Raw genomic sequence first — 57,208 nt, forward strand, 5'->3', positions numbered from 1 at the left:
TCTTGTAGCGTGATTTCGGCATGACAGGTGTTTCAGCCAAGGTCCATTTTGGACTGCCACCAACACCTAAAAATTGGATGCCCAGAGGCTCGGCAATTTCGCGGACCTGGGACAGATGCGCATTCACTTCACGACACGTCTGGTGAATGGTTGAAAGCGGTGCCCCGGAAAGCTCAAACTGGCCTCCGGGTTCCAGCGAAATGGCGCCCTGTCCGGTTGGCTCTACCAAGCCGATGATATTGCCTTCATCGATAATAGGCTCCCAACCAAGCGTGGCCTGCATGCCTTCGAGTATGGCTTTGATACCGCGCGGCCCCTCATAGGGAACAGGACTGTTATCGGTTGTGTAAAATGGAAATTTCTCATGCTCGGTGCCGATACGCCAGGCATCCTTGGGCTTGCATCCGCCAGCCAGATAGTTCGCCAGTTGTTCAACGCCCGTCAGTGCCGTTTCGTCAGTTGTATCGCGCGCCATGCAGTCTATCCCTAGCCTATTTTTCGCTTTTCAGCGTGATTGGACAAATTTGTCAAATCACGCAAGTCAATTCCATTGAACGTCAGATTTCGAGAACGTCATCCTGCATTCCGCCAGTCTCCGAGCACAGATTGTACCAGAGCCATCGCAGCGACAGCAGCTGTGTCGGCACGCAGGATTCGAGGGCCGAGCGGAATAGCTGTCACGAAGGGGAGATTTCGGAGCGTTTGACGTTCGTCTTCTGAGAAGCCACCTTCGGGACCAATCAACAACGCGACAGGGCCGGGCGCCATTTTCTGCAAGATGGTCAACGGATCGTCCGATTCGTACCCTTCATCGCAGAAGATCAAATGTCGGGATTTGTCCCACTGCTCAATGAAGCGGTCAAAGCGAATGGCCTCACAACATTCCGGTATGGAAAGTACGCCGCACTGTTCCGCAGCTTCTATCGCATTGGCCTTGATGCGATCGGCCCCCAGCTTTGGTACCTGCGTGTGCTGTGTGATGACAGGTTGCAGTATACCTGCGCCCATCTCGACAGCTTTCTGGACCATATAGTCCAGCCGCCCCTGTTTCAGAGGGGCGAAGCAATAAACAAGATCACTCGCTAAAGGCTGCGGGCGCGTCTGTTCGAAGGGCATGAGGAACAGACGCTTTTTACCCTCCGGCTTCAGCCGTGATTTCCATTCGCCGTGGCGTCCATTGAAGGCGAGAATTTCATCGCCATCCTTCAAGCGAAGGACGTGGGTGAGATAATGTGCGGCCTGCGGGGCGACCTCAATCTGGTCGCCGTCGTCGAGGTCGTTTTCAACGTATAGTCTCTGCATTTTGTAGTTTGCGCGCATGACAGCATCGATGGCAGAGGGCAGGGGCGGCGGTCAAGCGCTTTGGTAATGCATCAAGAGACAATTAATTAGCATTCCTACACAAACAATTGATGGGAAACATCATGGCAGTTGCATTTAATTAGATTGTATCCATATAGGTATGAAGCTATCTATTTGAATGGAATTGATGTGATGAAACAAACTTGGGTCGAATTCGCACCGCTTCTTGCAAGCACCGCCAGAGGATGGCGGAAAGCTTTCGATGCAGCGATGGCGGAACATGGTCTTTCCGACGCGAAAGCCATACCGCTGATGATCCTGTTGCGGCACGGAGATCGTATTCCCCAAGGTGTGCTGGCCGAACGGGTCGGTATCGAGGGAGCAACGATTGTCCGGGTTGTCGACGAGTTGGAGAAGGATGGCCTGATCCAGCGGGTTGCCGACGATGCTGATCGTCGCGTCAAGCTCATTCAACTGACAGAGGACGGTCGCGCCCTTGCCGCCAAGGTGGAAAAGTCTGCTGCCCGTCTTCGCGCCATTTTCCTTGGTGATTTCGATTCCGATGCGGTCGACATTGCCATGGAAGTGCTGCGCAAGCTGAATGAGAAGTTTCAAACACAATCTTTCTGATCGGTCGCGCGACCGGAAAGATGCGATGCATTCAACCGGTGCCCTCACAGCCATGACGAAGCCAGTCGAAACAACTCCGAAGTTCTGGGACGTGGTCTTTTCACTGAAGACTTTCGCTGCAGCCATGCTTGCGCTGTGGATCGGCCTGATGGCCAATTTGCCCAATCCTTACTGGTCCATTGCGGCTGTCTATATTGTTGCGCATCCGCTCTCAGGTGCGACGACATCAAAGGGTTTTTACCGTCTGATCGGTACGATTATCGGCGGAGCAGTGACCATTCTGTTCGTGCCGCATCTGGTCAATTCTCCTGAAATACTGACGCTGGCGATCGGTCTTTGGATGGGCCTCTGCCTTGCGATCAGCCTGCTCGATGGTACGCCGCGCAGTTATTTGTTCATGCTGGCTGGCTATACGGTGGCTATCGCGAGTTTTGCCGTTGTTTCCGTGCCTGAAACGACTTTCGACTATGCCGTGGGTCGTGTGGAAGAGATCGCAATCGGGATCATTTGCGCTGCTGTCGTCAATCGACTTGTTTTTCCACGTCACAGCGGCCCGGTGCTCGTCAGTCGTATCGATAATTGGCTGCGTGACGGTTCAAAGCTGGCGCTGGCAAGCATGCGGGGGGAAGGTGCTACACCTGAATTTCTTCGGGATCGCCAGCGTCTTGCAGCCGATGCGCTCGAGCTGCGCAATCTGACGACGCATGTTGCCTATGACACTTCATCAATCAGAAATGTCGGAACGCAGCTTCACGTTTTGCAGCAGCGTATGGTGGCTGTTCTTCCGATCATATCAAGCTTGCACGATGTGCTGGCTATGAAGCCTGGTGAAAATGAAAAGTCCTGGCATCCAGCGGTGCAGAAACTGTTGGACGAGGCCTGTGACTGGATCGAGAGCGGCGAAAACCTGACAGAGGAACGCCGTGCTGTTTTCTTGCAGTTGATCGACGAAATCGACCGGCATGGGAAGGATGCGACAAGTTGGGGTGAATTGCTGCCGTTCAATGTGGCTGCGCGCGTTCGCGATCTGGTGCAGATATGGAGCGATTGCATCACACTGCGTCAGGACATTGTTTCCGGTTCCCGACATTCGCTGCGCTGGCGTCGCTACGACGCACATTTGAAGGCCCGCCCTATGCATCGGGACTACGGCATGGCCTTCCTGTCTGGCTTTTCCGCCTTTCTGGCAACTTGTGTAGCGACTGCATTCTGGATTGCGAGCGGCTGGTCTCAAGGCAGTGCTGCAGCCATGATGGCCGGTATTTTCTGCTGCATCTTCGCAACCATGGATGATCCGGTGCCGGTCATGCGCAAGTTCAACTGGCTGCTTTTGATTGTCATCGTTGCCGCCTTCATTTTTGAGTTTGCGTTGCTGCCACTTGTGGATGGGTTCTTCCCGCTGGTTCTGGTGCTGGGACTGTTCCTCATCCCGGCAGGCTTGCTGCTTGCCATTCCTTCGCAATTTTTGCTCGGCATGGTGCTCTGCGTGAACTTGCCGAACATGCTCATGCTGCAGGGCCATCTGACCCACGATTTTGTCAGTTTTGCCAATGCCAATCTGGCCACCGTAGTGGGGATCGTAATCGCTGCCGTAGTGACTTCAATTGTCCGGTCCGTCGGTGCTGAATGGAGCGTGCGCCGCCTGATCAAGGCGGGTTGGAACGATATTGCACTTGCTGCTGAACGGCGCCCCGGACGTCATCGTCGCCAGCGCATGAATCGCCTTTTGCTCCGGATGATCGACCGTATCGGCATGATGACCCCGCGTCTCGCGCTGGTCCCGGCGGCAGATGTCGCGAAGGTCGATCTGTTGCGCGATCTGCGAAACGGCATGAACACGATCGATCTCCAGCAATACCGCTCCAAACTGCCCGAAAACTGTCGGCCAGCTGTCGATGAAGTGCTGGATGGTGTTGGCGCGCATTACCGAGCCTTGGCCAACAAGCCACAGGAGGCAGGTGAAATCGACAGAAACCTGCTCGCCTCCATTGATGCGGCAATCACTACCATTATCGAGAGCGGATCGCCAGCAATAGCCAAACGTACGCGAATGGCGCTGGTCGCCCTTCGCTTCAATCTGTTTCCGAAAGCGCCACCTTTTGCCTTGCCGCCGCGTCCACTCATGGAACTCCCGCAAGCAGCCTAAGACAACGATGTGATTTGTGATGCAACCTGAACTCGATATCTACGGAATTTACATTCCGACCCTCGGCGTGCTGGCGCTTGGCGCTTATTTTGCAAATACGGTCATGCAACGCCTTTTGGCGCGGGCACGCCTTTATCGTTTCGTCTGGCATCGGCCTTTGTTCGATGCTGCGATGTATTTTTGTATTCTCGGTGTTGCCGCCGTCATTCTCAATGGAATACCGCTATGAAAAAGCTCTTTGCACATTCAGGTCGTGTCTTTGTAACCGTCGTCATGGTCACGATGGCAGGGCTCTTCGGTTGGCATTTGTGGGATTACTACATGAACGCGCCATGGACACGCGATGGCAAAATTCGTGCCGATGTCGTGCGTGTTGCGCCGGATGTCTCGGGCCTTGTTGGCGAAGTGCTCGTCCACGACAATGCGACTGTTCATCAGGGCGACGTTATCTTTCGCATCGATCAGGCCCGTTACAAGCTCGCCCTGCAAACAACGGAAGCAAAGGTTGATAGCAGCAAGGCGGCACTTGATATGGCAAACCGCGATCTGGTCCGCTATCGCCAGCTTAACGACACGACCGTGACACGCCAGAAACTGGAGCAGATTGAAACGACGGCCCAGCAAGCGGAAGCTTCCTATCGGCAGGCGCAACTGGATCGCGATCTTGCAGCACTCAATCTCGATAGATCGTCGGTAAAAGCGCCCGTCAACGGTGTGATTACCAACTTCTCGCTTCAGCCGGGTGATTACGTCTCCGCAGGCTCAGCAGTGACTGCCTTGGTGGATACGGACTCGTTCTACGTTTCTGGCTATTTTGAAGAGAACAAACTCGAGCGTATCCAGATTGGTGACCCGGTAGTGGTCGATATCATGGGCAGCAAAGTGCAACTCAAAGGAAAGGTTGAAGGCATCGCTGGAGGTATTGAAGATCGTGAGCGTAGCGATTCTTCCAGCTTGCTTGCGAATGTTTCGCCGACCTTCAACTGGGTGCGTCTGGCACAACGTGTGCCAGTGCGTGTGAAACTTGAAGAGGTGCCGGACAGTGTCCATCTCGTTGCTGGCCGAACAGTCAGCGTTTCGGTGGTGAACTGATTTAAAAGCCCGGCTGTCGTCCGGGCTTTTTCCATGTTAGCAAAGACAAAAGCGGTTGGGGATTTCTCATGGGTGTGCTGGTTGTCCAGAACTACGATGGGTCCGGATTGGGACAGATCGAGCCAATACTGGTGAATGCTGGGCATTCGATTGATCTGCGTCATCCCTACAACGGCGATTCATTACCCTCCGATGACAATGGCTATCAAGCCTTGATCGTTCTTGGCGGCGAGCAGAATGCGCTTGCCGACGCCGAATGTCCTTACTTCCCCCATTTGCTCGAGCTTATACGCCGGTTTGGCGATCATGATAAGGCCGTTCTCGGCATTTGTCTGGGCAGCCAGCTCGTGGCTCGTGCTTATGGTGGGGAGAATATTCTGGATCGCCCGATGGAGTTCGGCTGGCAAGAAATTCGGCTTACCGAGGAGGGTAAAAGCGATCCGGTCTTGTCTGCCGCGGGTGACATCTTTCCAATCTTTCATTGGCATCGCGATACGTTTTCGCTTCCGAAGCAAGCTTTGCATATGGCGATAAGCGATATGACACCTCATCAGGCTTATCGCATTGGACGTGCAGTCTATGGCACGCAATTCCATTTCGAGGCGAACACGCAGCTTGTGGCCGAGTGGAATGACCAGCTAAGCGAACTGATCGCGGGTTTCGCGCCGGATTGGGCGTTACAATATCCAGAGCTTGCAAAGAAGTTCGGAGCACAGGCGGATGCCGCAGGTGCTGCATTAGCCAAGGCGTGGGTAAACCAAATCTAGAGGCCTCGTAACTGCGTCTTAACCTTAAGTCGAAGTATCGCGTTGCCGCTTTGCCACAGCGTTCAACCAATTCGGTTTTTCAAGAGAAAAGCGGTGGCTTGGCTGGAACCGTTCAGTTGCGGGTAACTTTTTTCGGGTGTAACTGAACGCCGTCTCCCCGGGCAGCAACCGAATGAGCAAGGCTGATCGCCATGCTCTCAAGTGGCGGCTCGTCTACCGAACTTTATCCGGCCACCGTCGAAAGAGTTTCCGAATATGACCGCCAAGCATGCCGCTCTTCTCACCGTCCTGATGGTTTCCGCGATTGTATTCATGGCGGTCGGCATATTTACCGTCGATGCGGGCAACAACGCGATGTCTACTGACGGTTATGGCATTTCCAGCGCTCATTGAGCGTACTAGCTCGTTGCAATAAAACGCTTTTCAGAGCCGTTGATCACGATGGCTGAAAGCTGCCCACTTCTCCATGCATATGTATCGAGATTGACCCTGTTCGGTTGAATATCGATAGCGCTTTGCGGTGTATGCCCGTGGATGATGACCTTTTCGAAGGGCTCAGTCCATTTGAGGAAAGCTGTGCGAATCCAGATCAATTCTTCCGGGTCTTGTGCATCCAGCGGCACAGCAGGGTTTATGCCTGCATGACAGAAGAAGAATTCGCCAAAAGCGACTGAGCGCGGCATGGCGCGAATGAAGTCGATATGGGTTTGGGGAACGGCCTTGACGAGCGCGGCATGACCTAGGCGCGCTGAATCTGCATCAGTAAAATCAACTTCCACATTGTAGGAGCGGGCGGTATCAATGCCACCGTGGAGTGCGAATATCCCGGCAACGTCTCCCGTTGCTAGATAGGTAAGAAAACCGTCGTCGTGATTGCCCAACAGCGAAATGACGCGCTTATCCCGACGTGACACATCAATCAGAAAATCCAGCACTTCTTTCGAGCGCGGACCACGATCGATATAATCACCAAGATGAATGATACGCCAGTCGTGAGCGGGGCGGTGGTCAAGGTCGGCACGGATCAGCCCGTGCATATCCTGCAACAAGTCGAGACGGCCATGTACGTCGCCGATGGCATAAAGGCGGATACCGTCGGGTCCTTTGGCATCTTTGAAAACTACGCCGTTCATTCGCTGTCATTTTCCTTCGTGTCCTTGCCTGACTTCGCACCCGCCCGCTGCCGATAGCGCAGGCGCGAGACACGTTCGCGTTCTTCGTGAAGCTCGCGATCATGCGTGGCCTGTTCCACGAAACGAATGTGTTTTCGCACCGCTTCGCGTGCCGCTTGCGGATTACCGGCCATGACGGCATCGTAAATGGCGCGGTGCTGCGAAAGAAACATGTCGGCGACGCCAGGATAGCTGTAAATTAGGCTGCGATTGTAAAAAACGCCATCCTTCAGAAGTTGATAGCAAGACCGCAGGGTGTGCAGCAGAACGATGTTGTGTGCTGCTTCACCAATGGCATTGTGCAATTCCACATCGAGGCGTGCCTCCGTGTCGAAGTCGCTGACGCCATGAGCCTTTTCCATGGCCTCCATGATCTCGGTCAAAAGCGCTTTGTCAGCTGGTGTAGCTCGAAGTGCTGCATATTCTGCGGCAATGCTTTCGATTTCCCGGCGATATTCGAGATAGTCTGCGGTCGCCTTGCGATGATCGGCAAAAAGCTTGACCACAGGGGCGCTGAATACCTGTCCGATCACGTCTGCAACGAATGTGCCTCCACCATGACGAGAGATGAGGAGTTCGGCAGTCTCAAGCCTTTTTAGAGCATCGCGCAATATCGGGCGAGATATATCGAACTGGCGCGCCAGTTCACGCTCGCCGGGAAGCCGGTCGCCACCGCGCAGAACGCCTTCGAGAATGAGCGTTTCGATCTGATGCACAACGTCGTCTGCCGTGCGGCTTGCCTGTATGCGTGAAAAAATTGTTTCGGCCATGCCGTCTGAAGCCCTCTCCATAACGGCGGCAAATTAGCCTTTAGGTCGATGTCCGGCAACGGAATATATTGAAAAGGAAAGTCCGATCGATGATGCGACCGGGCTTTCGGAATACATGATCAAAAAATGATCAGGCTTTTTTGCGCTTGCGTGTCGCGACGAGTACGAAAAGACCTGCGACAAAGCCGTACATAGCCCATTTAAACGGGAGTGCGTCAGCGGTTTCGCTGCGGATCGGAAGTACGGTCACAGTGCCGGGGCGGCTTTCTACGCCCGATTTGCCTTCGGCTTTAGCTTGTTCGATCTGTTGTGGAGAAACGACCCACTCGGCGCCACGTGATTTGTCATAGAACATGAAACCACAGCCGACGATAACGGCGACGATGATCGCTAGAATAAAACGTAAAGGTGTGTTCATCATTTTTCCCAGAAAATCAGGACAATGGGAGAAAATCATCCGATTCGCTTGAATAACGGATTGCGGGATATTTAAGCCTTTTAGAATCAAAAGCTTAGTTAGCTTTATATGCTGGCACACTAATATAGCGCGCGCGACTTATTAACCGACGAACGAAAGCCAGTCTATTTCTTTGCTACTTCGTGCGGAGATGCGCCGCTTTCCCAGTAAGGAACAGGGCCATAAAGATCTGCCAGATAGTCGATGAACAGTCTGACCTTTGCCGGGAGGAACTGTTTCGATGGATAGACGGCATGAATTGCAACGTTGCGAGACGCGGCATAGTCGGGCAGAACTTGTACCAACTTGCCTGCTGCAAGTTCCGGGCCGATATCCCAGGTCGAGCGTTGCGCTATGCCGAGGCCTGCCAGGACTGCCTCGCGTACCATTTCGCTGGAATTGGTTTGCAGTGGCCCCACTGGGCGAATGACGATGGGGCCTTTGGGGCCTTCCAGTCGCCAGGGGTCGTTGTTGTGAGGTGCCAGACAGATATGGTCCTGCAAGTCCTCAATCGTCTGTGGTGTACCCCGTTCCGCGATATAGCCGGGTGAAGCGACGAGAATACGACGCACGGGTGCGAGACGGCGTGCGACGAGGGTTGAATCGGAAAGTTCGGCGATCCGAATGGCAAGATCGTATCCATCGCCTACAATGTCGACCATCTCGTCGGTGAGCTGCATATTGACGGTAAGGTCTGCGTTGGCGCGCATGAACGGCACGAGATAGGGCGCAATGTGCATGCGACCGAAAGTCGTAGGGGCTGAAATTTTCAATGTACCGCGCGCATCGGCAGAACGGCGGGCAACAAAGGCTTCCGCTTCTTCGATGTTGGAGAGAATGGCCAGAACCCGCTCATGATAACCCTGACCGGCCTCAGTCAACGCGATCTGGCGTGTCGTTCGTTGAAGCAGTCGGGTTCCGAGGCGCTCTTCCAGCCGTCCCAGACGTTTTGAGACGACCGCTGGCGAGAGGCCCAGATCGCGAGCGGCTGCTGACATGCTGCCCGTTGCCACGACGCGGGCAAAGATTTCCATATCCGCCAGACTGCTCATCATGTTCTGCTATCCCACTCATTGCCGTGCTTTGCTAAAGCTTTGGGTTTAAAGCATCTAGCCGAGCGCTAGGAAACTAGGCAAGCAATTATGCCGCAGTGTGAAAACTGTTTAGCCGCTGACTAAAGTGGTAAAAATGATTTACCACTTGACGAGAATGGTGCGGAGTGCACTTTGACCACATAAGTGGTGGAGGAGAATATGAGCGGACTCATCATGCCGGAGCCGGACGCGTTCGTCATGCAGCGGCGCGAGCAGATCGTTGCAGACTTGCGCGACATCGTGCCGGGCGAAGGCGTTGTGGATGCTATCAATGCGATGCGCGTGTTCGAGAGCGATGGCCTGACCGCGCACCGTTCGTTGCCGTTGGTCGTTGTGCTGCCAGAAACGGTTGATCAGGTTTCGCAGGTTCTGCGCTATTGTCACGATAACAACGTTCGTGTCGTGCCACGGGGAGCGGGTACATCACTGTCCGGCGGTTCCATGCCGCTGCAGGATGCGGTTTTGCTTGGCATGTCGCGCTTCAATCGCATTCTTGAAATCGATTATCCGAACCGCGTCGCTGTGGTGCAGCCAGGCGTGACCAATCTCGGCATTACCAAGGCTGTTGAACACGAGGGGTTTTATTATGCGCCTGATCCCTCGTCACAGATTGCCTGTTCCATCGGTGGCAACGTCGCGGAAAATGCGGGTGGTGTGCATTGCCTTAAATACGGTCTGACCGCCAATAATGTGCTCGGCATCGAAATGGTGCTTATCACCGGAGAAGTTATCCGGCTTGGCGGTAAGCATCTCGACAGTGAGGGCTACGATCTTCTCGGTCTGATGACCGGCTCAGAAGGACTGCTCGGTGTCGTGACAGAGATTACGGTCCGTATCCTGCAAAAACCGGAAACGGCGCGTGCAGTCATGGTCGGCTTTCCCTCCAGCGAGCAAGCCGGTCAGTGTGTCGCTGACATCATCGGCGCAGGTATCATACCAGGCGGCATGGAGATGATGGACAGGCCAGCCATCAAGGCCGCCGAAGATTTCGTGCGGGTCGGTTATCCGCTCGATGTTGAAGCGCTGCTGATCGTCGAACTGGATGGGCCGCCCGTCGAAGTGGACTATCTGATAGGTCGGGTCGAAGCACTGGCGCTTACAAACGGTTCCACAACCTGCATTCTGTCGCAATCGGAAGAACAGCGTCTGGCTTTCTGGGCAGGCCGGAAGGCGGCATTCCCGGCAGTGGGACGCATCTCGCCGGACTATCTGTGCATGGATGGCACCATTCCGCGCAAAGAGCTGCCGCGTGTTCTGTCCGGGATGCGCGAACTTTCCGAGAAATACGGATTGCGGGTGGCCAATGTGTTCCACGCGGGCGACGGCAACCTGCATCCGCTTATCCTCTATGATGCGAATATTCCTGGCGAACTGGAAGCTGCGGAAGATTTTGGCGCGGACATTTTGCGCCTTTGCGTGAAGGTCGGCGGTGTTCTCACCGGCGAACACGGCGTCGGAATTGAAAAGCGCGATCTGATGCCGGAAATGTTCAACGACATCGATCTTGACCAGCAGATGCGTGTCAAATGTGCTTTCGATGCCAAGCACCTTCTTAACCCCGGTAAGGTTTTTCCGCAATTACGCCGCTGCGCCGAGCTTGGTCGTATGCATGTGCATCGTGGCGAGCTGGCCTTCCCGGATATTCCCCGATTCTGAGTTGTGGTTTGATCATGAGCGATGCAAATATTCTAAAGCCGCAAGATGAGGCTGGTGTTCTGGATGCCGTGCAGGATGCACTGGCCAGTTCCACGCCGCTGGAAATTATCGGCCATGGCTCCAAGCGTGGCATCGGACGCAGGGTTGATGCCGGTCGCGTGCTCGACGTGTCGCGGCTTACGGGCGTGACCTTGTATGAGCCGGACGAACTGGTGCTCTCGGCAAAGGCCGGAACGCCGATGGTCGAGATCGAAAAGCTTCTGGCCGACAACAATCAGTGCTTTCACTTCGAGCCGATGGATTACGGCCCGTTGCTGTCGGGCGAGGGTGGGCGCGGCACGATTGGTGGCGCGCTTGCCGCCAATCTGTCCGGTCCGCGCCGTCTCAAGGCAGGTGCTGCCCGCGATCATGTGCTTGGGGTGCGCGTCGTGTCCGGGCGTGGCGAATTGTTCAAATCTGGTGGTCGCGTGGTCAAGAACGTGACCGGCTATGATTTGTCCAAAGGCATGGCTAATTCCTGGGGCACACTGGGCGTTGCCACCGAGGTGACGTTCAAGGTTCTGCCGAAGCCGGAAACGGCGGCAACGCTTGCCGTGCGCGGTCTGACCGACGAACAGGCGGCGCGCGTCATGGCCATGGCTATGGGATCGCGAGAGGAAGTCGCTTCCGCCGCGCATCTGCCGCCGACTGTTGCCAATCGCTTCCTTGACGGTAAGCTCGGCTGGGATGCGGCGACCGTTCTACGGCTCGAAGGCTTTGCACCTTCGGTCGAGCACCGTAGTCGGCAATTGCAGGCGCTGCTCCGCCAATCCGGCACGGTGGAAGTGTTGAACGGGGGGCAATCGCAGCAGCTCTGGCGTGAAGTGCGCGATGTCCTGCCTTATGCCAATGCAGGCGACAATCGCGCTGTCTGGCGCGTTTCGATGACGCCGATGCAAGGCTGGCAGATGGTGGACGAGTTCCGCCGTCATGCGGGCGTCGATGCCTATTACGACTGGCAGGGTGGGCTGATCTGGATGCGGATGGAAGCGGACCCGGAAGCGCAAACTTTGCGCAAGCTGATTACCAAATATGGCGGTGGCCATGCGACGCTCGTGCGCGCATCGGAACATATTCGCGCAAGCAATGCAGTGTTCGAGCCGCAACCGGCAGCACTTGCAGCGCTTTCTCAGCGGTTGAAGCAACAATTCGATCCCGAAAATATCCTCAATCCGGGGCGTATGCATCCCCGTCAGGCTGGAGCTTGAAGCCATGCAGACCCATTTCAGCCCCGATCAGTTACGCGATCCTGGTGTCAGCGAAGCCGAGAAAATTCTGCGTAAATGCGTGCACTGCGGCTTCTGTACCGCAACATGCCCGACCTATGTGACGCTCGGCAACGAACTCGACAGCCCGCGTGGCCGCATCTACCTCATCAAGGATATGCTGGAAAACGGTCGCCCGGCGGATGAGGAAATCGTTCGCCATGTTGACCGTTGCCTGTCCTGCCTTTCCTGCATGACGACATGTCCTTCCGGGGTCAACTATATGCATTTGGTCGATCATGCACGGGCGCATATCGAAAAAACCTATAAGCGCCCATTTATGAACCGCTTCCTGCGTGGGGTTTTGGCACAGGTGCTGCCCTATCCGGGCCGTTTCCGCGCTGCGCTAAAACTGGCAAAACTTGGAAAGCCGTTTGCGCCGCTCCTGCGCAAAAGCCAATCCCTACGACCGATGGCGGCCATGCTCGACCTAGCGCCGCAAAGTCTGCCAGCGGCTGCCAATATCGAAACAGTTAGTGCTGCCAAAGGTGAGAAGCGTGGTCGCGTGGCGATCCTCAATGGCTGCGCGCAGCCAGTGCTCAATCCGGGCATAAATGCCGCCACCTTGCGGCTTTTGAACCGCTTCGGCATCGAAGTGGTGACACCGAAGGGCGAAGGCTGCTGCGGTTCGCTGGTCCATCATATGGGCCGCGAGGAGCAGGCGCTTGAACAGGCACGGCACAATGTCGATGTCTGGACGCGTGAGATCGAAGCGGGTGGTCTTGATGCCATTATTGTCACTGCATCGGGCTGCGGCACGACCATCAAAGACTACGGCTACATGCTGCGTCTCGATCCATTCTACAAGGACAAGGCAGCACACGTATCAGCGTTGGCCAAGGACATCACCGAATATCTCACCGGCATCGATCTGCCGGAACCCGATGCGCCGCAGACGCTGACAGTCGCCTATCACTCGGCCTGCTCGATGCAGCACGGGCAGAAAATTGTGCGGCAGCCGAAAGACCTGCTGTCAAAAGCGGGCTTCACGGTGAAGGAACCGCTGGAAGGGCATCTGTGCTGCGGATCGGCTGGCACCTATAACATCATGCAGCCGGAGATTGCCGCCAAGCTGCGTGACCGCAAGGTAAAGAACATTGAGGCGACAGGCGCCGATCTGATCGCTACCGGTAATATCGGCTGCATGACCCAGATCGCCACCGGCAGCAAGCTACCCATCGTGCACACGGTGGAACTGATCGACTGGGCCTATGGTGGGCCGAAGCCTCAGGGATTGTCACAAATAGCTGCATAAAAAAACCGGGCAATTGCCCGGTTTTGTCTTCGATGTCTGCTCAGCCAGCCGAAAAGGTACTCGGATTCGGGCCGATCCGGCCGTCTGCCTTGTCCAGTTTCGTAATCGCATCGTGATCGGTTCCGTTGAGACGGAAATCGAAAATATCGAAATTTTCTTTGATACGGGCGGGCGTAACGGACTTGGGAATGACGATATTGCCCGTTTCGATGTGCCAGCGCAGGATGATTTGTGCGACCGACTTGCCATGCTTTTCCGCGATGGCCTTCAGCGTGGCATCCTCCAGAATTTTACCCTGACCAAGTGGGCTCCACGCTTCCGTCGCGATGTCGTGTTTGCTGTGGAACAGACGCAACTCGTCCTGCTGGAACTGTGGGTGCAGCTCAATCTGATTGAGAACCGGCGTTACGCCGCTTTCCGTGATGATGCGTTCGAGATCGGCTGTACGGAAGTTGGATACACCAATGGATTTGGCTCGACCCTCTTCTTTCAATTTGAGAAAAGCGCGCCATGTTTCCATGAAAAGATCTTTCGATGGCATCGGCCAGTGGATGAGATAGAGATCCACATAATCCGTGCCAAGCTTTTTCAAGCTGGCGTCGAATGCTTTCAGCGTCGATTCATAGCCTTGTTCACCGTTCCACAGTTTCGTGGTGAGGTAAATGTCGCCGCGCTCGATTCCGGAACTCTTGATCGCCTTGCCGACGCCTTCTTCATTGCCGTAAATGGCAGCGGTGTCGATGTGACGATATCCTGCTTTCAACGCTTCGCTGACAGCGGCCACTGCTTCGTCATTACCTACTTGCCAGACACCGTAACCGAGCTGCGGAATGTGATTGCCGTCGTTCAGTTTAACCGTCGGTACGGTCATGATTTATCCTTTCCCTCCGAAGCATTCAGCGCAAAGGTGGATCCTTTGATGCGCATGAATGCTATTGACCTGCATGCCGGTTCTTTCTCCAGCACGAACTGCCATTTGGCAGCCATTTTCATATCTCTTTGGACTTTGCCACTGTCAGCATATGGGTGTTCGGGGGAAAAGGAAAAGCCCTTTCAATCATGTTTCCAAGTCTGCAATCATTCTTTCTGTGCAGAAATTTTGATCTTTTCAGATTTATGAAAACAATACGACCGCCTCCGAGAGAAGGCGGTTGTAAATGGCAGAAAAAAGATGGTTCGATTAGCGGACAACCACCTTTGCGCCGACCGGGACACGTTCATAAAGATCGGTGACGTCTTCATTGCGCATGCGAATGCAGCCGGACGACATTGCCTTGCCGATAGTCCAAGGCTGGTTAGTCCCGTGGATACGATAGAGTGTTGAACCGAGATAAAGCGCGCGCGCGCCAAGCGGGTTATTTATCCCCCCTTCCATACGCGCCGGGAGGATACGCCCCTTCTTGCGCTCGCGGGCGATCATTTCCTTCGGCGGTGTCCAGGTTGGCCATTCAGCCTTGCGGCTGATGCGCTGCGAACCCTTCCAGCTGAAACCTTGTTTCCCGACGCCGACGCCATATCGCATCGCTTTACCGCCGGATTGAACGAGATAAAGGAAGCGCTTGCCTGTATCGATGACGATTGTGCCCGGTTTTTCGTTGCCGGAATAGGAAACCGTCTGCGGCAGGTAAGCGGGATCGATCTGGTGCTTTCGTACTGTGGTTGCCGGATTCGCAGCCGGGCGTTGATACGAAACCTGACGATAGCTGGATTTGACTTTCTGCTTCTGTCTGGCGGCAACACGTGGCGCTGGCTGCAAAGATTGCGGTACGGCCTTTATGCGGGCAGGCTGTCCATGCAATTGAGCTACCCATGGCGCGGAAAGATCAGGACTCACACGTACCGGCGGCAGTGTTGCATAGCGGTCATTGGCAAAGGCCATGCCCGTGCTGACGATGGAAACGGCAATCGCCGCAAGCGACCCAATTAAAAGAAGATGCCGTGGTTTCATAATTCAGATCCGTATCTTTGCGCCTGAAAATCTTTGTGACGCAGTTGCCCGTTGCAGCTCCTGACATCTGCTGTCAGGAGAGCGACCCTCATGCTCGTGTGGGGATTGTGTGCCGGAATGGAATCGTAAAGGTAAATTTTGGTCGCGTGTTTTGCCTGACGGCCCTTCCAATTAAAGTTGTGGTTAGTGTCAGGTTGCGCGACATAATTAATTATGGATGAAACTTGAGAGGCGGAACAATGAGCGATGTCGCTGAGGCAAAAACCGGTCTGATCGTTGGCGCCGATGGAATGACGCGTTGCTTCTGGCCGGGCGAGTTACCCGATTATCTTGCTTATCATGACAAGGAATGGGGTGTTCCTGTCTCTGACGATTTCCGGCTTTTCGAAAAAATCTGCCTTGAGGGTTTCCAGTCAGGCCTGTCGTGGCTCACGATCTTGCGCAAGCGTGAGAACTTTCGGGCCGCTTTCGATGGCTTCGATTTCCATCGTGTTGCGCAGTACAATCAAGAAGATGTGGCGCGCCTGCTGGCCGATAAGGGTATCGTGCGCCATCGCGGCAAGATCGAATCCACGATCAACAACGCCAAGCGCGCAATTGAGCTGGTTGCCGAAAAGGGTTCACTTGCGGCCTATTTCTGGTCATTCGAACCGGGCGTAAAAGATCGCCCTACCGTGGTGGACTATCCAACTCTTGTTGCCAATCCGAAGACTGAAACATCAATTCGCATCTCCAAAGATTTGAAGAAGCGCGGCTGGTCATTCGTTGGTCCAACGACTGTATATGCTTTCATGCAAGCAATGGGGCTGGTGAACGACCACATCGAAGGTTGTCACTGTCGGACACACATTGAAAAATTGCGACAGAGTTTCAAACGACCCAGCTAGAGCAACGATTGCTAAGCCGCATCATTTCTGCGAGAAACATCCATCTTTGAGTATGGGAGACGATCATGGATTTGGTGTCGTTGTTGGCATTTGCCGGTATTCTGGTTGTGGCGGCGGGTACGCCGGGGCCGAATGTCGGCGCGCTGGTGGCACGCGTCATCAGCCGCGGCCACAAGGGCGTCTTTCCATTCATGTTCGGTCTGTGGCTTGGTGATGCTATCTGGCTTTCACTCGCAGTCTGGGGACTGGCTGCGCTGGCCAACACATTTCACACTGCGTTTCTCATCCTCAAATATGTGGGCGTAGCCTATCTGATCTATCTTTCGTGGAAGATGTGGATCGCACCGGTAGATGAAGTTGCGGATGAAAATGCCATTCCGCGTCAGGGTGAGGCTGGGAAGCTCTTCCTTAGCGCGCTGGCGATTACACTTGGTAATCCGAAAATCATGGTTTTCTACCTCGCCATTCTGCCGACGGTGGTTGATATCACCCATGTTTCGCTGGTTGGTTGGGCTGAATTGCTGGTGGTCATGTTTACTGTTCTCGCTGCAGTTGATACGGCGTGGGTGGTGCTTGCCGCGCAGGCAAGACGGTTTCTGCGCAGTCCTCGCATGATGCGGATCGCTAACAGAACCAGCGCTGGCATGATGGCAGGCGCGGCCGTCGCCATTGCGACACGCTGAACACGCTTCCTGCACTTGCCGCAACGGACTTGATCGGTTAGGAAACCGGCAACAGAATTGATGCCGGTTCCAATCGGCATGTGTGTATAAATCAGCGATCAGGCAGGAAAAATGGCCGATAAAGCGGACAAGATGAAGGCGCGGTTGCCGCGCGGGTTTGTCGATCGGGTGCCGGATGATTTGCGCGCCGCTGAAAAGATGATGGCGACAATCCGTGAAGTTTACGACCTATATGGCTTCGAGCCGGTGGAAACTCCGCTCGTGGAATATACGGATGCACTCGGCAAGTTTCTGCCGGATCAGGACCGCCCGAACGAAGGCGTGTTCTCGTTTCAGGACGACGATGAACAATGGCTGTCGCTGCGCTACGATCTGACTGCGCCGCTGGCACGTTACGTCGCTGAAAACTACGAGTCGTTGCCAAAGCCTTATCGCAGTTATCGTAATGGTTGGGTGTTCCGCAATGAAAAGCCGGGACCGGGTCGTTTCCGTCAATTCATGCAGTTCGACGCTGACACGGTCGGTGCGCCGAATGTCTCGGCCGATGCCGAAATGTGCATGATGATGGCCGACACGATGGAGCGCCTAGGCATCAGTCGTGGCGATTATGCGATCCGCGTCAATAACCGCAAGGTTCTTGACGGTGTGTTGGATGCTATCGATCTTGAAGGTGAGGGCAATGCTGTCAAGCGCCTCAATGTACTGCGTGCCATCGACAAGCTCGACAAGTTTGGACCTGAAGGCGTTCGCCTTCTGCTCGGCAAGGGCCGTCTTGATGAAAGCGGCGATTTCACCAAGGGCGCTGAACTTACTGATGATGCAATCGAGAAAGTTTTGGCTTTCACTGCGGCGGGCGGGGCGACAGGCGTCGAAACGATCGCCAATCTCCGTGCAGTTGTGGCTGGCAACGCCAAGGGTGAGGAAGGTGTAACCGAACTTGCCGACATGCAGGTGCTGTTCTCGGCGGGTGGCTACGATGGTCGTGTGAAGATTGACCCGTCCGTTGTGCGTGGTCTTGAATATTATACGGGGCCGGTTTTCGAAGCGGAACTGCAATTCGACGTTACCAATGAAGACGGTCAGAAGGTCGTGTTTGGTTCTGTGGGCGGTGGTGGCCGGTATGATGGTCTCGTGTCACGCTTCCGCGGCGAGCCAGTACCAGCGACGGGCATTTCTATTGGTGTTTCGCGCTTGATGACGGCTTTGAAGAACCTCGGCAAACTTGATGTTTCCGATGTTGTCGGCCCGGTAGTGGTTCTGGTTATGGACAGGGATACAGAAAGCCTTGGCCGTTATCAGAAGATGGTCTCCGACCTGCGCCAGGCCGGTATTCGCGCTGAAATGTATGTCGGCGGGTCCGGCATGAAGGCGCAGATGAAATATGCTGATCGTCGTGAAGCGCCTTGCGTCATCATTCAGGGCTCGCAGGAGCGTGAGGCCGGTGAGGTGCAGATCAAGGATCTGGTCGAGGGCAAGCGCCTTTCTGCGGAGATCGAGGACAATGTAACCTGGCGCGAAAGCCGCCCGGCTCAGATCACGGCCAAGGAAAATGGCCTCATCGATGCCGTCCGTGAAATCCTTGCCAGCCAGGCGCGAGATCGCGCAGAACAGTCGAAGTGACGGAAACCATGGCTGGATCGAGCTCGTCTGGTGTTTTCAATTCTCTTCGTGCGACGCTTGGTGCGCGCGAAGCCGAACTTGTCGAAATTCCGCTGATTCAGCCGGCTGATCCATTTCTGGATATGGCGGGCGAGGATTTACGCCGTCGTATTTTTCTCACTGAAAACGAGAACGGCGATAGTTTGTGCTTGCGGCCGGAATTTACCATTCCCGTCTGCCGCAACCACATCGCCCTGAATGCTGCCACGCCGAAGCGCTATGCCTATCTGGGCGAAGTGTTCCGTCAGCATCGTGACGGTGCGGCTGAATTCCTTCAGGCCGGTATCGAAGACTTGGGTGCTTCCGACGAAGCCGCATCGGATGCGCGCTCGATTGCTGATGCGCTTTCCTGTGTTCGCGCGGCGGCTCCTGAAGCAGAGCTTGAGATTGTTCTGGGAGACCAGTCGGTTTTTGCGGGTATGCTGAAGGCGCTGGGCCTGCCACAAGGTTGGCGCAAGAAGCTTCTGCGTTCTTTCGGCGATGCGAATTCCATGGAACAGGTACTTGCTGAACTGACTGGCGCACAACGGCGTGATCCGTTGCCGGAAACGCTTGCCGGGCTGGTGGCAGAGGGCGATGAATCCGGGCTTGCACGCATGCTGGAAGCGGAAATGCTCGAAGCTGGCATTTCGCCCAGTGCAGGACGTTCGCCGGCCGAGATTGCACGCCGGTTGATCGAGAAGGAAGATCTTGCGGTTACGCGCTTTCCTGCATCCGCGCTTGATCTTCTGAAACAGTTTCTTGAAACGCGCGTCTCGCTTGATTCCGCAGCCGTTACCTTGCGGGCATTTGCTTCGGAACACGCCCTTGATCTTGCTGCAGTCTTGCAGAAGTTTGAGGCGCGCAGTGAAGCTATTGTGAATGCGGGCATCGCCACAAAAGATATTATCTACGATGCCTCCTTCGGGCGTCCGCTCGATTACTATACCGGTCTCGTTTATGAAATCCGGGCTCCGGGTGTTGAAAAGGAAGGCGTTCTCGCTGGCGGCGGTCGCTATGACCGGCTTCTGACCATGCTTGGCGCTTCGGAAAACATTCCCGGCGTCGGCTTTTCCATCTGGCTCGACCGACTGCAAATGCTGGCGGGAGAGAAAAAATGAGTGTGACTCTGGCATTGCCGTCCAAAGGGCGCTTGAAGGAACAGACGCTCGCAGTACTAGACAAGGCAGGTTACAAAGTGATCCTGCCGGATGACTCGCGTAATTACCGGGCTCGTGTTGAGGGCGAAACTGATCTCGACATTCTGTTCCTTTCGGCTTCCGAAATCGCCCGTGAACTGGGATACGGCAGTGTTGATCTGGGCGTTACAGGCGAAGATCTTGTTCGCGAAACATTGGCGCATTCGGAAGAACGCGTGGCCATCGAAGCGGAACTGGGGTTCGGTCATGCTGACGTTGTGGTGGCAGTTCCGGAAGTCTGGCGTGATGTGACCAGCATGGCTGACTTGGACGATGTGGCGGCTGATTTCCGCCAGCGTCATGGTCGCCGTCTGCGCATCGCCACCAAATACTGGCGACTGACACAGCAATTCTTTTCGCAGAAGCATGGCATTCAGGTTTACCGCATCGTTGAAAGCTTGGGGGCTACTGAAGGCGCTCCGGCTGCAGGTTCTGCAGACATGATCGTCGATATTACATCGACGGGTTCAACACTGCGGGCTAACCGCCTAAAGGTTCTGGAAGACGGCGTTATTCTGCGCTCGCAGGCTTGCCTTGTTTCAGCGCGCCGCAGTCGCGAGAATGCACGTGTCACAGAAGTTGCGACCCGTATTCGTAAAGGACTGGGCGGGTAGATAACTTCAAGTTTGTCTTTTATGTTGCGAGTTGCCATTTCACAATTGGAACTCGGAACAGTTCAGATGAATAGTGTGCGGAAATTGATTGGACGTTGTACCTGCGAAGCAGTCCGTTTCACAGTGACGGATGAATTCGAATATGCCCTGAACTGCCATTGCTCATTATGTCGTCGTGCCACTGGCAGTGCATTCAAGGCTTTCGGTGGAATAAAAACCCACGCACTCGAAGAGACAAATAGTAAATCGTCGCTCATGCTTGTCGGCAACGAGATCGATCACGATGTGCGATGCGCTTCTTGTGGTTCTTTTCTATATTCCATCGTTCGCGGGGGCGAATATGTTCACGTCAATTATGGTGTGTTGGCTGAGGAGCCAAAGCTGAAGCCGTCTGCTCATATTTTCGTCGGCTCGAAAGCTCCATGGTATGACATTCTGGATGACTTACCTCAATTCGAGGAGAATCCTCCTTTTTAACCATTGGCAGCAAGACGCTGGAAATTAAAAAACCGCGCCATCTGAATAGCGCGGTTTCTTTATGTTGTGTTGCTGATTTCTGATCAGCCGCGCTTGGCGTCAATCGAAAGCGAACCTGCACCATGCAGGGCGAGGATAAAGAGACCACCCGCAATTGCGAGGTTTTTCTGCGCCATCATGGCGTTCATGCCTTGCGAGAAGTCCATGTGGGCAACAAGCGTCGCGCCGATGGTGAACAGACCGACAATGGCTGCCGCGATGCGGGTCTGAAAGCCGACGAGAATTGCGAGGCCGCCGACAAATTCCACCAGACCGACAATGACAGCCGTAACGGTTGGAACCGGAAGGCCGAGACCAGCGAAGTAACCTGCAGTGCCCGAGATGGCGGTCAGCTTGCCGTAGCCGGCAAAAATGAAGAGGATCGAAAGAAAGATGCGGGCGATGAGCGTTACAGCGCCATTGGACTGTGGAGTGATAGAGGACATGCGGGGCTATCTCCTGTTGAACTGAGGCATCAATTAACGACTGCAGACTGTCAAGGAAAGCCGTCTAATCCTCGACAGTTTGTTTACAGTATGAATACCAATTCACTCTGGTGCAATCATTCTCTCTGCCCGCACCAGCCGCTCGTAGTCTTCTGCCGACACCAATCCGCTCGCCAATGCTTCTTCACGTAAGGTCGTTCCATTCTTGTGCGCAGTCTTGGCGATCTTGGCTGCATTGTCATAACCGATCGCCGGAGCCAGCGCGGTCACAAGCATCAGCGAGCGGTCCAGCAGTTCCTTGATACGGTTCAGGTTCGGTTCGATTCCCTCCACACAATGATCGGCAAACGACACCATGGCGTCACTGAGAATGCGGATCGATTGCAGGACGTTATATGCGATTACCGGTTTGAACACGTTAAGCTCGAAGTGACCCTGGCTTGCGGCGACCGTAATTGTGGTCTGGTTGCCAAACACCTGTGTTGTGACCATAGTCAAAGCTTCTGCCTGGGTCGGATTGACCTTGCCCGGCATGATTGAGGAGCCGGGTTCGTTTTCCGGCAGTGACAGTTCACCAAGCCCGGAACGCGGACCCGAACCGAGGAAACGAATGTCATTCGCGATCTTGAAAAGATCCGCCGCCAAAGCATTCAGGCTGCCATGGAAATTGAGGATAGCGCCGTGGCTGGCAAGAGCCTCAAATTTGTTGGGCGCAGTCTTGAAAGGGAGGCCGGTAATTTCGCTCACGGCTTCAGCAAAGCCCGTGTCGAAACCGATTGGCGCGTTCAGGCCCGTGCCGACTGCAGTCCCGCCTTGTGCGAGCAGAAAGACGTCTGCGAGCGATTGCTCGATGCGATGGCGCGCATATTCCAACGCGGCGCGATACCCGGAGAATTCCTGTCCCAGTGTAACCGGCGTTGCATCCTGCGTATGGGTACGACCGATCTTGATGATATCCTTGAAGGACTCTTCCTTGGCCTGGAGCGCCTTGGTCAGATGTTCAACCGCCGGATAAAGCCGATTGACGGCCTCGACTGCCGTGGCAACATGGATTGCCGTTGGGAAGCTATCATTGGACGACTGGCTCATATTCACGTGGTCATTGGGATGGACCGGCTTCTTGGACCCCATTTCACCACCGAGAAGTTCGATAGCCCGGTTTGAAATGACCTCGTTGGCATTCATGTTCGATTGCGTTCCCGAACCAGTCTGCCAGACGACCAGCGGGAAGTGCTCGTCGAGCTTACCCTCGATGACTTCGGACGCCGCCACTGCAATTACCTGGCCGAGAACCGGATCGAGTTTGCCAAGCGCAATATTGGTTTCCGCTGCCGCGCGCTTGACGACACCCAGTGCGTGGACCAACGGAAGCGGCATGCGCTCCCCGCCGATCTTGAAGTTTTGCAACGAGCGTTGCGTCTGAGCGCCCCAGTAGCGGTCTGCAGGAACATCAATCGGTCCGAACGTATCTGTTTCGGTACGCGTAGCGGTCATTTCAGGTCTCCGGGTAATTGGACTCGAAACCGAGCCATCCAAAGCAAATATAGCACCGCCAGGTGCTTGGCGGGCTAATGTTTCTTCGTGAAACTTTTATAACGCAATCATTTGATAAAGCATGACTATAAAAGTCAATTTTTGTTGACCGGCACTTCCACGGTCAAGCGTCGTCCTCTTCGTCACCGTTATCCGTTTCGGAAATCCAGGCGGTCGGTTCGATCTTGCGCTGGGTTTTGCTATCGGTGAACGTCCACCAGCCAGTATCTGTCTCATCCCACTGACCGCCACCGGCCTGCAATTGGGCTAGCGTTCGATACTGTGCAATTGACTCATTGCGCTGGTCATCTTCATCGGTCCAGACGACTGTAATCTTACGGCCGTCTTTCGGAGCTGTGGCGATAGGAAGTTCTTTACGCATATGATCATCCATTACATTGTGACAGCGGATAATCATAGGGCATACAATGCTAGCGGCAAGCCGGAACTCTAACGTTCCGGCTTGCCGTCTTATTCAGACGGCACGCGCCGACTTAAGTGCCTTGCCCCACCAAACCAACTGATCCAGCATGTTTTTGGCTGCTTCTGCCAGATGAGGGAAGTCGTCCAGCTTATTCTCGCCTTTGACGACGGCGAGATAATCAGGGAAAAGTATATGAACGCCGGTCTTGACTGACATAGAAGACATTTCGACTGCAATCATCCGCAGTTGTTCGACAGCGCGAGCACCACCGACGCCACCATAGCCGACAAATCCCATTGGCTTCTGAATCCAGTCACCATAGTCGATGGCGTTTTTCAGAACAGCAGTAGGAGCGTGATTGTATTCAGCCGCAGTCAGGATGTAGGCATCGAACTCGCGCAGCTTGTTTTTCCATTTGTCAGCAGTTTCTGCTTGTGCGGTCGTGGTGGAAGTGTCGCCATAGAAGCCCATCGGATAATCGGCGACATCGAGAATTTCCACGTCCAGTTCCGGGCGTTCTGCTACGAGTTTCGCAATCCACTGAGCAGGGACTGGAGCAAAACGCTGTTCACGTGTACTGCCGACGATGACGGCGACTTTGAGCTTAGACATAGATAGCACCTTTATTTAGAGTGGTAACCGTTAGAAACTGACGCTATATAAGTGACTTACCTAGCGCACAAGGAGGCACTTTTATGAAACCCGGTGACTTCAAGGAAACCAGTGCATGCAGGACCGTTGCGGATATTCTGTCTCGCGTGGGCGATAAATGGACGGTGCTTGTGGTGAGCTATCTCGGTAATCATCCAATGCGTTTCAACGAGTTGCGTCGAAGCGTAGATGGTATTTCTCAGAAAATGCTGACGACGACGTTACGCAATCTGGAGCGAGATGGTTTCGTCACGCGTACGATCTTTCCGACAATTCCGCCCAAGGTCGAATATGAACTGACTGAAATGGGGAGCGATCTCTTGCGGCCTGTGCGCGCATTGGGTGAGTGGGCGATAGCCAATGAAGCAAAGGTAATGATGGCTCGTGCGCGTTATGACGCCTCGATATCAGGAAAGGCGCAGATTGACGCCGCAGAATAGAAGCTGAGTTTTTTGGAAGTGCAAGTGGAAAGACAGGCCGAAGCCTGCCTTTCCTGTTGCCTGAGACAGGACTTCCAAAGTGCGGGGGCAAACAGGAAGTCCATCTCTGTGTCATTCGGGATTGACCATGATTGGTGGTTATGAGTCAATCAGAAGTTTCTAAAATAACGACTTCGGTGCAGCAAAGCGCGAGCAGAGTAAATTTTTCATAAATCACAAACGGTTATGCAACGTAAAAAGAAAGGCGGCCCAAGGCCACCTTTCTCGCATTTTCATCAAAGTAAGCTTGACGGACTTCTTGGAAGTCCATGCCGCCACCCGCACCGCCTTGCGGTGCGAGCTTATTACCTGATGGGCGTGCTTTATAGACTTCTTAGAAGTCCATGCCGCCCATGCCGCCCATGCCGCCAGGCATGCCAGCCGGAGCTGCATCCTTCTTCGGCAGTTCAGCGATCATGGCTTCCGTCGTGATCAGGAGGCCGGCAACCGAAGCAGCATTCTGCAGGGCGGTACGGACAACCTTAACCGGATCGACAACGCCAGCCTTGATCAGGTCGCCGAATTCACCATTGGCAGTGTTGTAGCCGTAGGTTTCAGAGGCATTCTCAAGGATCTTGCCAACGATAACCGAAGCTTCTTCACCGGCATTGGTCGTGATCTGACGAGCTGGAGCCTGCAGAGCGCGACGAACGATGTTGATACCAGCTTCCTGGTCGGCGTTGATGCCCTTGGCGGAGATCTTGGCCGAAGCGCGGAGGAGGGCGGTGCCGCCACCAGCAACGATGCCTTCTTCAACCGCAGCGCGGGTTGCGTTCAGGGCGTCGTCAACGCGGTCCTTCTTTTCCTTCACTTCAACTTCCGTTGCACCGCCGACGCGGATCACGGCAACGCCACCAGCAAGCTTGGCAAGACGTTCCTGAAGCTTTTCACGGTCGTAGTCCGAAGAGGTTTCTTCGATCTGCTGTTTGATCTGGCTAACGCGAGCGTCGATTTCAGCCTTCTGGCCTGCACCGTCAACGATCGTGGTGTTTTCCTTCGAGATCGAAACCTTCTTTGCACGGCCGAGCATGTCGAGCGTAACGGTTTCGAGCTTGATGCCGAGGTCTTCGGAGATAACCTGACCGCCGGTGAGGATCGCGATGTCTTCGAGCATGGCTTTGCGGCGATCGCCGAAGCCAGGAGCCTTGACAGCAGCGATCTTCAGGCCGCCGCGCAGCTTGTTGACGACGAGCGTTGCAAGAGCTTCGCCTTCGACGTCTTCAGCGATGATGACGAGCGGCTTGGAGGTCTGAACGACAGCTTCCAGAACCGGCAGAAGAGCCTGGAGGTTCGAGAGCTTCTTTTCGTGCAGAAGGATGTAGGCGTCTTCGAGGTCAGCAACCATCTTTTCAGGGTTGGTGACGAAGTAAGGCGACAGGTAGCCGCGGTCGAACTGCATGCCTTCGACGACTTCGAGTTCGGTTTCAGCGGTCTTGGCTTCTTCAACCGTGATCACGCCTTCATTGCCGACCTTCTGCATCGCATCAGCAATCATCTTGCCAATTTCGGCTTCGCCGTTAGCGGAGATGGTGCCAACCTGAGCAACTTCTTCCGACGTGTTGATCTTCTTGGCCTTGCCGAGAAGTTCAGCAACAACTTCGGTTACTGCGAGGTCGATACCGCGCTTCAGGTCCATCGGGTTCATGCCGGCAGCAACAGCCTTTGCGCCTTCCTGAACAATTGCCTGACCGAGAACTGTAGCGGTCGTCGTGCCGTCACCGGCAGTGTCGTTGGTCTTCGAAGCCACTTCGCGCAGCATCTGTGCGCCCATGTTTTCGAACTTGTCTTCCAGTTCGATTTCCTTGGCGACCGATACGCCGTCCTTGGTGATGCGCGGAGCGCCAAAGGACTTGTCGATGACAACGTTACGACCCTTCGGGCCGAGCGTTACCTTTACAGCGTCAGCAAGGATATCGACGCCGCGCAGCATCTTTTCGCGCGCAGAGCGACCGAATTTTACGTCTTTTGCAGCCATTTTACTCTCCTGGGAATTGTCCCGGTCAGATTATGGTGAATTGGTTTGTGGTATATGATCGACCCGTATGTAGGCCATATTAGCCGACGATACCGAGTCGGAGGCGTTAGCCGACAATACCCAAAATGTCGGATTCCTTCATGATCAGCAGGTCTTCGCCGCCGATCTTGACTTCGGTTCCCGACCACTTGCCGAACAGAACTTTGTCGCCAGCCTTGACTTCCAGAGCGATCAGCTTGCCAGCTTCGTCACGGGCACCTGCGCCAACAGCGACGATTTCGCCTTCCTGCGGCTTTTCCTTGGCGGTGTCAGGGATGATGATGCCGCCAGCGGTCTTGGCTTCCGATTCAACGCGACGAACGACGACGCGGTCATGAAGCGGGCGGAACTTGATATCAGCCATGGTATAACCCTTGGTGTTATAGACGTTGAACCCTGTTAACGGATCGAGCCGATCCGCGCTTGTTAGCACTCATCATGCGAGAGTGCTAACGTGGCTCTGAGATAGAAGCCGGACCTTATCTTGTCAAGATTGCCTGAGAAATTTGACAGATGAATGATGGTTAATTTGCACCATCCTTAACGCGGAACGGCCACGGGTTGACTATGTCCGATCCGGCATATGGTGATGTCGTTGGCAATATCAATCCACAATGCGCAAATTGGAGAGTTCATCGCCGATCTGCCTGAATGTTTCGCTTAGTTCACCGCCGGTTGAGTTCCAGAAAAGCTTGGCTGGCCTGCCACTCTCCATGCGAACGCGCGAGTTTGAAGAGCAGGATCTCAACAGATCTATTTGTGCTTTCTCGGTGCTGTTCGTCTCGCTGAGGTCCAATGCGACTGTCATAACGATGATACTGGCTGACTTGGCATTGTCGCAGAGCTTTGCGAAACGCGCATTCATAGCCTTCGTATATGTACTGTTATTTTGCGAAACCGAAACGCCGCTTTCCTGAAATAAACGTGCCTGGCTGTAGTGTTTGGTTATGCGAGCAGTGTAGCCGTGCGCTGAATAGTAGGAAAAGTTTGCAGCTCTGTCGGGACCCGAGCCAGCCAGTCCGTCATATTTATAATAGGTGTTGGCGCCGTCGGTCAGCACGATCACAACTTTATCATTGCCGCGTTCGGTCGAAGGCCGGGCTTCTGTAAACGGTGCTCCTCGGACGATCGTTCGCCAGCCCCAGGCCATAGCCTCGGGAACATTCGTACCGCCGCTTGGTACCATCGCCTTGATTGCGGTTTGAATTGTTTTCATCCCCTCTTCGGTAGTGACGTCCGTCAATGGGGTGAGAGGTGATGATGTGCAGCTATAGTTGGGGCCGCCGCCATTCGATCTACCGCCTCGGTAAATCTTGTCGAGGGAATCGCGCAGATAGTATTTCTTGAGGTCGCTTTGCCGGGGCGAGTAAGCCAAGGATGTGTCGTCTTGCCACCAGCTGTTCAAAACGGTGGAAGTGACGTTTCCCCTGCTATCGGTATTGTAATACTCAGCCGGGCCGAACATGGGGACAAATAATGTGTCTGGGTTGTTGTCAGAAGGAGGCGTTACATCCAGCGCATAGGTGCCCGGACGAGATTCGACACAACCCTGCCAAGGGAGCCAAGTCTCTTTCGATCGCAGGGAAAGGTCGGCATAAAGTTCTGCACGCGAATAAGGTTTGTTATTGCGTTCCCCCCAGCCGGTTCCAGATTTGTAATATCGCCCGCTGCCTACCGGCTTTTCTTCTATCTTGCGTGTACTGTCGATGGTGACAGGCAGCGTAAAGTTTTCGAGATTGACGGGAGACCTGCCTTCCGGATCCATCCAGGCTGCGTTCAAATATTGCGGGCCGACATTTACTGAACCAGCAAAGGGAACGAGTGAAAATTGCACAGGGTTTTCAACGTGCGTTATGAGCGTGGATTGCGCGGCCATTGTCTCCACGAGCTGTGAGGCGGCTTCTTTCAGAAGGTCGATGCGCTTTTTTGTCGACCCGCTTCTAGTTTCATCCATGGAGCGGGAATTGTCGAGAACGAGAGCGACTTCAATCGTGTTCTTAAGCCTGACCGAAGAGCTGAGCGTATATTGGTTTTGATCCCAATCATCTCCTGTAAGGCGTGAAGCAATGACACCAAACAGGGACTTATAAGTGAATCCAGCGGTCGCCTGTATCTGTTGATCAGTTGTTTTATCTTTTGGAAAAGCGACGTCGAAATTGACCGCATCTGCGCTCAGTGCGGTAAGGTTGGCGGTAAAAACTTGCGCACCGTAGATCTGCACGACAGTTTGACTTTCGCCAGTGGAAAATCTCCTACCCACAGCAAGTGCCGCAGCATCGAGCGAAGCCTGCACATTGTTGCGCACGCGCATGAGATTGGCGGAGTCGACTGCAACCATGCCGGCAAGCAACAGGGGCACCAGCACCAAAGCCATTATCATCGCAAAATTACCGCGCTCGTCTTTGGCAAAGCGCAGGCTCATGGGTTGAGTCAAATGGCGAAAACTACGCAGCGCAAGCCTGCTGGTTTGAGTGATCCAGTTTTTCAATGTAGCCCCCGCCGACGGTTGTGTCTGCGACACATGAAATGAAAGGTTGTATCCGCTCCTACCAGCATCTTTCTAACAGTCAGTCACGAAGCACGGTAAATGATCGGTGAAATCACCTATGGGATAATTGGACGCGCTTTGCCGGTCGGATATCCAGGCCAAAGACCGTGACAGATGTGATTGGCTGCGTTAGATGGAGCGCTGGCTGCCTTCTCGGCAGTCTTAAAGACACCCTATAGCGGTTCTCGCCTTACCGATGGATTATCAAGAGGAAACCATGAAGCAGCTCGAACGCCTCGACGATCTGACCGACCAGTACGATGTGCTCTTCTGTGATGTATGGGGCGTGGTGCATAACGGTGAAGCCGCGTATCCGGCTGCAATCGAGGCGCTAAAGCGCGCGCGCGCCAAGGGTGTTACGGTCATTCTGGTGACGAATTCTCCAAGGCCTCATCCTGATGTCGAAAAGCAGATGTTGGGTCTTGGCGTTCCCGCCGATGCCTATGATCGTGTGGTCACGTCCGGCGATGTAACCCGTGATCTGATCGCCGAAGGTCCGCGCAAGGTGTTTCACATCGGCTGTGAGCGCGAGTTGACCATCTATGACGGTCTCGATGTTGAATTGGTCGAAGAATTCGAAGCTTCGGGGGTCGTCTGTACCGGACTTTATGATGATGAAAGTGAAACACCGGACGATTATAAGGAATTGCTGGTCCGGCTGCGTTCGCGCAATCTTCCGTTCATCTGTGCCAATCCGGACATTATGGTTGAGCGCGGTACGCGGCTGATCTGGTGCGCAGGTGCCCTTGCACGCGAATATGGCCAGCTCGGCGGACGCACCCTTATAGCAGGAAAGCCGCATCGCCCGATTTACGAGGCAGCACTGAGGTTCGCTGAAGAGATCCGCGGTGAGACAGTCGAGAAAAGCCGGATTCTCGGTATCGGAGACGGTGTCTTGACCGATGTGAAGGGAGCTGCCGATTTCGGACTGGATGTGCTCTACATCTCCGGCGGAGTTCATGCTGCGGACTATACGACCGATGGTACTGTTGACATCGCCCGAATGGAAGCGTTTCTCCAGAAGCATGGCAATCGTCCGGTTGCTGCGCTTAATGCTCTTGTTTGAGGGCGAGCAATCTCGTTACGACCAACGAAGTTCGGATCACAATGACCCCATCCAGCTTTCAGCGCCTTTCTGGAACGGATTCTTTGCCGGAACGCCTGCAGAATTGTGTCGTGGCAATCGGTAATTTCGATGGTGTCCATCGCGGCCATCAGGCTGTGCTGGAGCGCGCGCTGGAGATTGCTGAAAAAAGCGGTCTGCCAGCAGTAGTCCTGACTTTTGAACCGCACCCGCGTAGCTTCTTCAAGCCAGATGCGCCGATCGATCGTTTGACCGCAGCAGCAAAGAAGGCTGAGATTCTGCGTCTGATGGGTTTTGATGCGGTCGTTGAGCAACCATTTACCGGTGAGTTCTCGTCTCGCTCTGCGGAGGACTTCGTTGAACACATTCTGGTTGAAAGATTGCACGCAAGCTGTGTGGTCACCGGTTATGATTTTCATTTCGGCAAGGGCCGGCGCGGAACACCGGAATTTCTTCAGAAAGCTGGAGAAAAAGCCGGTTTCACGGTTACACTTGTTGACGCCTTTTCAGACGAAGGCGATAACCTCGTCTCATCGACCCGCATAAGAAATCTGCTTTGCGAAGGGGACGTCGTTCAAGCAGCGGGACTTCTTGGTTATCGCTATATGGCTTGCGGTAAAGTTATTCACGGCAAGAAGCTCGGACGTACGCTTGGATTTCCGACCGCGAACATGCAAATCGACGCGCAGGCGGGCTTAAAGCACGGAATCTATGCTGTCAGGTTCCGGCGCGAGAACGGTGACCTTAATGACGGGGTTGCAAGTTTCGGTCGTCGGCCAACCGTCGACAGTGACGGTACGCCCCTTCTTGAAACATTTCTTTTTGACTTTTCGGGCGACCTTTATGGTGAGATCGCTTGTGTATCCTTCTTTGGCTTTCTGCGCGGGGAAATCAAGTTTGATGGCCTTGATCCGCTTATCGATCAGATGAAGCGCGATGACGCAGAGGCACGAGCCCTGCTTGCAAGTGCGAAGCCACTGTCAGAACTGGATCGCTTGCTTTCTTTTGAGTGAGGTGAAGTCTTGGTTTCGTTTTCCACTTAAGATTTAAATCAAATTTTACTTATTCTCGACAAAAAGTGATAAATGCCTCAAAACTTGTTGGGGCGCTTTTTGTTGGAGTTTAATGTGGCACATATTGTTCCTTTGGCGCTCGTTGCAGGTGCCGCATTCCTAACGAGTAGTTCGCTCGCTTTCTCCGCCGATGTACAGCAAACCGATATTTATGCGGCGGAAACCGTTCAGCCCGCTCGCAAGCATTTCTGGTCCGGCGATTGGTATCTCAAGGTCGGCGCGGCAGGTCTCGTCGCTCCAAAGTTCGAAGGCTCGAACAAATATCGCTTTTCTGCCCAGCCGCTGATCTCGCTTGGCCGACAGGGGCAGGCGACGCGCTTCTCATCGCGAAATGACAACGTGTCCTTCGCATTGATCGACAATGACCGCTTCCGTGTGGGTCTCGCTGGCAAACTTCTTTTTGAGCGGGATGACGACATTCATGGCCTGAAAGACACAAAGTTTGGCGGTGAAGCGGGCGCTTTTGTCGACGTCTACCCCACCGACTGGATGCGTGTGCGTGGCGAAGTGCGTCACGGTATCCGTGCGCATAATGGCGTCGTAGCCGATATTGCTGCCGATGCATTCTATGATGTTACGCCGACTGTTCGTGTGTCGGGTGGTCCGCGTGCGACTTTCGCCTCAAAGGATTACTTCAAAACCTATTTCGGCGTCGATGCCGAGGAAGCGGTTACGTCGGGACTTTCAGAATATAGTCCGGGCGGTGGCTTCAAGTCAGCTGGTGTTGGTGGCGCAATTACCTGGAAGGCAACCGACAAGATCGATACGAGCCTGTTTGGTGAGTACAGTCGTCTGCAAGGTTCGGCAAAGGATTCAAGCATCGTGAAGGAACGCGGCTCCCCGGACCAGTTCATGGTCGGCGTTTCTGCGACTTACCGTTTCGATTTCTCGCTGGACTGACCTCAACGGTATCAATGTGAACACTTTCAGGGGGCAGGGATGCAGTTTTATTGCGTCTTTGCCCCTCTGGCCTCTTTATTCCTGCGAAGCTCATTGCTAAAAGCGTGCCCATGATGACGGATTTTCGGCTTATCATGACGGCCATACGAATTATTGGCCCGGCCTCCCGCTTTGCCTGAATGGCTGCTTTGCCAGGCAATATCTGGCGCGGAGGTCCGGGACCGACCGGCTGTGCTCTACAGCCCCCTGTTTTCTTTGATCCACTTGCCCGCCATCTCCGGCCGGGGCTTCACAGGCGAATACCCTCATGACTGAGACGACCAAAATCGATTATTCCAAAACCCTTTATCTGCCGCAGACAGAATTTCCGATGCGCGCGGGCCTGCCGCAGCGCGAACCGCTGTTCGTCGAGCGCTGGGAGGGGATGAACCTTTACAAGAAGCTGCGCGAACAGGCCAAGGATCGCCCGCTCTATGTGCTGCACGACGGTCCGCCCTACGCCAACGGCAATATCCATATCGGCCACGCACTGAACAAGATTCTCAAGGATGTTATCACGCGCTCTTTCCAGATGCGCGGATACAACTCGAATTACGTTCCGGGTTGGGATTGTCACGGTCTGCCGATCGAGTGGAAGATCGAGGAAAAGTATCGCGCCGAAGGCAAGAACAAGGACGAAGTTCCGATCAATGAATTCCGCAGGGAATGCCGCGAATTCGCGACCAACTGGATCAAGGTCCAGACGGAAGAGTTCAAGCGTCTCGCAATTCTTGGCGACTTTGAAAATCCTTACACGACAATGAACTTTCATGCGGAATCGCGTATCGCTGGCGAACTTCTTAAGTTTGCGGCCTCCGGTCAGCTATATCGCGGCTCCAAGCCGGTGATGTGGTCGGTCGTGGAACGTACTGCGCTTGCGGAAGCCGAAGTCGAATATCACGATGTCGAGTCGGATATGATCTGGGTCAAGTTTCCGGTTGCTGGCCAGAACGATCTTTCCGACAGCGCCGTTGTGATCTGGACGACAACGCCTTGGACCATCCCCGGAAACCGTGCGGTGTCGTATTCTTCGCGTATCGAGTACGGGCTTTATGAAGTTACGGAAGCTGAGAACGATTTCGGTCCGCGTCCTGGTGAAAAGCTTATCTTCGCCGACAAGCTCGCCGAAGAAAGCTTTGCCAAGGCGAAGCTTCAATTCAAGCGTTTGCGTGGTATCTCGGCTGATGAACTGGGTAAAATCGTTCTCGATCATCCGTTGAAGGGCTTTGGCGGTGGTTATGAATTCATCGTGCCAATGCTTGATGGCGACCATGTTACCGATGATGCAGGTACGGGCTTTGTGCATACTGCTCCAAGTCACGGCCGCGAAGACTTTGAGGCATGGATGAACAATGCCCGCGAACTGGAAGCACGCGGTATAGATCCGAGCATCCCGTTCCCGGTTGGTGATGACGGCTTTTATACCAAGGATGCGCCGGGCTTCGGTCCTGACCGTGAGGGTGGTCCCGCGCGGGTTATCGACGATAACGGCAAAAAGGGCGATGCCAACAAGTCTGTCATGGATCAGTTGATCGCGCGCGACAAGCTTTTCGCACGTGGTCGCCTGAAGCATTCTTATCCGCATTCGTGGCGTTCCAAGAAGCAGGTCATCTTCCGCAATACGCCGCAGTGGTTCGTCTATATGGACAAGAACCTCGGTGACGGTACGACCTTGCGTTCACGCGCTTTGAAGGCAATCGACGACACGCGTTTCGTACCGGCAGCCGGACAGACACGCCTGCGCTCGATGATCGAAGGCCGCCCGGACTGGGTGCTTTCGCGTCAGCGTGCATGGGGCGTGCCGATCTGCGTTTTTGTGGATGAAGAAGGCAACATCCTTCAGGACGATGCGGTCAACAAGCGTGTTCTCGATGCTTTTGAAGCCGAAGGCGCTGATGCATGGTTCGCCGAAGGCGCGCGCGAGCGCTTTCTCGGAAGCCGTGCCAATGAAGGCTGGACGCAGGTGCGCGACATCCTTGACGTTTGGTTCGATTCCGGTTCGACGCACACGTTCACGCTGGAAGACCGTCCGGATATGAAGTGGCCAGCTGATGTCTATCTGGAGGGCTCTGACCAGCATCGCGGTTGGTTCCATTCGTCGCTGCTGGAAAGCTGCGGTACGCGTGGCCGGGCGCCATATAATGCCGTCGTGACCCATGGTTTCACCATGGATGCGCACGGCAAGAAGATGTCGAAGTCGCTCGGTAATACAGTCACGCCACAGGACGTCATCAAGGAATCCGGTGCGGATATTCTGCGTCTCTGGGTCATGACGACCGATTATTGGGAAGATCAGCGCCTCGGCAAGAGCATCATCCAGACTAACATTGATGCCTATCGCAAGTTGCGGAACACGATCCGCTGGATGCTGGGCACGCTCGCCCACGATGAAGGCGAAAATCTTCCTCACGCTGATCTGCCGGAACTTGAACGCCTGATGCTGCACCGGTTGACTGAATTGGATGAAGTTGTTCGCTCTGGATATGATGCTTTCGACTTCAAGCGAATCGCTCGCACGCTTATCGACTTCATGAATGTTGAGCTTTCGGCCTTCTATTTCGATATCCGCAAGGACGCGCTTTACTGCGATGCGCCGTCGAGCGTTCGCCGTAAGGCTGCGCTACTGACCGTGCGTGAAATCTTTGATCACTTGACGACCTGGCTGGCGCCAATGCTGCCTTTCACCATGGAAGAAGCTTGGCTCGACCGCTATCCGCAATCGGTTTCGGTTCATGCCGAGCAGTTCCGGCCGACACCTGCCGAATGGCGGGATGATGTGCTGGCGGAAAAGTGGCGCAAGGTTCGTGCGGTGCGTCGTGTCGTTACTGGCGCTCTGGAACTGGAGCGTGCGGATAAGCGCATTGGATCGTCGCTCGAAGCTGCTCCGCTCGTCTACATTTCCGACAAGAGCTTGACCGATTCGCTCGAAGGTCTTGATTTTGCGGAAATCTGCATCACCAGTGGTATTTCATTGAGCGATGCGGCTGTACCGGAAGACGCGTTCACGCTTTCTGATGTGAAAGGCGTTGCTGTTGTGCCTGCACGCGCCGAAGGTGAAAAGTGCGCCCGTTCGTGGCGTTATACGACGGATGTTGGTTCCGATCCCGAGTTTCCCGAAGTCTCGGCGCGCGACGCTGCTGCTCTCCGGGAACTCAAGGCACTCGGCAAGCTTGAAGCTTGATGGAGTTCTGAAAATTTTACCCTCGGCGTTTCATATGTTGGGGGTATTTTCAGAAGGAAACGGCTTGCAATCCTTTCTTCGGACATGGTGAAATACCGATTAACATCGGATTGCCGCATGGGTTGCACTCATGTACAAGGCATTCCTCGGATAATTTCAAGATCTGCCTTGGAGTTGCCGGTTTCTTCAGTCAAGGCTTGCTTGAGCAAATTTTGGTGAAGATAAAATCGGCAAGCGTAAAAGAAGTGGCGCTAATGAAGATTGAAGGACGAGTTCTGGTGCTTATGACAGCGATAGCGGGCGTTTCGCTATCCGGCTGCGTTTCTTCGCCAACCTATGGAACCGACAAGACCGCAGGAGCACAGCTCTTTGACGATGTGTCGAATATGGCGAGCTTCGGACAGGGTAAGAACAATAAAGAACGGATTGACTACAAGCCTCGCCCCGACCTGGTTCGTCCGGCTCCGGGGGATAAAGGTCAGTTGCCCGCTCCGCAACAAAGCGTTGTTAGCGCCAACGATCCGAATTGGCCAGAATCGCCGGAACAACGTCGCAAGCGTTTGCGTGACGAGATCACGGCAAACCGCGATGATCCGAATTTCGTGTCGCCGGTCGTTCAGGATGGTCCGGTAGCGTCCAACATTCAGGCAGCATTGCCGCGTGGTAACAGCCGCCGCGAAGATTATGAGTCCCGTACGCCGACATTCGACCCGGCAAAGGTTGCTGCCTACAAGGCTGCACGCCAGCAGCAGGTTCAGGGTTCCTCGACGACACGCCGTTATTTGAGCGAACCGCCGCTTACTTATCGTGAGCCTGCGTCTACTGCAGCTGTCGGCGAATTGGGTACGGACGAGGCGCAGAAGGAACGTGAGCGCAAGAAGGCATCCGGCAAATCCAAGGGCTGGCGCGACTATCTGCCTTGGAACTAATTGCTCGCTGAATTTATTTTCTTGATAATAAGCCGCAGTAAATTCTATTTACTGCGGCTTATTATTTCAGTAGTTTTAGTGAATGTTTAATCTGTTTTCTTGCAGGAAAGATTATTAAATATTTTTAATGTCGGCAATTCTGACGTATATTTGATTTCAATCAAAGATTTCTTTCATGCAAATCGTATCATGCCAACTTGGGATGTAAGGTATGATTTGATGAACGATACGAACACTATCTGGGATACGCCGTCGGGATATGGTCTGATCAGTCGATCTCTTCATTGGCTGATGGCCCTCCTGTTTCTTTGGCAGTTTGCGTCAGCAATTCTACGCGTCGTGGCTAAAGATACGATGATCTACAATATCTTCTGGTCGGCTCATTACCAACTTGGTTTCGCGCTTCTGGTGCTTGTACTATTACGTGGGGTCTGGGGATTGTTGAACTCAGGTCGTCGTCCGCATAAGTCGGGCCATGTCGGCAAACTGGCTAAACTCGGGCACCTCGTTATCTACGGCCTGATGTTCGCAGTTCCTGCATTGGCTCTGCTGCGCACATATGGCGGCGGGCGAGGCTTCTCTTTTCTTGGCATCCGGATTTTCGAGCAGACCGGTGTGAAAAACGCCGCGCTGACCGCTCCGGGCAGTGCATTGCATGGTTTGCTGGGTTGGGGCCTACTTGTGATAATTGCGGGACACGTTCTGATGGCTCTTATTCATCATTTCATGCTGCGGGATAATACGCTGCGCTACATGGCCGGACACAAGGCTCTGAGCAGAAGCTAGCGCTTGTCGCGGAAGAAATCCCGCAGGATTTTCTGTGAATCCCCCTCGGAGAAACCCGCATAAATCTCCGGTACATGGTGGCAGGTGGGCTGCGTATAAAACCGTGGCCCATGTTCCACACCGCCACCTTTCGGGTCGGAGGCACCGTAATAGAGGCGACGTATACGGGCAAAAGAAATGGCGGTTGCGCACATCGCGCATGGTTCCAGCGTCACATAAAGATCGCAGTCGACCAGACGTTCGGATTGTAGGGTTTTTCCAGCCTCACGAATTGCAAGCACTTCGGCATGGGCTGTTACGTCATTGAACTCACGTGTACGATTGCCTGCTCGTGCAATGATCGTGCCGTGATGCACAATGACTGCGCCAATCGGAACCTCTCCACGTGAACCTGCAGCGCGCGCTTCTGCAAGTGCTATCTCCATGGGGGTGGCCATATTTGGGTCCGGGACTTTGGCACTCTTATTCATGGCTGTTCCATTTCGTGCATTCTTTCGGAAATTTCGCTCGCAAGCCATGAAGCGATTTGTTACTGCATAATTCCCGAAATCGAAACCGATTTGCGAACGGATTTATACAGCGTTCCTGTTTCCGGCTGTCCCTTGCCTGTCATTAAAGGTGTAAGGTGACACGGCAGCGCTGCTGAAAGGCCAATACCAGATGACTAAAGATGATGACAACAAGGATGGCAAGCGTCCGCATGGCCGTGGAGGGCGCTCCGATCGTCCCGGTCGGCCAGATCGTGACACTCGTCCGCGCCGCGATGACGGCGGACGTGACAAGCCACGTAAATTCGCACCGCGCGACGCCGAGGGGCAAGAGGACACGGGCGAACGTATTGCCAAGCGTCTGGCACGCGCAGGCATAGCTTCACGCCGTGAAGCGGAAACGATGATCGCTGCTGGCCGTATTGCCGTGAATGGCAAGGTGCTTGAGAGCCCCGCGGTCAATGTCAAGCGCACGGATATTATTACGGTCGACGGCAAGCCATTGAAGCAGACCGAGCGTACCCGTCTCTGGCTTTATCACAAGCCTGCGGGTCTTGTGACGACCAATCGCGATCCTGAAGGTCGCCCAACGGTTTTCGAGGCGCTGCCTGCCGAGATGCCACGCGTACTTTCAGTTGGTCGTCTCGACATCAATACCGAAGGTCTGTTGCTGCTCACCAATGATGGTGGGCTTTCACGCGTTCTGGAGCTGCCTTCCACCGGCTGGCTGCGCCGCTATCGCGTTCGCGCCCACGGCAAGGTCACACAGGTGCAGCTTGATGAGCTGAAGAACGGCATTGCCGTCGATGGCGTCTTCTACGGCAGTATTGAAGCAACGCTTGAGCGGGAGCAGGGTGCCAATGTCTGGATCTCTATCGGATTGCGCGAAGGCAAAAACCGTGAAGTAAAGAATATTCTGGGCGCTCTTGGTCTGACTGTTGGACGTCTTATCCGCGTTTCATTCGGTCCTTTCCAGCTCGGCGATCTTGAAGAAGGTGCCGTACGCGAAATCAAGGGACGTATCCTGCGAGATCAGCTTGGTGACAAGTTGATTGAGGATTCAGGCGCAGATTTCGATGCGCCTGTTCTGAACGAGTTTTCCAATGCTGCTGTTCAGGGACGGACTCGTCGCGACGTGGAAGATGAGGGCGAGGAAGGCGAACGCCGGCGTGGCCCGCGCGAACGTGAATGGATTTCCAGCAGTCCTCAGCGTCGTCGCGGTCGCGACGACAAGGGAGCCGAAAAGGTTGAACCGCGTCGTCGCGGAAACGCTAATGTCTGGATGGCTCCAGGTGCGCGCCCCAAGGGCGAAAATGCGGCTGCCAAGCCCGCCCGTGTCGAACGTCAAGTTCCGCATCGTTCAGCGAAATTCAGTGGCGATCTGCAGATGCGCCCGCGTCGAGCTGGTGATGAGGAGCAGGGACGCGACGAAGGTGGTGAACGCCGCTATAACAAGCGACCGGAAGGCCGCTTTGATAAGGACGCTCGTCCACAGCGTCCGCGTCCGGAAGGAAACCGCTCGGAAGAGGGACGTCCAGAGCGCCGTGAGCAGCGTGAGGATGGACGCAAGGAGCGTCGTCCCGGCAAACGCGAGCGTGCAGAATTGCGCGACGCGGAAGGCCGGACTGTAGAGCACGGTAAGGGTGGCTTCGAGGGCCGCAAGACGGGAAAGCCGGGCGGACCGCGTGGTGAAGGTCGTTTTGGTGCATCCGATCGCGATACGCGCTCAGGCCCGCGCAGCAGCGGACCGGGTAATAAACCTCGTCGTTTTGATGATGGTCCGAAGGATGGACCGCGTCGTGGACCGGGAAACAAGCCGGGTGGTAAACCAGGTGGAAAGCCGGGTGGCGGCAAGTCAGGCGGTGGCAGGACTGGAGGCGGTGGTGCGGATCGTCGGCGGTAGATTCCGCGGGCGCGCGCTCGTAACACCTTCGACCAACGCCATTCGTCCCACCACCGATCGCACACGCGAGAGCCTGTTCAACATCCTCGCGCATAATTTCCCCGACAAGGTAGAGGGCGCACGCGTCCTCGACCTGTTTGCAGGGACAGGCGCGCTTGGTCTTGAGGCCCTATCGCGCGGTGCGCGCTACGCGACCTTCGTGGAAGAATCTGCGGAGGGGCGGGGATTGTTGCGTCAGAATATCGAGGCTTTCAGTCTGCAGGGGCACACCAAGATTTTGCGGCGCGACGCCTGTCAGTTGGGTATCGTCGGTACGATGGAGCCGTTCGACTTGGTTTTTGCCGATCCGCCTTATGGGCGGCGTATGGGGGAAAAGGCATTTTTGTCTGCACTTCAAGGTGGTTGGCTTAATCCTGACGCACTTTTGGTGCTTGAAGAAGATGCGGAGGCGGCGCTCGAACTTGATGAACGATTCGTCGTGCTGGAAGAGCGCAACTACGGGGGCACGATTATTCGGCTGATCCAGTTGAAAGCCGCCGAATGAATTAGCGGACGATTCCGTTCGCATAAAATATAACATGTCGCCCGGAAAAACGGGCGGGAATGAAACCGATTGGAGATGTCGCTTGGTGAATAACCCCTCACTCCGGCGCTTGCTGTTGTCCACCGCCTTGGGTTTCGTGCTGGCTTTACCGGTGGCAAGCGGTGCAGTCCGGGCAGAAAGCCAACCTGCCGCTGCCGCCGAAACGCAACCAGCGCCCGTGTCGCCCCCAGTCGCTGAACAAACAGCGCTTCCAGAAATCATCCAGTCGGATGGGGTCAGTCATTTCACATTGCCAAATGGTCTGGAAGTGGTTGTCATCCCCGATCATCGCGCTCCAGTCGTGACCCAGATGATCTGGTACCATGTAGGGTCGGCCGATGAAGCGCCCGGCGTTTCAGGTATCGCGCATTTCCTCGAACATCTGATGTTCAAGGGTACGAAGAACCACCCAGCTGGCGAGTTTTCGGCGAAAGTCGCCTCCATCGGCGGGCAAGAAAACGCCTTCACCTCCTATGATTATACGGCCTATTTCCAGCGGGTATCTCCCGAAGCGCTGGAAATGGTAATGCAGTTCGAGTCGGACCGGATGGAAAATCTGGTGCTCAATGAAGAAGCCGTGAAAACCGAACGGGATGTCATTCTGGAAGAACGCCGGATGCGAGTTGATTCCAATCCGGCTTCCATGCTGATGGAGAATACCGACGCTGTTCTTTTCTATAACCATCCTTATCGCAAGCCTGTAATTGGCTGGCAGCAGGAAATGGAAAAGCTAAGCCTCAAGAACGCCATCGACTTTTATCAGCAATATTACACACCGAATAACGCAACGCTCATCATCGCTGGAGACGTTTCACCGGAACGCGTACGCGAGCTGACGTTGCAGACATGGGCAAAGGTGCCGAAACGCGCGGAAGTTCTGCCGCGTGAGCGTCCGCAGGAGCCCGCGAAGCACGCCGCCCGCGTCGTGACGTTGCACGATGAGCGTGTAAGCACCCCCTCATTCCGTGTGTCGTGGCTTGTTCCTTCCTATGCGAACGAAAAACGGTTTCCGAATGTAAAACCAGGGGATGCCCCCGCCCTCGATCTACTGAGCGAAATTCTCGGCGGTTCGTTGCGTTCACGCCTTTATCAGGAATTGATTGTCAAGCAGGGTATCGCTGCCAATACGGGCGCGAGCTATGGTGGCGATGCGCTTGATGACGGCACGTTTTCTGTATATGGCGCGCCGCGCAATGGCGCGACGCTTGGCGATGTCGAAAAAGCCGTTGAAGCCGAAGTGGCACGGATCATCAAAGACGGCGTAAGCCAGACCGAGCTCGATCAAGCTCGCAATCGTTTCCTGAAAGCGGTTATCTTTGCACGCGACAGCCAGACAGGTATGTCCCGGATTTATGGCTCGTCACTGTCTGTTGGGCAAACGGTTGACGATATCCAGAAATGGCCGGAGGTCATCAAGGGTGTCACAGTCGATCAGATCAAGGATGTGGCGACGCGTTATCTCGTTAAAGACCAATCGGTAACGAGTTACCTGCTTCCTCCGGACGCCGAGCCGGAGAGCGCTCGCGAGAACCCGGATGCGTCAGCGGGAAGCGCCGGGGCCAATGGTGCGGGAGGAGCGATCCAGTGAAGAACATTCTTACGTTGAACTTCAGACGTGTTTTCGACTTTCGCTATGCCGGGTCGGCTGTGGGTGTTCTTGCCGCATCCGTGACATTGCTGATCGTGTGCGCCTTGCCGGCGCGCGCAATCGAAATTCAGGAAGTTGTTTCGCCAAAAGGTATTCATGCCTGGCTGGTAGAAGACGATTCAGTCCCGCTTATTTCCATGCGGTTCTCATTCAAGGGTGGCACATCGCAGGACCCTTCCGGGAAGGAAGGGTTGGCTAACCTGATGACAGGGCTGTTCGACGAGGGCGCGGGTGATCTGAAATCGGATGCGTTTCAGGAGAAGATAGACAATCTGGGCGCGGAAATGAGCTTTTCTGCAACACAGGATTCCGTTTCGGGTGGTATTCGCATGCTCGCGGAAAATCGCGACGCAGTCACAAACTTGCTTGCTCTTTCTGTCAACAAGCCTCGCTTCGACCAGGATGCAATTGATCGTATTCGACAGCAGGTGGTTGCGAGTATCGAATCCTCACAACGCAACCCTTCGACGATTGCATCGCGTAAGTTCTCCGAAGTTCTCTACGGGAACCATCCTTATGCGCGTCCCGACGATGGCACGGTGAAATCACTGCAGTCGATCACGCGTGACGATCTGGTGAACTTTCACCGCAAGAACTTTGCGCGTGACCGTCTGACTATCGGCGTTGTGGGTTCGATCAATGCGAAGGATTTGGGGGCGTTGCTGGATAAGGTGTTCGGCGATCTCCCCGCGATGGCCGAACTGGTTCCTGTACCCGATGCCAAACTGGCACTTGGCACGACGACCAGTCTCAATTTCGATATGCCGCAGACCTCGATCAGCTTTGTCTATCCGGCTATTCCGCGCAAGGATCTCGAATTCTTTGCAGCCTATCTGATGAACCATATTCTGGGTGGTGGCTTTACATCGCGTCTTTATGCCGAAGTGCGTGAAAAGCGTGGCCTTGCCTATTCGGTATCGTCATCCATGGTCATGCGCGATCACGTTTCGGCATTGATGATTTCGACTGCGACCCGTCCTGACAAAGCGCAGGAATCCCTGAAGATTATCCGCGAGCAGGTTGCTGCTATGGCCGCGGACGGGCCCACGGAAGAAGAACTCGCTGCTGCCAAAAACTTCCTCAAGGGATCTTACGCCGTCAACAATCTGGATTCATCCGCCGCTATTGCTGAAACTCTCGTTAGCTTGCAGGAAGCAGAACTTCCGCGTGATTATATCGACAAGCGTTCGGGGTTGATTGATGCTGTAACGTTGGATCAGGTCAAGGCTATTGCCAAGAAACTGCTTGAAGCGGAACCGGCAATATTGATTTTCGGCCCGGCCCAAAGCTAAAAGGTGCCAAATTGGAAAAGGCAGTGCCGTCATCGCCCCGAATTGCCGTCGCTTTCGGCGGAGGTGGGGCACGCGGCATTGCCCACATCCATATTGTCGAGGTGCTCGATGAACTTGGTATCAAACCGGTTGCAATTGCAGGCTCGTCGATAGGTTCGATCGTTGGCGCCGGAATGGCGAGCGGCATGACGGGCAAGGAAATTCATGAATATATGGCGGCGATTTTCAATCGCCGCTCCGAAGTCGCAAAGCGTATGTGGCAAACCCGCCCTGCGCGCTGGGTAGAATTGCTGAAAGGTGGCTTGCGCGTCAGCCAGTTCAATATCGAAAAGGTGCTGGACGTCTTTTTGCCTGCAAGCCTGCCGATGAATGTAGAAGAGCTGAAAATCCCGATGACTATCACAGCGGCGGACTTTCACGCCGCTCGGGAAATCCATATTCGCGATGGCGATCTGCATTCGGCCATCGCGGCATCCTGTGCCATACCACCAGTTTTCGCACCAGTACGCCGGGATGGCCGCATTCTGGTCGATGGCGGTTTGTTCAACCCCGTGCCCTTTGATCTGCTGTTTGATGAGGCTGATATTGTCATCGGTATCGACGTTGTCGGCACGCCGGTCGGACCAGATGACTATATGCCTACCACGTTCGAGGCAGTGATCGGAGCGAACCAGCTGACCATGTGCTCCATCATCGAAAACAAATTTCGAATTCGCCCCCCGCACATTTTCATTCGCCCTAATGTCGAGCGGATCGGTCTTCTGGATTTCCTGAAGTTCGAACAGATATTGTCACAGAGCGCCAGTGTTCGCGACGAACTGAAACGTGCTCTCGAACTGACAGTCGAGGGAAAAGTGGTGCCGATAAATTCAACGCTTGCAACCTGAATCTACCGGCTTCCTATACGTTTGCTATTCCGCCGGAACGGGTGATCCGACTGTGTCACTTGACGACGAGGCGGATACGATATCATCCGCGCCTTTGTCGATGCGCTGACCTTCGCGGGCAGGTTTGACCAGAGGCTCTGGTGTGACCGGTTTGTTAAAGAGCAGATGGCGACCAGCCATGATTCCTTCCGAAGCCTGCACGTGGAGACGATCTTCGTCGCGCTGGCGAACGTCTTCACGAATTTCGTAGGCTTGGGTTTCGGCTATGCCGAGCCCTTCGAGTGTACGCTGACCAAACAGCAAACCGGATTCGAACGTTTCGCGCAGTTCATACTCGACACCTTGAGCGCGCAGTTGCAGCGTATGTTCCCGATCATATGAACGAACGAACAGCCGCACATCCGGGTATTCGGATTGTATAAGGTTGATGATGTGGTTGGTCGTTTCCTTCTTGTGGGTACAGATGGCAACGATCTTCGCTTTTCTTATACCTGCCGCTTCCAGCACGTCTTTACGAGTACCGTCGCCAAAATAAATACGGAAGCCAAATTTTCCGGCAGCACGCACGCGATTGGGCGAACTGTCAATCACGGTTACGTCGATACCGCCAGCGAGCAGGATTTGCGATGCAATCTGACCGTATCGCGAGAAGCCGATCATCAATACGTCAGAACCGGCACCTTCGAAGTTTTCCTCAATTTCATCGACAGTCTTGTCCTTGATAAGCAGCTTTGAGCCAATCAAAACGGAAAGCGGTGTTAGCGCCATGGATACGGTGACGGCGGCTACAAGCTCTGAACCGAGTGCGCTTGAGATTATGGACGCGGCAGAAGCTGCCGAGAAAAGAACAAAGGCAAATTCGCCGCCTTGCGGCAGAAGAAACGCAATTCGCACAGCATCGTTATGGTTGGACCGGAAGACACGGCACAGCAGATAGATGATCGCGATCTTGGTTGCCATGAAAATGGGAACAGCAAGAAGGATAACCTTCCAATACTGTACGATCACAGTGAGGTTCAGCGAAAGACCAACCGCCACGAAAAACAATCCGAGAAAGATTCCGCGAAATGGTTCGATATCCGCTTCAAGTTCGTGTCGGTAGGATGATTCCGCCAGCAAAACACCAGCGATAAATGCACCCATGGCCATCGAAAGGCCAGCCGCCTGAAGCAGGCTGGCTGATCCGAGCACCACAAAAAGCGCTGCTGCGATCATCACTTCGCGAGCGCCGGTATTGGCGATAATGCGGAACATCGGATTGATGAGATAACGTCCGGCGACCACCAGTGCCGCGATGGCCGCAATTGCTGTGGCAAGATGGAAACCCGCGCTCGCCTGCGACGGTTCGGTCGGCGAAAGTGCCGGAATAATTGCAAGGATCGGCACGATGGCGAGGTCCTGGAACAGCAGGATCGAAAAAGCACGTTGACCGTGTTTCTGGTTCGTTTCGGCCCGGTCCTCCAAAACCTGCATGGCAAATGCCGTAGACGAAAGTGCGAGACCGAAACCGATGATGATCCCTGCTTCGGGGCTGAGGCCCGCAAAGTAGATGCCAAGAGCAGTCAGGGCTGCTCCACAAAGCAGAACCTGCGCGGTACCAAGACCGAAGATTGATTGGCGCAACGCCCAAAGTCTTGAGGGTTTCAGCTCAAGTCCGATGATGAAGAGAAGGAAGACAACACCAAGCTCGGAGAAGTGCAGGAAATCTTCGCCGTCTGCAATGAGGCGAGCTACGGGTCCGATCGTGATGCCTGCCGCAAGATAGCCGAGGACTGTACCAAGCCCTAATCGCTTGAACAGCGGCGCAGCGATAATCGCACCGCCCAAAATCATCAGACACTGCAGGTAGAGACTTCCGCCAGTTGCAACCATGCCAAGCTCTTGGAATTTGGAGAAATGTAGGAGGGCTTGCCTTGAAGCCCTAGGATTTCGGCAATATAGAAACAAGATATGGCTGTAATCAGCCCGATGTCGAACAATTTGACGATATTTTTTAGCAAGTCCCGGTTTCGGTCCCGCTGCAAATTGTATTGCGAGGTTGAACCGTGATGAACTTGGGAAACTCGGATTATATAATGATTTCAGATAATTCGGCGGAGAAACTTGTCGATCGCGCAGCCGTTCTCGTGGCTGCAGCCAAACGGGCGGGAGCTGATCAGGCTGACGCAGTCGTGATGCGAGCACGGTCAGTTAGCGTATCAGTGAGGTTGGGCAAGGTTGAGGGAACCGAATCGTCGGAAAGTGACGATTTCGCTCTGCGCGTTTTTGTGGGCCGTCGCATTGCGAGCGTTTCGGCCAATGCGAGCGCCGATCCCGACCGTCTCGCCGAGCGTGCTGTTGCTATGGCACGCGTTGCGCCGGAGGATCCCTATGAGCAACTCGCAGACCCATCGCTGCTTGTTGTTTCGCCTCGTGATCTTGATCTCTACGATTCAACGGAAATCGATTCCGACCGTTTGACGCAGGACGCACTTGCGACGGAAGCAGCTGCACTCGCAGTCAGCGGCGTGACGAATTCAGGCGGAGCTGGTGCCTCGCGCAGCCTGGGTGGTCTGGTGCTGGTCACATCGACAGGCTTTTCGGGGCATTATGCTGCTACACGCTTTGGACGATCGGTCTCGGCCATTGCGGGCGAGGGCACGAAAATGGAGCGCGATTATGATTTCAGTTCGCGCCTGCATTTTTCTGATCTTGATACGCCTGATGATATCGGTCGTCGCGCTGGTGAACGCGCTGTGCGGCGGTTGGGTGCACGTCAGGCGAAGACGGGGCCTGTCACCGTTATCTACGATCCTCGCCTTGCGCGCGGTATTGCGGGACATCTTGCAAGCGCGATTAATGGCGCTTCTGTTGCACGCAAGACGAGCTTTCTTCGTGACAGTCTCGGTAAACAGGTTCTCAAGAACGGCATAAATGTTACTGACAATCCGCTGCGTGTGCGCGGTTCGTCTTCGCGCCCGTTCGACGGCGAAGGGATTGAGGGGCAATCTTTGACGATGGTGGAGGATGGCGTTCTCAAACACTGGCTGCTTTCTGGATCGAGCGCCCGGGAACTGGGCCTGCAAGGCAATGGTCGTGGTGTTCGTTCGGGCTCTGGCGTTTCGCCTGCTTCAACCAATTTTGCCATCGAGCCCGGTTCGCAGTCGCCGGAGGAATTGATCCGTGCAATAGGCACAGGTTTTTATGTGACAGAGGTATTCGGGCAGGGCGTTGACATGATCACGGGCCAATATAGCCGCGGCGCGTCGGGGTTTTGGATCGAAAATGGCGAACTTGCCTACCCGATCAGTGAAGTGACGATTGCTTCGAACCTCAAGGACATGTTCCTCAATATGACACCCGCCTCCGATATTGACCGAAACTTCGGGATGACGGCACCGACACTCGTAATTGAAGGCATGACTCTTGCCGGAAACTGACAGGCACAACGAAATTGTCAGTGAACTGACGCTTCTGCGTGATGCTGCGCGTGAAGCCGGACGTATCGCGATGCGCTACTTCGGTCGTTCTCCGGAAGTCTGGCTGAAGGATGGTTCATCGCCGGTCAGTGAAGCTGATCTGGCTGTTGACCGCTATCTAAAGGATGTTCTTTTGAAAGCGCGGCCAGATTATGGCTGGATATCGGAAGAGACCGTCGATGAACGGGCGGCTGAAAAACGCAGCCGCGCCTTCGTTGTCGATCCGATTGACGGCACCCGTGCATACATCGCTGGACAGGATCAATGGTGTATTAGCATAGCCGTTGTGGAAAATGGCCGCCCGTTGGCTGGCGTTCTGGAATGTCCGGCGCGCAACGAACTCATCGAAGCAGGGAAAGGCGTTGGGGCTTCACAAAACGGTGCTGTGATACGTGTCAGATTACCATCGCCCGGTGAACAGGTGACAATAGCATCAGCCCGCAATATGGTGACGGCACTCCCGGAAAGCTGGCGGGATCGTGTAAAGATTCATCCCTATGTTCCCTCGCTGGCCTACCGTATCGCTATGGTGGCGCGTGGAGATATAGCGGGCACCTTCATTCGGCCAAATTCACATGATTGGGATTTGGCAGCAGCTGATCTGATCCTGAGTGAGTCGGGCGGGGCAATCCTGACAAGCGATGCCCTACCGATCCAGTATGGTGGTCCGACGTTGAGCCATGGCGCTCTCGTTGCCGCCAGCGGAGACCTTCTGCAAAAAATGTTGAGTGTTGTCGCGGACTGACCCTTGGGTTAATCATGCCGCGAACCAATTTTGTTCAGGGATAATTGTCATGAGCGTCGAAGGCGACAAAAAGCAGCTTCTTCATCTGGTGTTCGGCGGTGAGCTGAAAAAGCTCGGTACCGTTGAGTTCCGCGATCTTGAAAACGTCGATATCGTTGGCATCTACCCGGATTACGAGTCGGCCAAGACCGCATGGAAGTCGAAGGCACAGCAAACAGTAGACAATGCTCATATGCGCTATTTCATCGTGCACCTGCATCGGTTGCTCGATCCAGAAGGCGTGACGCTGAAGGCGGATTGAGCAGTTTGACTGCTCCCGGCCAATATCGGATGCAAAGCGGAGATAGCCCGGGTCAGACCACCGGGCATAAGAAGCAAGGATTCGCGAAGCGCCTCTGGCGACGTATTCGCGGGCCACTGGCGCAGTCTGCCGTGGTTAAAGCCATGCTGGTCTGGCTGATCACCTCCTACTTCAAGCTTGTCTATTTCACAAATTCTCGCTTGAAAGAATCAGCAGACCCACAGGCGCTGGTGGGTAAAGACGATCCTTTCATCGTGACTTTCTGGCATGGGCAACATCTCATGGGACCGTTCATCTGCCCCAAGGGAATTGAACTTGTCGCCATGTTTTCGCGCAGTGCAGATGCGGAACTGAACGCTCGTGTTGCGGAAAAACTTGGATTGTTGACAGTGCGTGGCTCTGGTGGACGAGGTTCGCGCTCCAAGCCTGAAAAGGGAGGCGCGCGCGCGCTTCTGACGTTGAAGAATGCTCTCAAAAACGGGCAGTCGGCATCAATTATAGCGGACATCGCTCACGGCAAAGCGCGTGAGGCCGGAGAAGGCATCATTTTATTGGCGAAATTGTCCGGTCGTCCGATAATACCGGTTGCTTATGCTTTCTCACGGAACCATGTTCTGGAAAAGTCCTGGGATAAAACGACGATTCCGCTGCCCTTTGGGCGTTCGATTATCGTGCGCGGCGACAATGTATGGGTCGACGCGGATGCCGATGAAACGCAATTGGAAGAAAAACGCATGGAGCTAACGCGCCAACTCAACGACGCGACCGTCAAGGCCTATGCTGCGTTGGAGAAAGCGAAATGAGCGAACGCTGGGCGCGCAATATGTTGTCTGCCTACCGTGCACTCGGTTCCGCGGCCTATCCATTTATGGGGCCTTACATCGCCTATCGTGCGTCTCGCGGCAAGGAAGAGCGCATGCGCCGCGGCGAGCGCTACGGCAAATCCGCCATAGCACGTCCGCAAGGGCCGGTTATCTGGGCCCACGCGGCAAGCGTTGGTGAAACCGTCGCGATCACGCCATTGATTGAGCGGATCGCTGCGACTGGTATCCATATCGTGCTGACGACAGGTACTGTGACGTCGGCAAAAGTTGTCGCAGATCAGTTAGGTAGTAAGGTCATTCACCAATACGCGCCGCTGGATTTGCAACCGGCGGTTAACAGGTTTCTCAACCACTGGAAACCTGATCTTGCCATCGGTTGTGAATCTGAAGTCTGGCCTGCTACTGTGCTTTCACTTGGCAGTCGCCACACGCCGCAGGTTCTGGTCAATGGGCGCATGTCTGACCGCTCTTTTGCTGCCTGGCAGAAAAGACCGGCTCTGGCCGAAGCGCTCTTTGAAAATTTTGCCTATGTGGTCGCACAGTCGGAACTAGATGCAGATCGCTTTCGTACGCTGGGAGCGCGGCCTGTCAGTGTTTCAGGTAATCTCAAGGTCGATACGAATCCGCCGCCGGCTGATCCACAGGCTCTGGCCGCATTGCAACGCCAGATCGGTGGACGGAGAACGTGGGCCGCAATTTCGACCCATGACGGCGAAGAAGCGATCACAGCAGAAGTTCATCAGATGCTGAAAGTACGCTATCCGCATCTTGTCACGATCATCGTGCCGCGTCATCCAGATCGTGCTGCGGCCATTCAGGCTATGCTGGCTGAAAAGGGGCTCAAGGTTGCGCGTCGCAGCGCCAATGAGCCGATTGAAGCCGACACAGATATCCTGCTCGGAGATACCATTGGGGAGATGGGACTTTATCTTCAGCTCACCGAAATAGCATTTATTGGCAATTCGCTGACCAAGGAAGGTGGACACAACCCTCTGGAACCGGCGATGATGGGAACTGCTGTGTTAACAGGACGAAATGTCCAGAATTTCCGTGAATCCTTCCAACGCCTCATCAAGAATGGGGGCGCACGCATTGTGAAGGATCGCAATATGCTCGCAGGAGCGATCAATTTCCTGTTCAACAACCCTCAGCATCTCCGTGCCATGATCAATGCCGGGGTGAGCACGGTCAGGGATATGCGCGGCGCACTGGATCGTACGCTTGTCGCACTCGAGCCGTTTATCCAGCCATTGATCCTGCAGGCACAGTTACCCGGCAATCGCAATGAGGCTGCCTATCAGACAGGCGGTCACTGAGCATGGTGAGTGAAGCGCCGCCTTTCTGGTGGGATAAACCTGATTGGCGCGCTTTGTCTTTGGCGCCTGCTGCCTGGCTCTACGGAGCCGTGGCGGGCCGTCGGCTTTTGAAAGCGGAACCACCAAAAATTTCTCTGCCGGTTCTTTGCGTGGGCAATTTTACCGTAGGTGGGGCCGGAAAAACACCGACTGCAATTGCTTTTTCTGCTGGTGCAAAAGCACGAGGTCTAAACCCCGGAATTGTCTCACGCGGATATGGCGGCGCTTACAAGGGACTACACGTTGTTGATCCCGCGCATGACAGTGCGCGTTACGTCGGAGATGAGCCACTCCTGCTGGCACGTCATGCTTCGGTGGCTCTCTGTCCTGATAGGCTAAAGGCGGCTCGATATTTACAGGCGCTCGGTTGCGATTTTATCATCATGGATGACGGTTTCCAGAGCGCACGACTTTTTGCCGATTTTTCGTTGCTGGTTGTGGATGCTGCCCGTGGTATTGGCAATGGTAAGGTCATACCGGCAGGCCCCCTGCGGGCTCCACTGACAGATCAAATGCGTAAGACCGACGCTTTGCTGCGTATCGGCAAAGGTGATGGTGCTGATTTCGTTATCCGTCAGGCAGCACGAGCAGGTAGACCGATATATGAAGCTCAGCTTAAGCCGTCGTCTACCGTACCGGTAGCGGGCAATCGTTGGCTTGCATTTGCGGGCATAGGTAATCCTGAAAAATTCTATGCAAGTGTTGCTGAAGCAGGCGGTGAGATTGTGGAAACACGTTCGTTCCCCGATCATCACAGCTTTGCACCAGACGATATTCGCAATCTGACAGACACAGCCCGTCGTCAGGGATTGGGATTGATCACTACTGCGAAGGATCAGGTGCGTCTGGCAACGATGATTGGAGTTCCTGCCGGTTTTCTGACGAAACTCGCTGTCCTTAACGTTGATCTCAAATTTGATCGCAACGATGCGCTTGACCACATTCTGGATACGGTCATCGAGCGCTTCAAAAGCCGTGTTACAAGCTGATTTTAAGCCTTCTTTCGGCTACGCATTTCAGGATTGACTTCCAACTCACGTTCAAAAGAAATCAGGCCTGTTGCGTAGGGTTCCTGCCGCGAAACACTCCAATATTTGAGTTCATCGAGCGGGATATGGGCGCCTGTCACCGCGCACGCGACATAGGCTCCATGCCTGACGATTTCATAATCACCGTCGAGATAGCGCAGAACAGCTTCAGAAGAACGGGGGGATTCAAATTTATTCATGTGTGTAAAACCTTTGTAGCCGACTCTAGCAAGCGTCGTGCGTTGCGTCCAGCAGTACAACATCATACGTCGTTGTAATTCTATCAGCGCCTGCCAAATAGCCGTTCGATATCTATCAGTTTCAGTTCGATGTAGGTTGGGCGACCGTGATTGCAGGTGCCTGAGCCGGGGGTGGCTTCCATTTCACGCAGGAGCGCATTCATTTCTTCAGGCTTCAACCGTCGCCCCGAGCGAACGGAACCATGACAGGCCATTGTTGCGGCCACATGGTTCAACATGGCCTTCAATCCTTCAGATGTGTCGTGTTCCGCAATCTCATCCGAAAGATCGCGGATCAGCTGCTGCACGTTCATTTCTCCGAGCATTGCGGGCGTTTCACGCACTGCGATGGCACCGGGTCCGAATTGCTCGATGCCAAGGCCAAAGCGGGCAAGTGTTTCCGCGTGGGTTGCCAGTCGCTCGGCGTCTTCTTCTGGCAGATCCACAATTTCAGGAATAAGCAGCATCTGTCCCGGTATGGGGCGGGAATGCAGGGCGTTTTTCAACGCCTCGTAAACAAGACGTTCGTGAGCCGCATGCTGATCTACAATGACGAGACTGTCTTCGGTTTGGGAGACAATATAGTTCGCGTGGATTTGCGCGCGGGCTGCCCCGAGTGGCTTTTGCTGGAGTTCCACTGGTGCTTCGTCACGCGTCGCTCGGACATCTGCCGCCAGCACGTTAACGGTGGCGAGCGTCGCCTGGTCACTTTCCTGAAAGGAGCGTGCCGCTCCCAAGTCCAGCGGCCGATGCGCCGGATGTGCGGTCTGCGGTGACCATTCGGTTCTCGGCGAGAAAACTGCGGGGTGCCAGCTCCCCGATGCATAACCAGCCGAAGAAGGCCGCGATGTGAATGATGGTGAGGGCGGCTGGAATCCTTCTGCACGGAACGCTTGCAGCATGGCATCGGCACCGCTGGTCGCAGGCCGAATACCTGACTGCGCCAGTGCTTGTTTGATCGCCCCGACGATCAGTCCGCGCACGAGACCCGGATCACGGAAACGGACGTCAGCCTTGGCAGGATGCACATTAACGTCGACTAGTGCCGGGTCCAGCGTCAGAAACAGTACGGCAACCGGATGACGATCGCGTGCCATGACATCCGCATAGGCTCCACGCAATGCGCCGAAAAGCTGTTTGTCCCGCACCGGGCGCCCATTCACATAGGCGAACTGATGCAGGGCGTTGCCACGATTATGGGAGGGGATGCCGACAAACCCGGCCAGACGCACGCCGTCGCGTTCCGCGTCAATGGCAAGCGCATTTTCGCCGAATTCTTTTCCGAGCACCTGATTGATGCGCTCAAGCGTTGCTTCTGCGCCGCTGCCGGTTGCGGCCAGTTCCAGCGGTGTCCTGTCGGTGCCTGCAAGCGAAAAGCGGACATGGGGAAAGGCAATTGCGATGCGCTTGACGACGTCGGTTATGGCAGCAGCTTCCGCACGATCCGTTTTCATGAATTTGAGACGGGCAGGCGTCGCGTAAAAAAGATCGCGGACCTCGGCAATCGTCCCGCGATTGAGCGCGGAAGGACGGGGACCGTCGAGATGTCCGCCGGAAACCGATACTTCAAAGCCGGAGTCAGCGTCCTGCGGACGAGATTTGAGGGTCAGTTTTGCGACCGAGCCAATGGATGGCAGAGCCTCCCCACGAAACCCAAGTGCGCGAATGTCGTGCACATCGTCCGAAAGCTTGGAGGTACAATGGCGGGAGACTGCCAATGGAAGCTCATCGATCGGAATTCCCGAACCATTATCAGTCACGCTCAACAATGTCTTGCCACCGCCACCGGTCACGACCTCAATGCGGGTCGCGCCAGCGTCGATAGCATTTTCGACAAGTTCCTTGATAACGCTGGCGGGGCGTTCGATGACTTCCCCCGCCGCGATCTGGTTGATGATGGTTTCGCTTAAGTGTCGAATTGGCATGGTTGGACTATAGAAGGATTCGCTTCTGTAAAGAACACGCTTCTACAGCCTGTCCAGACTGCCTTTTGTGCATCTGACGGGCCGCCGAAGTGCACAGTATTGTTGACAGGTAACCACCTTACTGCGGGGCATAATCCTTATATGCTGGCAAATTCAAATCCTTAAGGCTGTCTGCATTGACAACTGCACGTGCCACGGCTTCTGCCATAACAGTCGCTGCAATTGCTCCAATCGCAGTTACATCGGCTTCCACGTCTTTTGCCTTGCCTGTGGAAAGTGCGAAGATCGTGTCACCGTCCCACATGGTATGGATTGGGTTGATTGTGCGCGCAAAACCGTCATGCGCCATGCCCGCAATCTTTTTCAGCTGAGCCTTGTCGAACGGGACGTTGGTCGCTATTGCGCCAATCGTGGTGTTGGCACCGCCGGACTTGACCACGCCATGGCCCTGCATGATGGCGGACATCGTATCACGGAAGCCCTTGCCGTCCTCGGTCCGCGCCCCAGCCAGAATCTGGCGTGAATTTGGCGCATAGACGTCACCAACAGCATTGACGGCAACAATCGCGCCGACAACGATTTCGGTGCCAGGCACCTTATAACTGGCTGTGCCGAGCCCACCCTTCATGGCGTAGTCCATGCCGAACATTTTGCCGACGGTAGCGCCTGCACCAGCACCGATGTTGCCTTCTCCAGAAGCTTCAGCCTTGGCGGCCTGGCATGCCAGATAACCGGCTTCCTCATCGGGGCGCACAGAAAAATCTCCGACACCGAGATCCATCAGGATTGCTGCTGGTACAATCGGAACGACGCCTTTGCCGATCTTGAAGCCGAGATTGTTCTCTTCAAGATAACGCATAACGCCAGTCGCAGCCGCCAGACCATAGGCACTACCGCCTGAAAGCAGAATAGCTTGAACCTGCTGCACATAATTGATCGGATCGAGCAGATCGGTTTCACGCGTACCGGGCGCCGAACCGCGTACATCAACACCTGCGGAAGCGCCTTCTTCGCAGAGAAGAACGGTGCAGCCGGTCGGGCGTTTTGTTAGTGTGTGGTGTCCCAGCTTGATTCCGGGTACATCCGTGATGCTTCCACCCATAAGCTCCAGCATGCCTGCTCCTCCCTCAGTAGCTGCCGATGCCGCATTGACGACAAAGGGCATTGCCCCAAGTCCCGCAAGCGACTTGGCGAATGTTCTGCGATCCATGAACAGTTTTCTCCTCCATTTTCGCTCTATTGAGAGAGCGTATTCTTTTCGCGCGCCCGGCGCTGGCGCAGTACGTCTGCCACGTAGTCACGTGACAAAGCATGGTAGAGCGGCTCGTGAGAGATCAGCCGTGCAGTGCCGTAGCCCAGCATCGATGCGCACATGAGTGGAATGACGTTGTTATGATTGCCGGTCATTTCCAGAATGATGACGAATGCAGTCATCGGCGCTTGCACGACGCCGGCAAAGTAGCCTGCCATACCGAGAACAGCAGCAAGACTCGCACTGGTTCCAAGAACCAGGCCGATTGTGCTGCCCAGTCCCGCACCGACCGACAAAGAAGGTGCAAATATTCCGCCCGGTATCCCCGAAATCATGGAAAGGAGACCGGCAAGGAACTTCCCTATGAAATAAAGAGGTGGAAGAGCCAACCCTTCCACGGCGCTCCGTGCCTGATCGTAGCCTGCTCCAAAGGTCGATCCGCCGGACGCAATGCCAATGATAGCGACCAGAAGACCGCAAATTCCCGCGAAAAATACGGCATTGCGAAGAGGGGCCTTTTGTATGCGGCGTCGCACACGACGTCCTAGTTCGAGTGCGAGTGCACTGAAGGCAGCCCCGAATGCTCCACCAATTACACCGCACGCAATCACCAGAACCCAGTCTTTGCCGCTGGAAGCGGTAACGGTAGTCAGCCCGAAATAATTATAGTTTCCAACGAGGCCAAGTGAAGCAAGACCGGCGAGAATAACAGCAGATAATACGAGACCGTTGGTTCGTGCGGCGTAGGCGCGCCCCATCTCCTCAATAGCGAAGACAACACCTGCAAGGGGGGTATTGAACGCAGCCGCTATACCTGCGGCAGAGCCTGCAAGGATGAGACCACGCGCTTGTTCCATGCCGCCGAAACGCGCAGATTGCATCATGATGGACGCGCCGATCTGCACGGTTGGACCCTCACGACCGATAGATGCACCACTGAAAAGCCCGGCCAGAGTAAGAATGATCTTACCGATCGCGGTTTTGAGTGAAAGCAGCAGAGTTCGATCTTCATGATCGTGCAAATGGCGTGCGGCAATTGCTTGCGGAATGCCACTGCCTCCAGAATTTGGAAACCAGGATAAGGCTATCCAGGAGCAGGCCATAAACCCCACCGGCGTGATCAGCAGGGGAAGCCATGCACGCCAGCCGCTTCCACTTGTGAGGCTCTTGAACCAATCTTGTGCAATGTCCGCAGCTTCGGCAAAGCCTACACTGATAAGACCGATGGCCAATGCGCCGCACCAGAAGACCAGTCGCGGTTTCCAGACATGTGGTGAGATCCACATGGCTTTTGACCGGCGGATGAGTGGAACGCGTCTATAGGATTTTCTCACTTTGCCCCTGCAAGCCTGCTGCTGCCCGATTTCGATGTGTGCAGAGATTTATCACGTAAATCCTTATCGGTAACTGAAACTTGTCAGCAAAAGGCTTTCCATTTGGTCATAACCGTGTTACCAGCCGGTGCCAATTCAACCTAGCAAACCAGATGTGTCGCTGCTCCCGGACCTATTCCGGAGAGGCGGCTTTTCTCATTCGATAAAATCGGCAAAGGAATTGGCAATGGCTAAAATCGTGGAATCGCCCACTGGCGCTCTCGCTCTCACATTTGATGATGTGCTGTTGCAGCCGGGCCATTCCGAAGTAATGCCGGGGCAGGTTGATCTGCGCACGCGCATCGCCAAGGATATCGAGCTTAACCTTCCTCTTCTTTCTGCTGCCATGGATACGGTGACGGAATCCCGTCTGGCTATTGCGATGGCGCAGGCCGGTGGTATTGGCGTCATTCACCGTAATCTGACGCCGGAGCGTCAGGCGGAAGAAGTCCGTCAGGTAAAGAAATTTGAATCCGGCATGGTAGTAAATCCGGTTACCATCGGGCCGGATGCGACACTTGCCGACGCTCAGGCATTGATGAAGGCACATGGAATTTCGGGTATTCCGGTCGTTGAGAATGCTACCAAGGGTCCGGGGCGTCTTGTCGGTATCCTGACCAATCGCGACGTCCGTTTTGCGTCCGATCCGAAGCAGAAAATCCACGAGCTGATGACCCGTGAGAACCTCAT

Annotated in this window: 55 protein-coding genes (2 of these 55 only partly in view); 34 read left to right on the forward strand and 21 right to left on the reverse strand. The window is 54.7% G+C overall.

Annotation, left to right across the window (positions count from 1 at the left end):
* Positions 1-475, reverse strand: partial view of a glutamate--cysteine ligase gene (locus AC1RHM_RS09635; RefSeq protein ID WP_010660963.1) — the beginning only. 899 nt of this gene lie to the left of the window's left edge; 475 of the gene's 1,374 nt are visible here — the first part of the coding sequence; the start codon lies at positions 473-475; its stop codon lies beyond the left edge, outside the window.
* A 98-nt stretch (positions 476-573) separates the two neighbouring features.
* Positions 574-1,320 (reverse strand): 16S rRNA (uracil(1498)-N(3))-methyltransferase, encoded by a 747-nt coding sequence (locus AC1RHM_RS09640; protein WP_010660964.1) that lies wholly within the window; start codon positions 1,318-1,320, stop codon positions 574-576.
* A 174-nt stretch (positions 1,321-1,494) separates the two neighbouring features.
* On the opposite strand from AC1RHM_RS09640, the gene AC1RHM_RS09645 reads away from it, so the two are divergent.
* The 6 genes from AC1RHM_RS09645 to AC1RHM_RS09670 all read left to right on the forward strand — a co-directional run bounded on the left by AC1RHM_RS09645 (position 1,495) and on the right by AC1RHM_RS09670 (position 6,330).
* A complete protein-coding gene (locus tag AC1RHM_RS09645; RefSeq protein WP_010660965.1) occupies positions 1,495-1,932 on the forward strand; it encodes a MarR family winged helix-turn-helix transcriptional regulator in 438 nt (145 codons plus the stop codon).
* A 52-nt stretch (positions 1,933-1,984) separates the two neighbouring features.
* A complete protein-coding gene (locus AC1RHM_RS09650) occupies positions 1,985-4,078 on the forward strand; it encodes an FUSC family protein (RefSeq protein ID WP_010660966.1) in 2,094 nt (697 codons plus the stop codon).
* A gap of 19 nt (positions 4,079-4,097) precedes the next feature.
* Positions 4,098-4,307, forward strand: a complete 210-nt coding sequence (locus AC1RHM_RS09655) for a DUF1656 domain-containing protein (protein WP_010660967.1) — start codon at positions 4,098-4,100, stop codon at positions 4,305-4,307.
* Entirely contained in the window at positions 4,304-5,170 is an 867-nt protein-coding gene (locus tag AC1RHM_RS09660) for an efflux RND transporter periplasmic adaptor subunit (protein ID WP_010660968.1), read from the forward strand. The genes AC1RHM_RS09655 and AC1RHM_RS09660 overlap by 4 nt, the downstream gene beginning before the upstream one ends.
* Positions 5,171-5,238: 68 nt before the next feature.
* Positions 5,239-5,937 carry a type 1 glutamine amidotransferase gene (locus AC1RHM_RS09665; protein ID WP_010660969.1) on the forward strand — a complete coding sequence of 233 codons (699 nt, stop codon included), beginning with the start codon at positions 5,239-5,241 and terminating at the stop codon, positions 5,935-5,937.
* A 255-nt stretch (positions 5,938-6,192) separates the two neighbouring features.
* Complete coding sequence (locus tag AC1RHM_RS09670) at positions 6,193-6,330, forward strand: hypothetical protein (RefSeq protein WP_010660970.1); 138 nt, start codon at positions 6,193-6,195, stop codon at positions 6,328-6,330.
* Positions 6,331-6,335: 5 nt separating this feature from the next.
* On the opposite strand, the gene AC1RHM_RS09675 is transcribed toward AC1RHM_RS09670, so the two are convergent.
* The 4 genes from AC1RHM_RS09675 to AC1RHM_RS09690 all read right to left on the reverse strand — a co-directional run bounded on the left by AC1RHM_RS09675 (position 6,336) and on the right by AC1RHM_RS09690 (position 9,391).
* Positions 6,336-7,070 carry a metallophosphoesterase gene (locus AC1RHM_RS09675; protein ID WP_010660971.1) on the reverse strand — a complete coding sequence of 245 codons (735 nt, stop codon included), beginning with the start codon at positions 7,068-7,070 and terminating at the stop codon, positions 6,336-6,338.
* Positions 7,067-7,879: an FCD domain-containing protein gene (locus tag AC1RHM_RS09680; RefSeq protein ID WP_010660972.1), complete on the reverse strand. Its 813-nt coding sequence runs from the start codon at positions 7,877-7,879 to the stop codon at positions 7,067-7,069. The genes AC1RHM_RS09675 and AC1RHM_RS09680 overlap by 4 nt, the downstream gene beginning before the upstream one ends.
* Positions 7,880-8,009: 130 nt before the next feature.
* Entirely contained in the window at positions 8,010-8,297 is a 288-nt protein-coding gene (locus AC1RHM_RS09685; RefSeq protein ID WP_010660973.1) for a hypothetical protein, read from the reverse strand.
* Between the two features lie 164 nt (positions 8,298-8,461).
* Positions 8,462-9,391: a LysR family transcriptional regulator gene (locus AC1RHM_RS09690; protein WP_010660974.1), complete on the reverse strand. Its 930-nt coding sequence runs from the start codon at positions 9,389-9,391 to the stop codon at positions 8,462-8,464.
* 198 nt (positions 9,392-9,589) lie between these two features.
* On the opposite strand from AC1RHM_RS09690, the gene AC1RHM_RS09695 reads away from it, so the two are divergent.
* Genes AC1RHM_RS09695 through glcF form a run of 3 tightly spaced genes read left to right on the forward strand, consistent with a single transcriptional unit; the run spans position 9,590 to position 13,645 of the window.
* Complete coding sequence (locus AC1RHM_RS09695; protein ID WP_010660975.1) at positions 9,590-11,086, forward strand: FAD-linked oxidase C-terminal domain-containing protein; 1,497 nt, start codon at positions 9,590-9,592, stop codon at positions 11,084-11,086.
* 14 nt (positions 11,087-11,100) lie between these two features.
* Positions 11,101-12,333, forward strand: coding sequence for a glycolate oxidase subunit GlcE (glcE, locus tag AC1RHM_RS09700; protein ID WP_010660976.1), 1,233 nt, complete (start codon positions 11,101-11,103; stop codon positions 12,331-12,333).
* Between the two features lie 4 nt (positions 12,334-12,337).
* Complete coding sequence (gene glcF / locus AC1RHM_RS09705; RefSeq protein WP_010660977.1) at positions 12,338-13,645, forward strand: glycolate oxidase subunit GlcF; 1,308 nt, start codon at positions 12,338-12,340, stop codon at positions 13,643-13,645.
* 40 nt (positions 13,646-13,685) lie between these two features.
* Here the strand turns inward: glcF and AC1RHM_RS09710 are convergent, their stop codons facing one another.
* Entirely contained in the window at positions 13,686-14,516 is an 831-nt protein-coding gene (locus AC1RHM_RS09710; RefSeq protein ID WP_010660978.1) for an aldo/keto reductase, read from the reverse strand.
* A gap of 309 nt (positions 14,517-14,825) precedes the next feature.
* Complete coding sequence (locus AC1RHM_RS09715) at positions 14,826-15,593, reverse strand: L,D-transpeptidase (protein WP_010660979.1); 768 nt, start codon at positions 15,591-15,593, stop codon at positions 14,826-14,828.
* A 239-nt stretch (positions 15,594-15,832) separates the two neighbouring features.
* On the opposite strand from AC1RHM_RS09715, the gene AC1RHM_RS09720 reads away from it, so the two are divergent.
* The 6 genes from AC1RHM_RS09720 (at position 15,833) to AC1RHM_RS09745 (ending at position 21,091) form a co-directional block, all read left to right on the forward strand.
* Positions 15,833-16,480 carry a DNA-3-methyladenine glycosylase I gene (locus AC1RHM_RS09720; protein WP_010660980.1) on the forward strand — a complete coding sequence of 216 codons (648 nt, stop codon included), beginning with the start codon at positions 15,833-15,835 and terminating at the stop codon, positions 16,478-16,480.
* A gap of 65 nt (positions 16,481-16,545) precedes the next feature.
* Entirely contained in the window at positions 16,546-17,163 is a 618-nt protein-coding gene (locus tag AC1RHM_RS09725; RefSeq protein WP_010660981.1) for a LysE family translocator, read from the forward strand.
* A 111-nt stretch (positions 17,164-17,274) separates the two neighbouring features.
* Entirely contained in the window at positions 17,275-18,783 is a 1,509-nt protein-coding gene (gene hisS, locus AC1RHM_RS09730; protein ID WP_010660982.1) for a histidine--tRNA ligase, read from the forward strand.
* A gap of 8 nt (positions 18,784-18,791) precedes the next feature.
* On the forward strand, positions 18,792-19,922 hold the full coding sequence (locus AC1RHM_RS09735; RefSeq protein ID WP_010660983.1) for an ATP phosphoribosyltransferase regulatory subunit: 1,131 nt from the start codon (positions 18,792-18,794) through the stop codon (positions 19,920-19,922).
* Positions 19,919-20,614 carry an ATP phosphoribosyltransferase gene (hisG, locus tag AC1RHM_RS09740; RefSeq protein WP_010660984.1) on the forward strand — a complete coding sequence of 232 codons (696 nt, stop codon included), beginning with the start codon at positions 19,919-19,921 and terminating at the stop codon, positions 20,612-20,614. Before AC1RHM_RS09735 ends, hisG begins: the two co-directional genes overlap by 4 nt.
* Positions 20,615-20,737: 123 nt before the next feature.
* Positions 20,738-21,091, forward strand: coding sequence for a GFA family protein (locus tag AC1RHM_RS09745; protein WP_308669810.1), 354 nt, complete (start codon positions 20,738-20,740; stop codon positions 21,089-21,091).
* Between the two features lie 83 nt (positions 21,092-21,174).
* On the opposite strand, the gene AC1RHM_RS09750 is transcribed toward AC1RHM_RS09745, so the two are convergent.
* The 4 genes from AC1RHM_RS09750 to AC1RHM_RS09765 form a co-directional block, all read right to left on the reverse strand.
* The gene (locus tag AC1RHM_RS09750; protein WP_151612757.1) at positions 21,175-21,576 is read right to left on the reverse strand and encodes a DoxX family protein; all 402 of its coding nucleotides are present in this window, start codon (positions 21,574-21,576) and stop codon (positions 21,175-21,177) included.
* A gap of 102 nt (positions 21,577-21,678) precedes the next feature.
* The gene (fumC, locus tag AC1RHM_RS09755) at positions 21,679-23,070 is read right to left on the reverse strand and encodes a class II fumarate hydratase (protein ID WP_010660987.1); all 1,392 of its coding nucleotides are present in this window, start codon (positions 23,068-23,070) and stop codon (positions 21,679-21,681) included.
* A 163-nt stretch (positions 23,071-23,233) separates the two neighbouring features.
* On the reverse strand, positions 23,234-23,491 hold the full coding sequence (locus tag AC1RHM_RS09760; protein WP_010660988.1) for a hypothetical protein: 258 nt from the start codon (positions 23,489-23,491) through the stop codon (positions 23,234-23,236).
* Between the two features lie 93 nt (positions 23,492-23,584).
* Positions 23,585-24,145 carry an NADPH-dependent FMN reductase gene (locus AC1RHM_RS09765; RefSeq protein ID WP_010660989.1) on the reverse strand — a complete coding sequence of 187 codons (561 nt, stop codon included), beginning with the start codon at positions 24,143-24,145 and terminating at the stop codon, positions 23,585-23,587.
* 83 nt (positions 24,146-24,228) lie between these two features.
* Here AC1RHM_RS09765 and AC1RHM_RS09770 point away from each other — a divergent pair, with 83 nt between their 5' ends.
* Positions 24,229-24,624 carry a winged helix-turn-helix transcriptional regulator gene (locus AC1RHM_RS09770; RefSeq protein ID WP_010660990.1) on the forward strand — a complete coding sequence of 132 codons (396 nt, stop codon included), beginning with the start codon at positions 24,229-24,231 and terminating at the stop codon, positions 24,622-24,624.
* A gap of 373 nt (positions 24,625-24,997) precedes the next feature.
* Here AC1RHM_RS09770 and groL read toward each other — a convergent pair whose 3' ends face one another.
* The 3 genes from groL to AC1RHM_RS09785 all read right to left on the reverse strand — a co-directional run bounded on the left by groL (position 24,998) and on the right by AC1RHM_RS09785 (position 29,165).
* Complete coding sequence (gene groL / locus AC1RHM_RS09775; protein WP_010660991.1) at positions 24,998-26,638, reverse strand: chaperonin GroEL; 1,641 nt, start codon at positions 26,636-26,638, stop codon at positions 24,998-25,000.
* Positions 26,639-26,744: 106 nt separating this feature from the next.
* Positions 26,745-27,041: a co-chaperone GroES gene (gene groES / locus AC1RHM_RS09780; RefSeq protein ID WP_006472506.1), complete on the reverse strand. Its 297-nt coding sequence runs from the start codon at positions 27,039-27,041 to the stop codon at positions 26,745-26,747.
* A 240-nt stretch (positions 27,042-27,281) separates the two neighbouring features.
* Positions 27,282-29,165 (reverse strand): TadE/TadG family type IV pilus assembly protein, encoded by a 1,884-nt coding sequence (locus AC1RHM_RS09785; RefSeq protein WP_226622662.1) that lies wholly within the window; start codon positions 29,163-29,165, stop codon positions 27,282-27,284.
* A gap of 277 nt (positions 29,166-29,442) precedes the next feature.
* On the opposite strand from AC1RHM_RS09785, the gene AC1RHM_RS09790 reads away from it, so the two are divergent.
* From AC1RHM_RS09790 to AC1RHM_RS09815, 6 genes are all read left to right on the forward strand, one after another.
* The gene (locus AC1RHM_RS09790) at positions 29,443-30,291 is read left to right on the forward strand and encodes a TIGR01459 family HAD-type hydrolase (RefSeq protein ID WP_010660993.1); all 849 of its coding nucleotides are present in this window, start codon (positions 29,443-29,445) and stop codon (positions 30,289-30,291) included.
* 41 nt (positions 30,292-30,332) lie between these two features.
* Positions 30,333-31,322: a bifunctional riboflavin kinase/FAD synthetase gene (locus AC1RHM_RS09795; RefSeq protein WP_029376216.1), complete on the forward strand. Its 990-nt coding sequence runs from the start codon at positions 30,333-30,335 to the stop codon at positions 31,320-31,322.
* Between the two features lie 72 nt (positions 31,323-31,394).
* Complete coding sequence (locus tag AC1RHM_RS09800; protein ID WP_374828132.1) at positions 31,395-32,282, forward strand: MipA/OmpV family protein; 888 nt, start codon at positions 31,395-31,397, stop codon at positions 32,280-32,282.
* A gap of 307 nt (positions 32,283-32,589) precedes the next feature.
* Positions 32,590-35,502 (forward strand): isoleucine--tRNA ligase, encoded by a 2,913-nt coding sequence (gene ileS, locus AC1RHM_RS09805; RefSeq protein WP_010660996.1) that lies wholly within the window; start codon positions 32,590-32,592, stop codon positions 35,500-35,502.
* 254 nt (positions 35,503-35,756) lie between these two features.
* Positions 35,757-36,431 (forward strand): hypothetical protein, encoded by a 675-nt coding sequence (locus AC1RHM_RS09810; protein ID WP_010660997.1) that lies wholly within the window; start codon positions 35,757-35,759, stop codon positions 36,429-36,431.
* A 219-nt stretch (positions 36,432-36,650) separates the two neighbouring features.
* Positions 36,651-37,217 (forward strand): cytochrome b, encoded by a 567-nt coding sequence (locus AC1RHM_RS09815; RefSeq protein WP_029376218.1) that lies wholly within the window; start codon positions 36,651-36,653, stop codon positions 37,215-37,217.
* Here the strand turns inward: AC1RHM_RS09815 and AC1RHM_RS09820 are convergent.
* Complete coding sequence (locus AC1RHM_RS09820; RefSeq protein ID WP_010660999.1) at positions 37,214-37,687, reverse strand: nucleoside deaminase; 474 nt, start codon at positions 37,685-37,687, stop codon at positions 37,214-37,216. The two genes, AC1RHM_RS09815 and AC1RHM_RS09820, sit on opposite strands and share 4 nt — an antisense overlap.
* A gap of 190 nt (positions 37,688-37,877) precedes the next feature.
* On the opposite strand from AC1RHM_RS09820, the gene AC1RHM_RS09825 reads away from it, so the two are divergent.
* The 5 genes from AC1RHM_RS09825 to AC1RHM_RS09845 all read left to right on the forward strand — a co-directional run bounded on the left by AC1RHM_RS09825 (position 37,878) and on the right by AC1RHM_RS09845 (position 44,018).
* Positions 37,878-39,608 (forward strand): pseudouridine synthase, encoded by a 1,731-nt coding sequence (locus AC1RHM_RS09825; RefSeq protein WP_010661000.1) that lies wholly within the window; start codon positions 37,878-37,880, stop codon positions 39,606-39,608.
* The gene (rsmD, locus tag AC1RHM_RS09830) at positions 39,589-40,152 is read left to right on the forward strand and encodes a 16S rRNA (guanine(966)-N(2))-methyltransferase RsmD (protein WP_010661001.1); all 564 of its coding nucleotides are present in this window, start codon (positions 39,589-39,591) and stop codon (positions 40,150-40,152) included. Before AC1RHM_RS09825 ends, rsmD begins: the two co-directional genes overlap by 20 nt.
* Before the next feature lie 85 nt (positions 40,153-40,237).
* Complete coding sequence (locus tag AC1RHM_RS09835; RefSeq protein ID WP_010661002.1) at positions 40,238-41,779, forward strand: M16 family metallopeptidase; 1,542 nt, start codon at positions 40,238-40,240, stop codon at positions 41,777-41,779.
* 5 nt (positions 41,780-41,784) lie between these two features.
* Positions 41,785-43,131 (forward strand): M16 family metallopeptidase, encoded by a 1,347-nt coding sequence (locus AC1RHM_RS09840; protein ID WP_226622683.1) that lies wholly within the window; start codon positions 41,785-41,787, stop codon positions 43,129-43,131.
* Between the two features lie 11 nt (positions 43,132-43,142).
* Positions 43,143-44,018, forward strand: coding sequence for a patatin-like phospholipase family protein (locus AC1RHM_RS09845; protein ID WP_029376221.1), 876 nt, complete (start codon positions 43,143-43,145; stop codon positions 44,016-44,018).
* A 24-nt stretch (positions 44,019-44,042) separates the two neighbouring features.
* Here AC1RHM_RS09845 and AC1RHM_RS09850 read toward each other — a convergent pair whose 3' ends face one another.
* Positions 44,043-45,890 carry a monovalent cation:proton antiporter-2 (CPA2) family protein gene (locus AC1RHM_RS09850; RefSeq protein ID WP_029376222.1) on the reverse strand — a complete coding sequence of 616 codons (1,848 nt, stop codon included), beginning with the start codon at positions 45,888-45,890 and terminating at the stop codon, positions 44,043-44,045.
* 203 nt (positions 45,891-46,093) lie between these two features.
* Here AC1RHM_RS09850 and AC1RHM_RS09855 point away from each other — a divergent pair, with 203 nt between their 5' ends.
* Genes AC1RHM_RS09855 through lpxK form a run of 6 tightly spaced genes read left to right on the forward strand, consistent with a single transcriptional unit; the run spans position 46,094 to position 51,690 of the window.
* Positions 46,094-47,437 (forward strand): TldD/PmbA family protein, encoded by a 1,344-nt coding sequence (locus tag AC1RHM_RS09855; RefSeq protein ID WP_010661006.1) that lies wholly within the window; start codon positions 46,094-46,096, stop codon positions 47,435-47,437.
* Complete coding sequence (locus tag AC1RHM_RS09860; protein ID WP_010661007.1) at positions 47,424-48,221, forward strand: 3'(2'),5'-bisphosphate nucleotidase CysQ; 798 nt, start codon at positions 47,424-47,426, stop codon at positions 48,219-48,221. The genes AC1RHM_RS09855 and AC1RHM_RS09860 overlap by 14 nt, the downstream gene beginning before the upstream one ends.
* A gap of 49 nt (positions 48,222-48,270) precedes the next feature.
* Positions 48,271-48,522, forward strand: coding sequence for a DUF4170 domain-containing protein (locus AC1RHM_RS09865; protein WP_010661008.1), 252 nt, complete (start codon positions 48,271-48,273; stop codon positions 48,520-48,522).
* A gap of 29 nt (positions 48,523-48,551) precedes the next feature.
* Positions 48,552-49,325, forward strand: a complete 774-nt coding sequence (locus AC1RHM_RS09870; RefSeq protein WP_010661009.1) for a lysophospholipid acyltransferase family protein — start codon at positions 48,552-48,554, stop codon at positions 49,323-49,325.
* Positions 49,322-50,662 (forward strand): lipid IV(A) 3-deoxy-D-manno-octulosonic acid transferase, encoded by a 1,341-nt coding sequence (gene waaA, locus AC1RHM_RS09875; protein WP_010661010.1) that lies wholly within the window; start codon positions 49,322-49,324, stop codon positions 50,660-50,662. The genes AC1RHM_RS09870 and waaA overlap by 4 nt, the downstream gene beginning before the upstream one ends.
* Before the next feature lie 2 nt (positions 50,663-50,664).
* Complete coding sequence (lpxK, locus tag AC1RHM_RS09880; RefSeq protein WP_010661011.1) at positions 50,665-51,690, forward strand: tetraacyldisaccharide 4'-kinase; 1,026 nt, start codon at positions 50,665-50,667, stop codon at positions 51,688-51,690.
* A gap of 2 nt (positions 51,691-51,692) precedes the next feature.
* On the opposite strand, the gene AC1RHM_RS09885 is transcribed toward lpxK, so the two are convergent.
* From AC1RHM_RS09885 to AC1RHM_RS09900, 4 genes are all read right to left on the reverse strand, one after another.
* Positions 51,693-51,929, reverse strand: coding sequence for a DUF2093 domain-containing protein (locus tag AC1RHM_RS09885; protein WP_010661012.1), 237 nt, complete (start codon positions 51,927-51,929; stop codon positions 51,693-51,695).
* 83 nt (positions 51,930-52,012) lie between these two features.
* Complete coding sequence (gene mutL / locus AC1RHM_RS09890; RefSeq protein ID WP_010661013.1) at positions 52,013-53,893, reverse strand: DNA mismatch repair endonuclease MutL; 1,881 nt, start codon at positions 53,891-53,893, stop codon at positions 52,013-52,015.
* 118 nt (positions 53,894-54,011) lie between these two features.
* Positions 54,012-55,103, reverse strand: a complete 1,092-nt coding sequence (locus AC1RHM_RS09895) for a P1 family peptidase (protein ID WP_010661014.1) — start codon at positions 55,101-55,103, stop codon at positions 54,012-54,014.
* Positions 55,104-55,129: 26 nt separating this feature from the next.
* Positions 55,130-56,479: a chloride channel protein gene (locus AC1RHM_RS09900; protein ID WP_029376223.1), complete on the reverse strand. Its 1,350-nt coding sequence runs from the start codon at positions 56,477-56,479 to the stop codon at positions 55,130-55,132.
* A gap of 226 nt (positions 56,480-56,705) precedes the next feature.
* Between AC1RHM_RS09900 and guaB the strand changes: the two genes are divergently transcribed.
* A protein-coding gene (gene guaB, locus AC1RHM_RS09905) for an IMP dehydrogenase (RefSeq protein WP_010661016.1) crosses the window boundary here: on the forward strand, positions 56,706-57,208 show its 5' end (the start). It continues 991 nt past the right edge of the window; the window shows 503 of its 1,494 coding nt (coding positions 1-503); it begins with the start codon at positions 56,706-56,708; the stop codon falls past the right edge of the window.

This window comes from Brucella sp. GW823-FHT04E01 (genome assembly GCF_058796175.1).

Coding starts and splice junctions, on each gene's coding strand:
- AC1RHM_RS09640 (WP_010660964.1), bottom strand. CDS start 1,320: ATGCGCGCAAACTACAAAATGCAGAGACTATACGTTGAAAACGACCTC.
- AC1RHM_RS09645 (WP_010660965.1), top strand. CDS start 1,495: ATGAAACAAACTTGGGTCGAATTCGCACCGCTTCTTGCAAGCACCGCC.
- AC1RHM_RS09650 (WP_010660966.1), top strand. CDS start 1,985: ATGACGAAGCCAGTCGAAACAACTCCGAAGTTCTGGGACGTGGTCTTT.
- AC1RHM_RS09655 (WP_010660967.1), top strand. CDS start 4,098: ATGCAACCTGAACTCGATATCTACGGAATTTACATTCCGACCCTCGGC.
- AC1RHM_RS09660 (WP_010660968.1), top strand. CDS start 4,304: ATGAAAAAGCTCTTTGCACATTCAGGTCGTGTCTTTGTAACCGTCGTC.
- AC1RHM_RS09665 (WP_010660969.1), top strand. CDS start 5,239: ATGGGTGTGCTGGTTGTCCAGAACTACGATGGGTCCGGATTGGGACAG.
- AC1RHM_RS09670 (WP_010660970.1), top strand. CDS start 6,193: ATGACCGCCAAGCATGCCGCTCTTCTCACCGTCCTGATGGTTTCCGCG.
- AC1RHM_RS09675 (WP_010660971.1), bottom strand. CDS start 7,070: ATGAACGGCGTAGTTTTCAAAGATGCCAAAGGACCCGACGGTATCCGC.
- AC1RHM_RS09680 (WP_010660972.1), bottom strand. CDS start 7,879: ATGGCCGAAACAATTTTTTCACGCATACAGGCAAGCCGCACGGCAGAC.
- AC1RHM_RS09685 (WP_010660973.1), bottom strand. CDS start 8,297: ATGAACACACCTTTACGTTTTATTCTAGCGATCATCGTCGCCGTTATC.
- AC1RHM_RS09690 (WP_010660974.1), bottom strand. CDS start 9,391: ATGATGAGCAGTCTGGCGGATATGGAAATCTTTGCCCGCGTCGTGGCA.
- AC1RHM_RS09695 (WP_010660975.1), top strand. CDS start 9,590: ATGAGCGGACTCATCATGCCGGAGCCGGACGCGTTCGTCATGCAGCGG.
- glcE (WP_010660976.1), top strand. CDS start 11,101: ATGAGCGATGCAAATATTCTAAAGCCGCAAGATGAGGCTGGTGTTCTG.
- glcF (WP_010660977.1), top strand. CDS start 12,338: ATGCAGACCCATTTCAGCCCCGATCAGTTACGCGATCCTGGTGTCAGC.
- AC1RHM_RS09710 (WP_010660978.1), bottom strand. CDS start 14,516: ATGACCGTACCGACGGTTAAACTGAACGACGGCAATCACATTCCGCAG.
- AC1RHM_RS09715 (WP_010660979.1), bottom strand. CDS start 15,593: ATGAAACCACGGCATCTTCTTTTAATTGGGTCGCTTGCGGCGATTGCC.
- AC1RHM_RS09720 (WP_010660980.1), top strand. CDS start 15,833: ATGAGCGATGTCGCTGAGGCAAAAACCGGTCTGATCGTTGGCGCCGAT.
- AC1RHM_RS09725 (WP_010660981.1), top strand. CDS start 16,546: ATGGATTTGGTGTCGTTGTTGGCATTTGCCGGTATTCTGGTTGTGGCG.
- hisS (WP_010660982.1), top strand. CDS start 17,275: ATGGCCGATAAAGCGGACAAGATGAAGGCGCGGTTGCCGCGCGGGTTT.
- AC1RHM_RS09735 (WP_010660983.1), top strand. CDS start 18,792: ATGGCTGGATCGAGCTCGTCTGGTGTTTTCAATTCTCTTCGTGCGACG.
- hisG (WP_010660984.1), top strand. CDS start 19,919: ATGAGTGTGACTCTGGCATTGCCGTCCAAAGGGCGCTTGAAGGAACAG.
- AC1RHM_RS09750 (WP_151612757.1), bottom strand. CDS start 21,576: ATGTCCTCTATCACTCCACAGTCCAATGGCGCTGTAACGCTCATCGCC.
- fumC (WP_010660987.1), bottom strand. CDS start 23,070: ATGACCGCTACGCGTACCGAAACAGATACGTTCGGACCGATTGATGTT.
- AC1RHM_RS09760 (WP_010660988.1), bottom strand. CDS start 23,491: ATGCGTAAAGAACTTCCTATCGCCACAGCTCCGAAAGACGGCCGTAAG.
- AC1RHM_RS09765 (WP_010660989.1), bottom strand. CDS start 24,145: ATGTCTAAGCTCAAAGTCGCCGTCATCGTCGGCAGTACACGTGAACAG.
- AC1RHM_RS09770 (WP_010660990.1), top strand. CDS start 24,229: ATGAAACCCGGTGACTTCAAGGAAACCAGTGCATGCAGGACCGTTGCG.
- groL (WP_010660991.1), bottom strand. CDS start 26,638: ATGGCTGCAAAAGACGTAAAATTCGGTCGCTCTGCGCGCGAAAAGATG.
- groES (WP_006472506.1), bottom strand. CDS start 27,041: ATGGCTGATATCAAGTTCCGCCCGCTTCATGACCGCGTCGTCGTTCGT.
- AC1RHM_RS09790 (WP_010660993.1), top strand. CDS start 29,443: ATGAAGCAGCTCGAACGCCTCGACGATCTGACCGACCAGTACGATGTG.
- AC1RHM_RS09795 (WP_029376216.1), top strand. CDS start 30,333: ATGACCCCATCCAGCTTTCAGCGCCTTTCTGGAACGGATTCTTTGCCG.
- AC1RHM_RS09800 (WP_374828132.1), top strand. CDS start 31,395: ATGCCTCAAAACTTGTTGGGGCGCTTTTTGTTGGAGTTTAATGTGGCA.
- ileS (WP_010660996.1), top strand. CDS start 32,590: ATGACTGAGACGACCAAAATCGATTATTCCAAAACCCTTTATCTGCCG.
- AC1RHM_RS09810 (WP_010660997.1), top strand. CDS start 35,757: ATGAAGATTGAAGGACGAGTTCTGGTGCTTATGACAGCGATAGCGGGC.
- AC1RHM_RS09815 (WP_029376218.1), top strand. CDS start 36,651: ATGAACGATACGAACACTATCTGGGATACGCCGTCGGGATATGGTCTG.
- AC1RHM_RS09820 (WP_010660999.1), bottom strand. CDS start 37,687: ATGAATAAGAGTGCCAAAGTCCCGGACCCAAATATGGCCACCCCCATG.
- AC1RHM_RS09825 (WP_010661000.1), top strand. CDS start 37,878: ATGACTAAAGATGATGACAACAAGGATGGCAAGCGTCCGCATGGCCGT.
- AC1RHM_RS09850 (WP_029376222.1), bottom strand. CDS start 45,890: ATGGTTGCAACTGGCGGAAGTCTCTACCTGCAGTGTCTGATGATTTTG.
- AC1RHM_RS09855 (WP_010661006.1), top strand. CDS start 46,094: ATGATTTCAGATAATTCGGCGGAGAAACTTGTCGATCGCGCAGCCGTT.
- AC1RHM_RS09865 (WP_010661008.1), top strand. CDS start 48,271: ATGAGCGTCGAAGGCGACAAAAAGCAGCTTCTTCATCTGGTGTTCGGC.
- AC1RHM_RS09870 (WP_010661009.1), top strand. CDS start 48,552: ATGCAAAGCGGAGATAGCCCGGGTCAGACCACCGGGCATAAGAAGCAA.
- waaA (WP_010661010.1), top strand. CDS start 49,322: ATGAGCGAACGCTGGGCGCGCAATATGTTGTCTGCCTACCGTGCACTC.
- lpxK (WP_010661011.1), top strand. CDS start 50,665: ATGGTGAGTGAAGCGCCGCCTTTCTGGTGGGATAAACCTGATTGGCGC.
- AC1RHM_RS09885 (WP_010661012.1), bottom strand. CDS start 51,929: ATGAATAAATTTGAATCCCCCCGTTCTTCTGAAGCTGTTCTGCGCTAT.
- mutL (WP_010661013.1), bottom strand. CDS start 53,893: ATGCCAATTCGACACTTAAGCGAAACCATCATCAACCAGATCGCGGCG.
- AC1RHM_RS09895 (WP_010661014.1), bottom strand. CDS start 55,103: ATGGATCGCAGAACATTCGCCAAGTCGCTTGCGGGACTTGGGGCAATG.